The sequence below is a fragment of the Hyphomicrobium sp. 2TAF46 genome, assembly GCF_052114865.1.
Classification (GTDB): domain Bacteria; phylum Pseudomonadota; class Alphaproteobacteria; order Rhizobiales; family Hyphomicrobiaceae; genus Hyphomicrobium_B.
Genome location: NZ_JBFRFO010000001.1, coordinates 228,953 through 286,445 on the forward strand (window position 1 = coordinate 228,953; position 57,493 = coordinate 286,445).

Annotated in this window: 51 protein-coding genes (2 of these 51 cut by a window edge); 34 read left to right on the forward strand and 17 right to left on the reverse strand. The window is 58.1% G+C overall.

The window, feature by feature from the left end; all coding sequences use genetic code 11:
- The 3 genes from AB4Z24_RS01040 to AB4Z24_RS01050 all read right to left on the reverse strand — a co-directional run.
- A protein-coding gene (locus AB4Z24_RS01040) for a polysaccharide biosynthesis/export family protein (protein ID WP_441705206.1) crosses the window boundary here: on the reverse strand, positions 1-895 show its 5' portion. It extends 266 nt beyond the left edge of the window; the window shows 895 of its 1,161 coding nt (coding positions 1-895); the start codon lies at positions 893-895; its stop codon lies off the left edge, out of view.
- Between the two features lie 199 nt (positions 896-1,094).
- The gene (locus AB4Z24_RS01045) at positions 1,095-2,375 is read right to left on the reverse strand and encodes a glycosyltransferase family 4 protein (protein ID WP_441705208.1); all 1,281 of its coding nucleotides are present in this window, start codon (positions 2,373-2,375) and stop codon (positions 1,095-1,097) included.
- 106 nt (positions 2,376-2,481) lie between these two features.
- Positions 2,482-3,921, reverse strand: coding sequence for a TPR end-of-group domain-containing protein (locus AB4Z24_RS01050; protein ID WP_441705210.1), 1,440 nt, complete (start codon positions 3,919-3,921; stop codon positions 2,482-2,484).
- A gap of 154 nt (positions 3,922-4,075) precedes the next feature.
- Between AB4Z24_RS01050 and AB4Z24_RS01055 the strand changes: the two genes are divergently transcribed.
- Both AB4Z24_RS01055 and AB4Z24_RS01060 read left to right on the forward strand, forming a co-directional pair.
- On the forward strand, positions 4,076-4,822 hold the full coding sequence (locus AB4Z24_RS01055; RefSeq protein WP_441705212.1) for a helix-turn-helix transcriptional regulator: 747 nt from the start codon (positions 4,076-4,078) through the stop codon (positions 4,820-4,822).
- Positions 4,823-4,927: 105 nt separating this feature from the next.
- Positions 4,928-7,555 carry an autotransporter outer membrane beta-barrel domain-containing protein gene (locus AB4Z24_RS01060; RefSeq protein ID WP_441705214.1) on the forward strand — a complete coding sequence of 876 codons (2,628 nt, stop codon included), beginning with the start codon at positions 4,928-4,930 and terminating at the stop codon, positions 7,553-7,555.
- Positions 7,556-8,072: 517 nt separating this feature from the next.
- Here AB4Z24_RS01060 and AB4Z24_RS01065 read toward each other — a convergent pair.
- A complete protein-coding gene (locus AB4Z24_RS01065; protein ID WP_441705215.1) occupies positions 8,073-8,381 on the reverse strand; it encodes a hypothetical protein in 309 nt (102 codons plus the stop codon).
- Between the two features lie 575 nt (positions 8,382-8,956).
- Here AB4Z24_RS01065 and AB4Z24_RS01070 point away from each other — a divergent pair.
- From AB4Z24_RS01070 to AB4Z24_RS01085, 4 genes are all read left to right on the forward strand, one after another.
- The gene (locus AB4Z24_RS01070) at positions 8,957-9,730 is read left to right on the forward strand and encodes a D-alanyl-D-alanine carboxypeptidase family protein (RefSeq protein ID WP_441705217.1); all 774 of its coding nucleotides are present in this window, start codon (positions 8,957-8,959) and stop codon (positions 9,728-9,730) included.
- Positions 9,731-9,920: 190 nt separating this feature from the next.
- Entirely contained in the window at positions 9,921-10,775 is an 855-nt protein-coding gene (locus AB4Z24_RS01075; RefSeq protein WP_441705219.1) for a hypothetical protein, read from the forward strand.
- Positions 10,763-12,010 carry a glycosyltransferase gene (locus AB4Z24_RS01080; RefSeq protein WP_441705220.1) on the forward strand — a complete coding sequence of 416 codons (1,248 nt, stop codon included), beginning with the start codon at positions 10,763-10,765 and terminating at the stop codon, positions 12,008-12,010. The genes AB4Z24_RS01075 and AB4Z24_RS01080 overlap by 13 nt, the downstream gene beginning before the upstream one ends.
- 38 nt (positions 12,011-12,048) lie before the next feature.
- Positions 12,049-12,660, forward strand: coding sequence for a GNAT family N-acetyltransferase (locus AB4Z24_RS01085; RefSeq protein ID WP_441705221.1), 612 nt, complete (start codon positions 12,049-12,051; stop codon positions 12,658-12,660).
- Positions 12,661-12,730: 70 nt separating this feature from the next.
- Here the strand turns inward: AB4Z24_RS01085 and AB4Z24_RS01090 are convergent, their stop codons facing one another.
- Positions 12,731-13,021, reverse strand: a complete 291-nt coding sequence (locus tag AB4Z24_RS01090) for a hypothetical protein (RefSeq protein WP_441705223.1) — start codon at positions 13,019-13,021, stop codon at positions 12,731-12,733.
- A 187-nt stretch (positions 13,022-13,208) separates the two neighbouring features.
- On the opposite strand from AB4Z24_RS01090, the gene AB4Z24_RS01095 reads away from it, so the two are divergent.
- Complete coding sequence (locus tag AB4Z24_RS01095; protein ID WP_441705225.1) at positions 13,209-13,430, forward strand: hypothetical protein; 222 nt, start codon at positions 13,209-13,211, stop codon at positions 13,428-13,430.
- Between the two features lie 263 nt (positions 13,431-13,693).
- Here the strand turns inward: AB4Z24_RS01095 and AB4Z24_RS01100 are convergent, their stop codons facing one another.
- Entirely contained in the window at positions 13,694-13,939 is a 246-nt protein-coding gene (locus tag AB4Z24_RS01100) for a hypothetical protein (RefSeq protein WP_441705227.1), read from the reverse strand.
- A gap of 72 nt (positions 13,940-14,011) precedes the next feature.
- Positions 14,012-14,416 (reverse strand): GNAT family N-acetyltransferase, encoded by a 405-nt coding sequence (locus AB4Z24_RS01105; protein ID WP_441705229.1) that lies wholly within the window; start codon positions 14,414-14,416, stop codon positions 14,012-14,014.
- 681 nt (positions 14,417-15,097) lie between these two features.
- Here AB4Z24_RS01105 and AB4Z24_RS01110 point away from each other — a divergent pair.
- Positions 15,098-15,364: a hypothetical protein gene (locus tag AB4Z24_RS01110; RefSeq protein WP_441705231.1), complete on the forward strand. Its 267-nt coding sequence runs from the start codon at positions 15,098-15,100 to the stop codon at positions 15,362-15,364.
- 363 nt (positions 15,365-15,727) lie between these two features.
- On the opposite strand, the gene AB4Z24_RS01115 is transcribed toward AB4Z24_RS01110, so the two are convergent.
- Together AB4Z24_RS01115 and fae are read right to left on the reverse strand one after the other, a co-directional pair.
- Positions 15,728-15,916, reverse strand: a complete 189-nt coding sequence (locus tag AB4Z24_RS01115; RefSeq protein ID WP_441705232.1) for a hypothetical protein — start codon at positions 15,914-15,916, stop codon at positions 15,728-15,730.
- 355 nt (positions 15,917-16,271) lie between these two features.
- Positions 16,272-16,811: a formaldehyde-activating enzyme gene (gene fae, locus AB4Z24_RS01120; protein WP_441705233.1), complete on the reverse strand. Its 540-nt coding sequence runs from the start codon at positions 16,809-16,811 to the stop codon at positions 16,272-16,274.
- Between the two features lie 577 nt (positions 16,812-17,388).
- On the opposite strand from fae, the gene AB4Z24_RS01125 reads away from it, so the two are divergent.
- The 3 genes from AB4Z24_RS01125 (at position 17,389) to AB4Z24_RS01135 (ending at position 20,655) form a co-directional block, all read left to right on the forward strand.
- Positions 17,389-17,628 (forward strand): hypothetical protein, encoded by a 240-nt coding sequence (locus tag AB4Z24_RS01125; protein WP_441705235.1) that lies wholly within the window; start codon positions 17,389-17,391, stop codon positions 17,626-17,628.
- A gap of 268 nt (positions 17,629-17,896) precedes the next feature.
- On the forward strand, positions 17,897-19,435 hold the full coding sequence (locus tag AB4Z24_RS01130) for a DUF1800 domain-containing protein (protein WP_441705236.1): 1,539 nt from the start codon (positions 17,897-17,899) through the stop codon (positions 19,433-19,435).
- 26 nt (positions 19,436-19,461) lie between these two features.
- Positions 19,462-20,655: a DUF1501 domain-containing protein gene (locus AB4Z24_RS01135; RefSeq protein ID WP_441705238.1), complete on the forward strand. Its 1,194-nt coding sequence runs from the start codon at positions 19,462-19,464 to the stop codon at positions 20,653-20,655.
- A gap of 61 nt (positions 20,656-20,716) precedes the next feature.
- Here AB4Z24_RS01135 and msuE read toward each other — a convergent pair whose 3' ends face one another.
- From msuE to AB4Z24_RS01150, 3 genes are all read right to left on the reverse strand, one after another.
- A complete protein-coding gene (gene msuE / locus AB4Z24_RS01140) occupies positions 20,717-21,292 on the reverse strand; it encodes an FMN reductase (protein ID WP_441705240.1) in 576 nt (191 codons plus the stop codon).
- A 95-nt stretch (positions 21,293-21,387) separates the two neighbouring features.
- On the reverse strand, positions 21,388-22,368 hold the full coding sequence (locus AB4Z24_RS01145) for a D-isomer specific 2-hydroxyacid dehydrogenase family protein (RefSeq protein ID WP_441705241.1): 981 nt from the start codon (positions 22,366-22,368) through the stop codon (positions 21,388-21,390).
- Positions 22,365-23,474, reverse strand: a complete 1,110-nt coding sequence (locus AB4Z24_RS01150) for an LLM class flavin-dependent oxidoreductase (protein ID WP_441705243.1) — start codon at positions 23,472-23,474, stop codon at positions 22,365-22,367. The genes AB4Z24_RS01145 and AB4Z24_RS01150 overlap by 4 nt, the downstream gene beginning before the upstream one ends.
- Positions 23,475-23,807: 333 nt before the next feature.
- Between AB4Z24_RS01150 and AB4Z24_RS01155 the strand changes: the two genes are divergently transcribed.
- The 5 genes from AB4Z24_RS01155 to AB4Z24_RS01175 all read left to right on the forward strand — a co-directional run bounded on the left by AB4Z24_RS01155 (position 23,808) and on the right by AB4Z24_RS01175 (position 29,299).
- Positions 23,808-24,602 (forward strand): class II aldolase/adducin family protein, encoded by a 795-nt coding sequence (locus tag AB4Z24_RS01155; protein WP_441705245.1) that lies wholly within the window; start codon positions 23,808-23,810, stop codon positions 24,600-24,602.
- A gap of 60 nt (positions 24,603-24,662) precedes the next feature.
- On the forward strand, positions 24,663-26,000 hold the full coding sequence (locus AB4Z24_RS01160; protein WP_441705247.1) for an LLM class flavin-dependent oxidoreductase: 1,338 nt from the start codon (positions 24,663-24,665) through the stop codon (positions 25,998-26,000).
- A 47-nt stretch (positions 26,001-26,047) separates the two neighbouring features.
- On the forward strand, positions 26,048-27,181 hold the full coding sequence (locus tag AB4Z24_RS01165; RefSeq protein ID WP_441705248.1) for an acyl-CoA dehydrogenase family protein: 1,134 nt from the start codon (positions 26,048-26,050) through the stop codon (positions 27,179-27,181).
- A gap of 115 nt (positions 27,182-27,296) precedes the next feature.
- Positions 27,297-28,907, forward strand: coding sequence for an FAD-dependent oxidoreductase (locus AB4Z24_RS01170; protein ID WP_441705250.1), 1,611 nt, complete (start codon positions 27,297-27,299; stop codon positions 28,905-28,907).
- Entirely contained in the window at positions 28,904-29,299 is a 396-nt protein-coding gene (locus AB4Z24_RS01175; protein ID WP_441705252.1) for a 4Fe-4S binding protein, read from the forward strand. The genes AB4Z24_RS01170 and AB4Z24_RS01175 overlap by 4 nt, the downstream gene beginning before the upstream one ends.
- Positions 29,300-29,361: 62 nt before the next feature.
- On the opposite strand, the gene AB4Z24_RS01180 is transcribed toward AB4Z24_RS01175, so the two are convergent.
- Both AB4Z24_RS01180 and AB4Z24_RS01185 read right to left on the reverse strand, forming a co-directional pair.
- Entirely contained in the window at positions 29,362-30,972 is a 1,611-nt protein-coding gene (locus tag AB4Z24_RS01180) for a rhodanese-like domain-containing protein (RefSeq protein WP_441705254.1), read from the reverse strand.
- Entirely contained in the window at positions 30,969-31,568 is a 600-nt protein-coding gene (locus tag AB4Z24_RS01185; protein WP_441705256.1) for a cysteine dioxygenase, read from the reverse strand. Before AB4Z24_RS01185 ends, AB4Z24_RS01180 begins: the two co-directional genes overlap by 4 nt.
- A gap of 632 nt (positions 31,569-32,200) precedes the next feature.
- Between AB4Z24_RS01185 and AB4Z24_RS01190 the strand changes: the two genes are divergently transcribed.
- From AB4Z24_RS01190 to AB4Z24_RS01255, 14 genes are all read left to right on the forward strand, one after another.
- On the forward strand, positions 32,201-34,534 hold the full coding sequence (locus AB4Z24_RS01190; RefSeq protein WP_441705257.1) for a TonB-dependent receptor: 2,334 nt from the start codon (positions 32,201-32,203) through the stop codon (positions 34,532-34,534).
- Between the two features lie 56 nt (positions 34,535-34,590).
- Positions 34,591-35,421, forward strand: coding sequence for an ABC transporter permease (locus AB4Z24_RS01195; RefSeq protein WP_441705259.1), 831 nt, complete (start codon positions 34,591-34,593; stop codon positions 35,419-35,421).
- Positions 35,418-36,413, forward strand: coding sequence for an ABC transporter ATP-binding protein (locus AB4Z24_RS01200; protein ID WP_441705260.1), 996 nt, complete (start codon positions 35,418-35,420; stop codon positions 36,411-36,413). The genes AB4Z24_RS01195 and AB4Z24_RS01200 overlap by 4 nt, the downstream gene beginning before the upstream one ends.
- Before the next feature lie 55 nt (positions 36,414-36,468).
- A complete protein-coding gene (locus AB4Z24_RS01205; protein WP_441705262.1) occupies positions 36,469-37,380 on the forward strand; it encodes an oligopeptide/dipeptide ABC transporter ATP-binding protein in 912 nt (303 codons plus the stop codon).
- A 2-nt stretch (positions 37,381-37,382) separates the two neighbouring features.
- Positions 37,383-38,975: an ABC transporter substrate-binding protein gene (locus AB4Z24_RS01210; RefSeq protein ID WP_441705264.1), complete on the forward strand. Its 1,593-nt coding sequence runs from the start codon at positions 37,383-37,385 to the stop codon at positions 38,973-38,975.
- The gene (locus AB4Z24_RS01215) at positions 38,972-39,973 is read left to right on the forward strand and encodes an ABC transporter permease (protein WP_441705266.1); all 1,002 of its coding nucleotides are present in this window, start codon (positions 38,972-38,974) and stop codon (positions 39,971-39,973) included. Before AB4Z24_RS01210 ends, AB4Z24_RS01215 begins: the two co-directional genes overlap by 4 nt.
- Before the next feature lie 60 nt (positions 39,974-40,033).
- A complete protein-coding gene (locus AB4Z24_RS01220; protein WP_441705268.1) occupies positions 40,034-40,681 on the forward strand; it encodes an RraA family protein in 648 nt (215 codons plus the stop codon).
- Between the two features lie 24 nt (positions 40,682-40,705).
- Positions 40,706-41,986, forward strand: a complete 1,281-nt coding sequence (locus AB4Z24_RS01225; protein WP_441705270.1) for an NtaA/DmoA family FMN-dependent monooxygenase — start codon at positions 40,706-40,708, stop codon at positions 41,984-41,986.
- Positions 41,987-42,004: 18 nt separating this feature from the next.
- Entirely contained in the window at positions 42,005-44,308 is a 2,304-nt protein-coding gene (locus tag AB4Z24_RS01230) for a molybdopterin-dependent oxidoreductase (RefSeq protein WP_441705272.1), read from the forward strand.
- 400 nt (positions 44,309-44,708) lie between these two features.
- The gene (locus AB4Z24_RS01235; RefSeq protein ID WP_441705274.1) at positions 44,709-45,551 is read left to right on the forward strand and encodes a LysR substrate-binding domain-containing protein; all 843 of its coding nucleotides are present in this window, start codon (positions 44,709-44,711) and stop codon (positions 45,549-45,551) included.
- Between the two features lie 139 nt (positions 45,552-45,690).
- On the forward strand, positions 45,691-46,437 hold the full coding sequence (locus AB4Z24_RS01240; RefSeq protein WP_441705276.1) for a peroxiredoxin-like family protein: 747 nt from the start codon (positions 45,691-45,693) through the stop codon (positions 46,435-46,437).
- Between the two features lie 153 nt (positions 46,438-46,590).
- A complete protein-coding gene (locus tag AB4Z24_RS01245; protein WP_441705278.1) occupies positions 46,591-47,406 on the forward strand; it encodes a TonB C-terminal domain-containing protein in 816 nt (271 codons plus the stop codon).
- Between the two features lie 34 nt (positions 47,407-47,440).
- Complete coding sequence (locus tag AB4Z24_RS01250; protein WP_441705280.1) at positions 47,441-48,184, forward strand: MotA/TolQ/ExbB proton channel family protein; 744 nt, start codon at positions 47,441-47,443, stop codon at positions 48,182-48,184.
- Positions 48,165-48,809 carry an ExbD/TolR family protein gene (locus tag AB4Z24_RS01255; protein WP_441705281.1) on the forward strand — a complete coding sequence of 215 codons (645 nt, stop codon included), beginning with the start codon at positions 48,165-48,167 and terminating at the stop codon, positions 48,807-48,809. Before AB4Z24_RS01250 ends, AB4Z24_RS01255 begins: the two co-directional genes overlap by 20 nt.
- A gap of 320 nt (positions 48,810-49,129) precedes the next feature.
- On the opposite strand, the gene AB4Z24_RS01260 is transcribed toward AB4Z24_RS01255, so the two are convergent.
- Both AB4Z24_RS01260 and AB4Z24_RS01265 read right to left on the reverse strand, forming a co-directional pair.
- On the reverse strand, positions 49,130-50,593 hold the full coding sequence (locus tag AB4Z24_RS01260) for an alkaline phosphatase family protein (RefSeq protein ID WP_441705283.1): 1,464 nt from the start codon (positions 50,591-50,593) through the stop codon (positions 49,130-49,132).
- 723 nt (positions 50,594-51,316) lie between these two features.
- On the reverse strand, positions 51,317-51,571 hold the full coding sequence (locus AB4Z24_RS01265; protein ID WP_441705285.1) for a DUF1344 domain-containing protein: 255 nt from the start codon (positions 51,569-51,571) through the stop codon (positions 51,317-51,319).
- A gap of 342 nt (positions 51,572-51,913) precedes the next feature.
- Here AB4Z24_RS01265 and AB4Z24_RS01270 point away from each other — a divergent pair, with 342 nt between their 5' ends.
- The 4 genes from AB4Z24_RS01270 (at position 51,914) to AB4Z24_RS01285 (ending at position 56,187) form a co-directional block, all read left to right on the forward strand.
- Positions 51,914-52,606: a response regulator gene (locus AB4Z24_RS01270; protein ID WP_441706039.1), complete on the forward strand. Its 693-nt coding sequence runs from the start codon at positions 51,914-51,916 to the stop codon at positions 52,604-52,606.
- Positions 52,603-53,691, forward strand: a complete 1,089-nt coding sequence (locus AB4Z24_RS01275; RefSeq protein ID WP_441705287.1) for an ATP-binding protein — start codon at positions 52,603-52,605, stop codon at positions 53,689-53,691. The genes AB4Z24_RS01270 and AB4Z24_RS01275 overlap by 4 nt, the downstream gene beginning before the upstream one ends.
- 62 nt (positions 53,692-53,753) lie before the next feature.
- On the forward strand, positions 53,754-54,830 hold the full coding sequence (locus AB4Z24_RS01280) for an ATP-binding protein (RefSeq protein WP_441705289.1): 1,077 nt from the start codon (positions 53,754-53,756) through the stop codon (positions 54,828-54,830).
- Between the two features lie 355 nt (positions 54,831-55,185).
- Entirely contained in the window at positions 55,186-56,187 is a 1,002-nt protein-coding gene (locus AB4Z24_RS01285) for a DUF535 family protein (protein WP_441705291.1), read from the forward strand.
- 116 nt (positions 56,188-56,303) lie between these two features.
- Here AB4Z24_RS01285 and AB4Z24_RS01290 read toward each other — a convergent pair whose 3' ends face one another.
- Positions 56,304-57,493: the end of a multidrug efflux RND transporter permease subunit gene (locus AB4Z24_RS01290; RefSeq protein WP_441705293.1), read on the reverse strand. The gene runs 1,963 nt beyond the window's last position; 1,190 of the gene's 3,153 nt are visible here — the last part of the coding sequence; its start codon lies off the right edge, out of view; the stop codon is at positions 56,304-56,306.

Sequence of the window (57,493 nt, forward strand, 5' to 3'; positions counted from 1 at the left end):
CAAACACACCCGTCGGATCTGACCTTTCATCGAGAAGCCCGCCCGCTTTTGCCATGGCTTCTTCGAGTGTGATGCCGCCGGCGTCAAATGGCACAACGGCATTGCGCCCGGTAGCGCCGACCGCAGTAAAGGACTGAGGCGCTCGATACACCGTCACGATGTCTCGTGGACGAACGTAAATGTTTTCCTTGGTATTGGCGAGGATGGCCTGCATCGGAACGCTCAAGGACGTCCCATCTCGCGAGAGGGTGATGAACGCCTCATGGACGGGCGCCTTGATCCCACCGGCTTGCGCGATGACATCCAGAATGCGGTCCCCATTCGGATTAAGCGGTACGATCGCGCCGTTGGCGACATCGCCCGCGATCGTCACCGACTGGCTGACGTTCTTGGTCAATGTGACCATGGCCTGCGGATCGGCAGTTTTGCCCTGCAATCCCTTGACGATCATCCGTTCGATTTCGGGCGTCGTCAAACCCGCAACGCGCAACCGGCCTGCATAGGGAACGTTGATCGTTCCGTCGCGCGCGATGACTTGCTCGGGGATGGAGGAGTTGCGCGTTCCCTGGGCCACCGAATGATCGCCGGCAGGCGCCGAGTAGAGACCTCCGGCTCCCGTTTCCCAAATGTTGACTTGAACTGCGTCGCCAACTTGGACTTTTTGCGCTTGGGGGCCGCGGTAATCGCCATAGGTCGCGCTGAATGATGGGCGGCGCCAGTCCGATACGACTTCAAGCGTCTGATCGGTGATATCGACGAGCGCGAAGGGAGCATCCTCTTGGCTGCCCGCAGCGATGAGGTCGCGCCCACGCGGTCCAGTCCCACTGCAGCCAGCGAGGCCAGTTATCACCGACAAAACCGTTAAAGAGAACGCAAGCCGGAACGCGAACGTCATGCGAAATATAGCCCCCCACTAAAAGCTACTATACGAAGCTATATCGCGACGTCAGCATAAGAAAATTCTGATCAATTAGAACTCAGAGAAATGTGACCCTTCCGCCACAAATATATGCCATTCAATCCGAGTTTAGCAGCGGCTATAGCCAAATCGATCCAAAATTCATCGCTGTTCCACGCTAGTCCCCAGTAAATATTTAAAGCGTGCGCAAAAATTCGTCGACCCCCTCAAAATATGAGGTCCAATTTGGCGCACGAAACGATTGAGCCGCGGCCCGTGCTTGGACTGCGCGAGGGTGGTTCTCGTTGCAGAGATCAAGGATCGCTTGCCTCCAACCCGGCCCATAAAGGGGATGCAGGTACTGACATCGATCCTGTCCGACTTCCTTAAACACCGCAATGTTGGAGGCCAGGACCGGCGTTCCGAGACTTAGTGCTTCGACAACAGGGAGCCCGTAGCCTTCCGCAAACGACGGCACAAGTGCCGCACGCGCATTTCTAAGCAGTGTCGCCAGACCAACGTCCGTGATCCCCGCCACTTCGATGACATGAGGTCGAACAAGGACGCTGCGATCGAGCACGTCGAGCACCTGCTCGTTTTCCCATCCTCGCCCTCCAACAATGACAAGCTTGGGAGGCTGGGCATTATCCTCGACCATCCGCCGCCAGGAATTCAAGACAAGCAGATGATTTTTCCGCGGCTCAATCGTACCTACCATGATGAAATAGGGTTGCCGTACTAACTCGGCGTCGAACTGTTGCTCTTTCCTATTGGCGTTCAGAGGAGACGGTAGCGGCGCAACCCAGATCGGCACTGGAGTGAGGCCCCGCTTTCTATACTCATGTCGAACGCGGTCGGCGACTGAAGCGCTTGCGACGATTAACGCTCGTGCGTAGCGAGAAATGGTAGCGAACCGCCGCTCGAAACGCGCTTTGTACCCGGGTCGAAAGAATTCCGGATAGTCGAGCGGCAGCAGATCGTGGACCATAAAGACGGGGACGACATCGCTCCGATGATCAAGCCACCTAAAGAAGCGATGGCTCTCGAAGACGTGCTGCGCCACATTGAGATAGATCGCCCCTTCCGGCAATGTGCTCCGGCCACGCGAGAGCCGCCAGGCAATCTGCGTGGCGCGACGTCGCCATCGATTGGCAACCTGTCGATCCGCTCGCTTTTCGTTTGCAGGAACATGCGCGGCGCCGATGCCAGCGACCGCCGACAAAACCTTCGCAAATACCTGATCGTTTGCGAGTTCGCCGCCGCTCCAGCGGTCCGCCGTCGCAAGTGCGCTCAGTTGAGGCAGCGTTTTTGCATCATGGAACCGCGGCGCCGTCAGACCGTAATGAACCGCTGTTGAACAGCGGTCGCGCGCAAAATGTTCAAGATACAAGAGATCGACTTTATCGATCCCAGAGGGCCGTTCGACAACCAAACGTGAAACGACATGTGTCGCATCAAATGCAATCGGACGCGACATCGAACTTCCAAGCTTCCCCAACACTTGCGCATGCACTGGTGTATTCACCGACGACAATGGTAAAGCACCAGCTCGCTTCGGGGAAGTTATCAGAATACCGGGTATCTTATTCCAGCGGTGTAAGCCCTACGCGCTTGATGCAGTGACGATACCTCTCGGCACCATGGAGCGATCTGAAGGCCGGATCAATCAGAATACCCAGAACATCCGGCTCGTCCTGCTGAATGGCGTCCTCAAGATATTGCAGGGCAGCTTGCGTATCATTCAAAAGCGCCGCCGTTCCGGCGAGCTTGTAGGCTGGTTCATGGCCAAGGGCATACTGACGTTTTTGCTCCACCAGCATGGACTCAAGGAGCCCCCTCGCGCCGTTCTGACGAAATCCATCCTCCGCCGCATCCGCAATTGCAATGCGAGCCGCATTTTTTGCGAGGACTGCCGCTGTCCGGTATTCACGTAAAAAGTCCTGATAGCGCTGCTCACTGAGATAAATTGTTGCGAGATATTCGGGCGGCGAACGAAGATTCGGCTCGGCATCGGCAAGCTGACGCAGAATGATGATTGCTTCGGCGGGCCGCCCCGCATGAAACAGAATGAGAGCCTTGTTGGCGAGAATGGCCCGCGATTCCGGCTGAAGCTCCTGAGCTTTGGCGATTTCACGCAACGGGATCTCGAACCGTCCGCCTTGCATCAGAGTCAATGCATACCAGTGCCGGGCCTGGGCAGAGAGCGGATCGAGCGCAATCGCACGTTCGAAAAGCTGCTGAGAATGGCTGAAATTGCGTGACCAGTAAAATTCCGTGAAGGCGAGCGCGGCATAACCATCGGCCAGATTGGGATCAAGCGCGATCGCCCGCTCGGCAGCGGCCTTGGCGCGGGGGTAGGCCTCCTCTGCCGGCATCAGGGTATATTGGCTGATCGTGTTGTAGGCGTCGGCAAGTTTCACATAAGCGGCGGCATAGTTCGGATCGCGAATAGTCGCTTCCGTGAAATATTGGATTGCACGGGTTAGACCGTTGGTCTGCCGCGTTCCAAGATTGTAGACTCCGGCCAAATAGAGATCGCGCACTTGCGGCGATGGCGCGTACGGAGTCTTGCTGGATCGCCAGAGGCCAGCTGGCCAGGATGGCAACGATGAGGGCCGTTCGAATGCGCCGAACGCGGCCAGGCCAATCACCATCAATGACAGAATAATGACGCCCATAATCGGCAGGCGACCGAACTTCAGAAGTGCCGAACCCGGAAGGACTGTATCCAATCCCGGTTGTTGAGCTGGCGATTCCGCCACCACGAGTGCCGGCTGCGGCTTGTCTGCCTCGCCTTCTTCCGCGTTGAGCGGTTTCCCTTCGAGCCAGCGCTCCAGTTCGAGCTGGTATGCGTAGACTAGGTTGCGTTCGCCACCTGGGACGCGGTGAATGGGAAGCCCCCGCTGGCGCTCCCACCGCCTGACGGTACGCTCATCGCGATTGAAGAACGCTGCGATCTCCTTCCAGCTTTCCAGCCGCCGTTTCCGCTCCTCAGCCACGCCGCCGTCCTGTTTCGCCCGCATCCGCCCGTATATGCCCGGGCAGCATTCCACCCAAAAAGCGATAGATCACAACGAGATAGCTCCAGATTCGTAGCGCGTGCGACACGGGCTCAATGCGCCCGCCTCACGACGAGCTGGAGACCTTCGATTGCGCAAGTAGGGGCAGAACGGCGCTTTGAGCAATAGTCGAGATTGCAACGAAGGCTTCGACTTTGGGGGCTGGGAGTTCGTCGATACCATCGAGGGGTGCCACGACATTGGCAATCTCGCCGATGTCTTTTCTCGTTGCATTGCCGCTTACGGCTACTCGGTTTCGGCCTGCGGCGCGTTCCAGTCGGCCGGGGGGAATGGCGACAGGTTCAAGTTCTACTTTCGCAATTGGCCGGAGACGTGGGCCACCCTCTACACCCAAAGAAATTTCGCGCTCGATGACTTCACCATTTCAGAGGCACGGCGAAAGTCAGGTCCCTACAGCTGGCGGACCGCAATGGCTGGCCGGCAGCTCTCGCCGAAAGAGAACGTGTTTTGGGAGGCTATGGGTGAATTCGGCTGGACAGACGGACTGTCCATCCCGATCCACGGCCCTGGGGGACAACTGGCGTTCGTAACAATGACCGGTTCGTCGCAACTTCTGACACCAGTCGTGCGCGCGCGGCTGCAATTCTTCGCGCTCTTCGCCCACGCCCGCGCACGCGCATTGCTTCAGGTCGTTCCCGAACGAGGACCGCGTGACCTGCTGACCCCTCGTGAGCTCGAGTGTCTTCGCAAAGTTGGAGCAGGCAAGTCCGACCGCGCCATAGGCGAAGAACTCGGCATCGCGCGCACGACCGTCAAGTATCATCTCGAGCACGCGCGTCAAAAGCTTGGCGTCCGTACGCGTGCTCAGGCGCTCGCGCAGTTGGTCCTATGGGGCGAAGAATGAGCGCGCGTCGCAAGCATCCCCTCCAGTTGGCCGGGATACGAATCAAGGCCGCTTGGCTAAAGGCGATTCAGGGATCGCACAATAGAGCTTTGGGGACACCGCGAAATGCTTGTTAAGGAGTGGGTTGCGCGCTGTGACGCGTCCGCACGCAATCTTGTCCGCGTTAGACTGGCCGAAAACTTCGATGTCACACGGTGGCGGCGATATCTTCTGTCCTTTGGTTCAGCGATTGTCCTCGCGGCAACAACCGCCGCCCAGGCCGCCGACGTGGAAATTACCTCCAACATGGCCAGCGTCGACCTCGACACATACGTCGGTACCACAGCTCGGATTTGGCCAGGCGTCACCGTCTCGAACGGCATCATCGCCACCACGCAGGCATGGACCGTCACCAACGACGGAGCCGTGAATGGTGGCAATTCCGTCAAGCTGAATGAGGGTGGCACCTTCGTCAATTCGAGCGGCGCAACCGTCAATGGTTCGGGGACGGCAATCACATTCGGCCACAAGGAGATAGGTTTTCCGCCGGCGGGCGGTCCCGGCTATCTGGACAACTACGGCACCATCACCGGCGCCGTCGAAGGCGTCACGATGTGGCTCGGCGGCACGGTCACCAACTATCAGGGTGGCCTCATTTCCACGACCGGATCTGGCAATGCCGTATCAGTCGGACAAGGCACCTCTCGCACCGTCATCAACAGCGGTGAAATTCACGCCGACCGCACCACCGGCTTCTCGACCGGCATCCTTGTGCAGGGGGGCCCGGCAACCGTCACCAACAATGCAACAGGCGTCATAAGTGGCGGTTACAATGGCGTGTATGCCAGCGCATCCACACCGCTAACATTCACCAACAACGGCTCCATCACTTCGGTACGCGGCCCTGCCGTCGAAGCCGCCGGAGGCGGCACCTTCATCAACACTGGAACCATCCGGTCCGGTGTTGACGGCATGCTGATCTCGAATGCCGCGACCGTGACCAACAGCAGCACCATCGGCTCGACCGGCGCAGGGCGCGCCATCGTGTTCTCGGGCGCGGCCGCACACACGCTTAATCTGCAAACCGGTTCAGTCCTCAACGGGAACGTCCAGGGCGGCACCGGCACGGACAATCTTGTGCTGCAAGGCAGCGGCACCGAATCGATCGCCAAGTTCCTGTCGTTCGAGACGCTCACCATGCAAGGCTCCGAATGGAGCATCACCGGGACCGGCACGTTCAGCAGCGGCACCATCGTTCAGAGCGGCATTCTCAGTGTCAACGGCACGCTCAATAGCCCTATGCTCACGGTGCAGAGCGGCGGCACGCTGGGCGGCACGGGGAACATCGTCGGCAACGTCATCAACAATGGCATCCTCGCGCCGGGCAACTCCATCGGCACGCTGACAATCACCGGCAACTACACGCAGTCGACCGGATCGACATTGCGGGCCGAGATCAACAATACGCCTGCAACGGATCTTCTCAACATCACTGGCACGGCGACGATCCAAAGCGGCGCGACAGTCAATGTTCTGCCTGCTATCGGTCTCTATACGGTCGGCCAGCGTTATACGATCCTAACCGCCGCCGACGGGCGCAGCGGCACCTACGACCATCTCGTCTATAATGCGCCCTTCCTCGACCTGTCACTCGATTACGACGCCAACAATGTATTTCTCGACGTCACGCGCAGCTCCGTCGCATTCCAGCAGATTGGGCAGACGCCGAACCAGATTGCTGCCGCTGGCGGAGCTGAAAGTCTCGGTCTCGGAAATCCAGTCTACGACGCCGTCTTGAATCTCTCCGAGCCCGAGGCGCGGAATGCCTTCGATCAACTCTCGGGCGAGGTGCATGCCTCGGCGAAGACGGCGCTAATCGAGGACAGCCGTTTCGTGCGCGAGGCTGCGATAGACCGCCTCCGCTCGGCCTCCGGCACGGTCTGGGGCCGCGGTTTCGGATCGTGGGGACATATCGATGGCGACGGCAACGCCGCGCGTCTCAACCGCTCGACCGGCGGCCTATTCGTCGGCGGCGACGGGCTTGTCTTCGACAGCTGGCGCCTCGGCGCGCTGGCCGGCTACAGCCATATGAACTTCAATGTTCACGACCGCAGCTCTTCAGGCAGCAGCGACAACTACCACCTTGGCCTCTATGGCGGCACGCAATGGGGCCAACTCGCCTTCCGCGCCGGCACAGCCTATACGTGGCACGACATCTCGACTAACCGCGCCGTCATCTTTCCGGGCTTCGCCGATAGTCTGAAGGGCGACTACAATGCTGGCACTGCGCAGGCTTTTGGCGAACTGGCCTATGACGTGCGCGCAGGCAACATCGGCTTCGAGCCTTTCGCCAACCTCGCCTATGTAAACTTGCACACAGACAGCTTCCGCGAGACAGGTGGCGCGGCGGCACTGAGGAGTGCAGCAGCTGACACGGACGCAACCGTCTCGACGCTCGGCCTGCGCGCATCGACCACCTTCGTTCTCAACAGTGCAAACCTCACCGCCAGAGGCGCGCTCGGCTGGCGTCATGCCTTCGGTGACATGACGCCGCTTTCGATCATGCAGTTCGCGGGTGGCGGCGACACCTTCACGATCGGAGGCGTTCCGATCGCACAAGATGTGGCGGCGGTCGAAGCCGGGCTCGACTATGCACTGTCACCCGACGCCGCGCTCAGCGTCTCCTATGGTGGCCAGTTCGGCTCCAACGTCTCCGACCAGTCCGTTAGAGGAAATTTCAATTGGAGATTCTGACCCGTCTTCCTGGATTTGCGGCGGCGGTCAGGACCGTAGAGATAGGCTGTTCGCCCACCTTGCCGTTGATGTCGTTTTCAAAAGCGACCGTACGTGATCGGCGTCTATCTGCTCGCGCACTTCTCCGGCTCTGAAAGCAATTACCGCTATCCCTCACACTTTCCGCAGCCCCCAGACCTACTTATGGACTGCATAAAATGAGATTATTCTGGCGCAATAATTGTTCCCTACAGTGCGCAATGCACGTATCCTACCTACGGTCCTAATGGTTCCTCCCAGTTTGACCCGAGAACCCAACTTGGCCGGAGAAGTTCTCCGGCCTCTTCTCGTTTCCTTCCGTCGTTTGTCCGTTCCATCAGCGTCTCCGTGCCTTTGAAGCATAAGACGGGAGAACAACGTTTTCATCCTGAGATCAAATTCATCGCACTAGTCGATGAACTGATGAGCGTCGGGCACGACAGCCTTCACGAGCCGTCGCACCCGGCAAAGGTACAGATATGGCTCGGCCCCAAAGCCGTTACCATCGCATGAAGTCGCTGTACTGCTGCTCGTGGACCGCTGAGATGGATTCGCTTTCTCCTTCAAAGCGCATCAACGCTTCGGCAAGTTCTGCCCGCACCAGGGGAGACACGCGCTTCTCCTCTATGAGGCTGCGCACAGTGTGCACCAACTCATCAACACCGGAACCGTCGATGGCCGCTTGAGCGTCGCGGCGATAGGTCTGCCACATGGGCTTGCCTTTGACCCTGGTATCGGTCGGGTTGCCATTCGCTTGGCAGAGTGCCCGGCTGATCCGCTCAACGAGCGGTGGAAACTGTCGAACCATGGGGTGCTCCTTCGCCTTTCACCAAAATGTTCGATCGGTGGCCGCCCGCGCTTTCTGCCTCCCTTGGAAATTCGCTTCGTCCCTCGTTGCGGCTGGGTTCGACCCAGCATCTCTTAGTTTGATAAAGCGTTACTTTACGATGCGCTTGCACCAATCCTGAAACAACAAAATCAGAAAAACAATGCGGTCCGGTGACAGTCCAAACTCTGTGACTGAAGGTCGCCAAAGCGTGGCGCCGACTTCACCTCGTGTTTGTTGCGGTCGATCGATTTCCCGATGCTCGGCGATGAATACCTGACGTTTTTCGCGAGATTAAGCATAGCTCACGCAAGACCAAATATTGTTTTGAACAGATGGTGCACAAGTAAATCAGGCGGTCGACTTCGTCGGAAATCGAATCGCCAGTAAGCAATAGGAGTTTGAGCGGGGAATAAGGATTTACGTCCGGAATGGCGAGGGAAAGCGAGAGTGGGATTCCGAATCTCGATGTTGCCGTTGCGGGGCCATTTGTAAGCCGAATGCCGACTAGGCCATCTCTGAGACTTTCGAAGTCTCCGGCGACAAATTACGCGGCGTTGTCGATCGCAGCCGAACGGGTCATCGTTATCGAGCCAAGAAGTGGCGCCGTTCTCTTCGCAAAAAATCCCACCGTCAGTCGTCCCATCGCCAGCATTCAAAAGTTGCTGACGGCCCTCCTTGTCGTTGAAAGGGGATCGTTGAACGAACGCATCGAAGTATTGCCGGAAGATCTGCCGGCAGATGCGCAATGTCTACCCGTGACAGCTGGTCTCCGCCCCGGAGACACCTATTCTCGCCAGAGCTTGCTTTCTGCAATGCTGATCGGTAGCGCCAACGATGCTGCGAGCGCCTTGGCTCGTGACCATTCCGGGAAGGTCCAAGCTTTCGTCGATGCGATGAACGTGCGCGCGAAAGAGTTAGGAATGAATAGAAGCCGGTTTTGCAATCCCGGCGGTCTTCCCCACGACGGGCAGTTTTCTACCGCCGAAGATGTTGCTGTCCTCGCTAGAACGATCGACGACATCCCCGACCTGCGAGCCATCGTCGCCACACGGGCCTGCAATTTGATTCACGGCGACGGATCATCGGTGCGCCTGAACAATACCAATCGCTTGCTGCGCACGATGCCGGCCTGCGACGGCATGAAAACGGGCTTTACCCGGGCATCGGGCAACTGTCTCGTCGCGTCCGGTTCGTTCAGACAAATGCGACGCGTGATTATCGCGCTGAACAGCACCATGGATCAAATTTGGAGCGATGCCAGCCAGCTTTTGACTTTTAGTCTCGGCATCCCCGATTCAACCAGCGGAGCCTCACTTGTTTCGGACTGATCAATCCCAAGAGACCCCGGCCTTCACCAACCGGAATAGCGCCTGCCAAACTCGCTTGCGGGATTTGACGTTCGCATTGTCGGGCCCCACGGCGCGCCAGCACGCGAGGCTATATGGCCGCGGAAAGAAATGGCAAAGGACGGCACGGGGACTGGACGATCAATTCGACACCTTTCTCCGGACGTTCGGATTGCCCTTTAAAACCTGGGCTGAAAACAACTTCGGCGAACGCCATCACCGGGAGACGGTGTTCTATCCCTTCGGCGGTCCCGATTTTTGCTTTCCCTATTACCTCTTTCCGAATGCCCGCGAGTATATCCTCGTCGGCTTCGAGCCTTGTTCGCTTTGGCCGCTTGACGAGTTGTCGCCCGCGTTTGAACTCGGCGCCACCCTTGAGGCGATGCGCCATTATCTTTCCTTTTCTTACTTCATCACGAAGGACCTTCACCGCAGTTTGGCGGCGACTGACGTGCGCAGCGTATTGCCTTTGCTTCTGACGCAGATTGCCCGTTGCGGATTGCCGTTGCTCTCGGTCGAGCTCATCGACGACGGAGCAGAAGGCCTATGCATTGAGTTCGGCGCGCCAGACGATCCTCGACGCTTGCACTACTTCCGGCAGGATTTGCGTGACTTTCATTGGAATGAGAGCAACAGCCTGCATCGCCGTCTCTTGGCAACCAAAGGTCTGGCCGTGTTCGTGAAGAGCGCGAGCTATCTGCTGCATGAGCCGCCGTTTGAGAGGTTGCGGCAAGTGATCAGGGATCACGCGTCGATATTGGTTCAGGATCCAAGCGGCGTTCCCTATGATTTGCTGAAGAAGTGGCGTTGGAGCGCTGGTCTTCATGGCCAATTTGCGTCTGACATCCCTGTCTTCTCTCGATATGACCAATCGAGCCTCGCGCGCGCGTATCTCGCCTCGAAAGACAGTCGGCGGCTCGATTTCGGAATTGGCTATTTGACCACTGCCTCCACGTCGAGCCTCGTCGTTGCTAGCCCGCCGGAGCGCACTTTCTCATCGCACAGGGAGGTCGCATGCGCATCCTGATGACGCAGCGCGAGCTGAGCAATGTCGCTGGCTCGGAGATGGTGACTGTTGAAGTGGCAAAGGCTTTGGCCGCTCGCGGCCACGAGATCGCGGTGTACAGCCCGAAGATCGGCGATGTCGCCAAGCTGCTTCTGCCGAGCGGCATAAAGGTTCTGCGCGAACTCCGCGACGCCCCGTGGACACCTGACTTGATCCACGGCCAGCACCACTTGCCTGCAATGGCCGCGATTGCGCGCTTCCCGACATCGTCGGCAATCTACTATTGCCATGGCACGCAGCCGTGGGTCGAAAGGCCCCCCGTCCATAGCAGGATCGGCAGATATGTGATGATGTGCGAGTGGATGGTGCTTCGCGCTCAAGCTGAACTCGGACTGGCGCCCGAGCGCGTTACGTTCATTCCGAATTTCGTCAATACGACGCGTTTCTCCGAAGTGCGCCGGGCGCCGGCGCAAATTCGCAACGCACTGCTGTTCGGCGGATCGCGTCTACCTGAGTCCGAGCTTCTTCAACTGGAGGCCGCGTGCGCGGCTCTTGGCATCAAGCTCGACAAAATCGGGCACGCTTACAAAAGCCACCGTCCGCGCCCCGAGGTCTTCCTTCAGCAATATGATCTCGTCTTCGCCATCGGCAAATGCGCGTTGGAGGCGATGGCAACAGGCTGCGCAGTCATACCTATCATTCCGGGACAAGCCGGCGCGCTCGTAACGGCCGGCACATTCGACGAATGGGCCTTCTCGAATTTCGGACCGCGCTATTTTATGTCGTCTAGCCAAATCAACGAGCAGTGGCTGCAGAAGCAAATCGACAGGTATTCGCCCTCAGATTTGGAGCGGGTCACGGCAAAGGTCCGCGTTGAATGCACGATCGACGTCGCCGTCGATAGGCTCGAAGCCATTTATCGCGAGGCTGCGCAGGCAACGCCGGCAGCGCACGTCGCTGACGATTCCTTCGCGCCCTATTTGGAGCAGCTCGCGAATGATGTTGACCCCATGTGGGCCGAGCTGCAAGGCATCCATGGCAAGCTCAAGAAAATGACGGAGATGAAAGCGAAGTTGCGAGAGAGCACCAGAGCACAGGAGCACCAGCAAGTAGAGTTGCTCGCGCTTTACCGCAAACTTCACGGAGATCATCTCCCTCGGCACCTGCGCTATCGAGAGCTTCTTCACCGCATATGGGCGCGCTTGCGCGCGCAATGGTCACAAAAGCGTTTGAGGCACGTGATCCCTGCGGAGTAATTCAACTCCGGCAATCATTCGGTAGTGGCGGTTTGAGCATGACGCATATGATCAATTTCGATTGGCCGAGAACAATGGCCTCTGCGGTTGCGCCATTAGCGCCGCTTCATCCGAGCTTCGTCGATGGCACGACGGCCCTTTGCCCGTTCAATGATGACACGCCGAAGCTGTTCGAACGCTGGTTCGCAGACCAGGAGCTTATCGGCGTCATGGGCGACTGGGAATTTCTTCCTCTGCCCTACTACGACCAGACGCCCGAGGAATTCGTGCGTCGAACACGTCGCAGCACCTGGTTGGTCTGCGCGAGAGAGAACGAAAGCCTCATCCCAATCGGTTATACGGGGCTTTATGTACAGTCGCGCCATCGCGTCGGAATATTGCGGCTAGCGATTGCCGAACCGAAATATCGACGACAGGGTCACGGGCTGCGAGCCACACGGATGGCGATCGATTGGGCGTTCCAGTCGTTGGATCTCTTCACGCTACATCTTTCGGTCACGGCCGCAAATCAATCCGCGATTGAGCTTTATCGCGGATGCGGCTTTCGCGAATGCGGCCGTTATCAGCTGTCCCGATTTTCCCGCGATGGCAGGTCCGACGAAGTGCTGATGGAGTTGATGCGCTCCGATTGGCCGCCGGCCAACCGATAACAAAAGGAACTCCCACTCTGCGCGAGCACTGCGTCGTTCTCCAGCGTCTGACACCCTTTCCTCTTCTGCGCTAGTCGCAGACCCTGACGCGCTGATACCGCCAGACGCCCTCGTAATCGTCCCAGTAGCGGCGACCGCGTTCCCAGTGGCAATAAGGTCCGCCGTAACGCGGGCCTTCGTAATAGTAGTCTGGCGGTGGCGGCGGGGGATCGTAATAGGGCCGTCCTGCGGAACCGATGATGGCTCCAGCAGCAAGGCCGCCGAAAACACCAGCGGCGAAGTCGCCACCACCGGCATGGGCGGGTGCGGCGATAGTCAGGAAGGCGCTAGCCGCAAGCGCGCCATGAAGAATGCGTCCCATGATGATGTCCCCTCGAACGTCCCTGCGCAGGCAGCTTTGATCCACTTTTCACGAACACCCGCTACCCCATCTTCGTGGAGAATGTGTGGTCGTCCGAGAGACATCCGATCCGCATCGCAAAAAATTTTCGGCGCATGTCGAGTGACGATCTCCGTGTTATGTTTGAGAAAAAAAGGGGAGAGAAACGATGTACCTTATCGAATATCTGTCGGCGCCAGCCGGTCAACCACCAACGATCTATACGGAGCTAGCGCTTGGATCGACGCCTGAAGAGGCTATGGATCAGGCCGATACTCATCTGCCTAAGATGGCGACTAAATTCGGCGCTCAAGGCTACCGCATTGTTGATAGCAACAAGCAATGTGTGGGCATCGGCCCGGAAGGGTTTCTGAGCACCCGATGGCCATGAAGGCGATCAGGCGCGGGGCTCGCACTTAGCGCTTATCGGCCACCAACTTCACACCAATGAGAAGCGCAACGCATACGCCCAACGCTAGAGCCAAACCAAGGGTCTCATTCGTGGCGGCATAAATTCCCGCAACGCAGCTGAGCATAGCAGCTACGAGCAAACAAATAATCCCCAAGACCCTCATGAAATGGGCTCGTCCGAATAAGATTCTTGTTCGAGCTTCGGTGAGGCGCACCAGCAGGGCGCTCAGAGGAACGTACGGGTCACCACCTCAAGATTTTCGCGATGAGCCACGGGATAAGGCCGAACAGGGTGAAGAACACTACAATGGCAGCCGCGCCGACCTTGGCAAGGAGAGCGAGGAACGTCATCAAAGTAAGCAAGGTGCACCGCATGTCGCCCCATTTTGGGCGCGACGCTAAGTGCGGAGGATGATCGAACCGTGGCGCGAGAAATACGGAATTGTAAAAGTCACCGAAAAAGCAGAAGAGATCCGACGCCCGCTCCATGGCGTGACTTCTACCGCAAATTCGCGATGACCATTCGGCGGGAACTCGCGGCCAGAGGTCACTTCAGACCTCTTACTTCTGACGGGGAATAGCCCAACAGCTCGGCATATGCTTCATGCCAATTCGAGGATAGTACGTTTCCGCTGCCGGAGCTGCGAGAAGGATAAGCGTCGTCAGCTCTCCCGCTGCCTTGTGTGTTTCCTCTATTAGACGCTTCCCGATCCCCTGCCTCTGATACGCAACGTCAACGGCGAGGTCAGATAGATAGCAGCAGTACGCAAAGTCGGTTATTGCGCGGGACACACCTATGAGCTTTCCGCTATCCCTCGCGGTGACAATCACGTCAGCGCGCAGCAGCATTGCTTCCAATCGTGCCAGGTCATTTGCCGGACGCCTTTCGGCTAGGGTCGAAGAGACGAGGACGTTACGGAACTCTTCTGCTGTGAGACTTGGTTCAAGACAAATTTGGATCGGCACGGGGTTTCCTAGGTCATCACCGGGCAAAGAGCTTGATCCCTACTACCAGTGACGGGTGGCAAGGTGAAAGACAGGACGGACCAGATAACGTGAAGATGTCTCTTCGGACTTATGAAGATGTTTGCCTCGTCCCTCAATCAGCGTGGGTTCAGCCACAGCGATTGCATTGACTGCTGCGCGGTCTTCACTTGGAACCGACAATCTGAAACGCTAACGCCCATGGCGTGCGCTGTACGTGGCGCGGAAGAGTTACGCCAGAGCCGAGGCATTCAGGACAAAGGTCCCGCAGCCGCGATGTCGTGACTTCCCTCATGGTGATGCCGTCCCGCCTGCTGACGATTTCATGCCGCAGCGTGCGGCCACGAAAGACAAAACCCGTCCCGCTGCACGTGCGGCACGTCGTGTTCGTTGTCTGAATGTAGGACATTTTGCACCTCCGATCGTTTCGCGGCGCCAAGTAAGTGCGTAGAGATTTGATATTCGACCTACCGCCCTTCATCCTCTTCAACGGCCCACCCGCGGGATTGGATCCCGTGGTGGATGTCGTCAACCGCCTAGCGTGAATGAGATGTTGGGCAGCTCGGGAGAATTTAGCTTCTCTACGAATATGTAAGGGATTAAATGCGTAGTTGGGAAGTATAATGACCATCTGATGCACGATGCACCTGCGAGGTTCTGGTCATGACCCAAAACGAATCTCCAGTTCTGGAACGAATTTGCCGTGCTCTTTGCCAAGTAAACGGCAAATCGACCGACACGATCATTGAAGGTAAGCCGGTCTGGCAATCATATCGGCGCGAAGCGAGGGCGGCGATGGATGCCGCAGGAATCGCCGAATTGCTGGATGAGATCCGTTATTTAGCGAGGGTGGAGGACGTGCCACCTCGTATCCGGGATGAACTTGCCGCTATGTTGTTGCGCTTCGAAGGAGAGATCAAGCCACACTAAGCAGAACAGCACATTTTCGCGGGATGCTGCAGCGCCGCCCGGCCGATCGCGCAGCCCTTTCAGGCTGGAGCAGCACGAAACCACAGCTCATCCTAACCAGCTCCTGCTCTCCGTCTTAGGCCTTGCGGATCACGCTGCCGTTGCAGCCGGGAAAGACGGCAGGCTGTGACTCGATCGCGATCGTGCGCGACGCGAAGACGTGAAAGAGCCGCCGGATCGGTTCGACGTTTCGGGTTTGAGAATAGAGATTGCACATACGCGCGCAACATGGTGCACAGCCGGGGCCTTGGCCAGTGTCGGCGCCATATGAGCGATGAAAGGACGCTTACGCAGCAGATTGCTTTATTAGGCTTAGTGCCGACGTCACTTGTTTTTCTGGCACGTCTGCGTTGCATCATCCCAGTGCATTTTTTTCATGCCCGTGCATTCCACTTGCGAATAGATATGTGGCTTGCCCGTTGTTTTCTTGACTTTCTCTTTCGCCACGATCGGACCAGCGGATATGACCAACGCGCTTAATGCACCGGCGACAATCAACACTTTACCCAGCATGAAAACTCCTCCAATTCGAAATGCGTCGCGGCGACGACGCGAAGAAACGAGTGCGGGCACATCCTGCCAACGCTAAAAGATATCCGGCGCTCGGCCTTTGGTCATCCTGGCTTTCTCGCAGCTGCGTTCGCTCAACGTTGCACCGCGAACTTGGCTCCAGAAATCGGGCATCTCTCCCATTGATGCCCCTCCTAATTCGGTGGTCTGCCCAATTCACCATGCGCGATCGAAGAGGGCTCGGGCAAGGATCACGAAAGGCAGTCGGACCGCTCCAGAAAAGGTCGAACGGCCCGACAGAGTTGAACTGAGAGGGATACCAGTCGGGAAGGAACCCAAAACCCAAATCCTTGCGCCGTCAGTAATCAATCACACCGTCAAGGGCGTAGTGCTTGATGGTTTTTCGGTTCTTGATCAGCTCGTCAATCGACGGCTCGTTCTTGAGTGCGCGCTCGATCGCCAACTTCATCGCCTTGTAGTTCGTATTGTACAGATCCTTCTTGTCGAGCTCGGCGTGATCGGCGCAACGTGGATCCAACCAGATCGTCACAATCAAACAGATCTCGTCGACGATGGACTTCGGGATGATGCCTTCCGAAACGCAGTCGACGACGGCGTCGGCGATTGCCCCCTGCACGACGCCGCCTAGTAGTTCGACATACTCGTTCGAGGCAATCGTCACCTTCGTGGTCATCATCGTAACCGGCCGCGCGAGCTGATTTAGATCACGGATGGCGAAAAAGCGGGTGTGGCCAACCGATTGCCCCATCATGTTCGCGAAGGCTTGGCCGACGGGTCCGTTGACCGAGCCAATCAACACCTCAGGCATGGCATCGGTGTACTGACCAGGTGCGGCGAGGACCGTAGCTTCGCCCGCCTTGAATATGATGTCCGTCATCTCGTGTCTCCAGATGTATTAGCACTGCTTGTAAAGTGAGTTGCTTTGAAAGCTTAAACCACTGGTCGACGAGGTTTGCACGACTTGACTCGCGCAGAATTTCCCTGGCCGCGTAGCCGCCCGCATGCCCGTGAAGGTCTTCACCTTCAGGCGCTAATCATGCCCGTGGTGCACGGAGAGCCCAGCGTTGCTCTCCTCATTAGTTGCTCGATGGATTTGTCCGTGAGAGCTGACGAGCAGGCATACTTGAGTGCAAGTTCTTTGGCATTGCGCCATTTGCGTTTCTTATTCGGCAGAGCACTCTCGAAGACGAAGAAGCCTAACCATGGTTGCTAAACTCTTCTCTTCTTCAGCGACGCAGCGGAAGCCGTCATGATTTCGGAACGTAGGGTGGTGAGCGACTGCAGTAGACCACTTAGCAGACTACCCATGGCCTATGTCGTCGGTTACAATCGGCGACAACACTCTGCCGTTGCGGATTCATGGCCGGCTAACTTTGAGAATCCGTAATAAGCGGGACGCGTTTTAGCCAAGTTCCTGCACCTAAGTCCGCGTGGACCAAGTAGGGAGAATGGCAATGAGTCCTAGATCGATATTGAGCGGGCTCGCGCTTTTTGTTGCCGTGCTGGGGTTGGCTTCCCACATGGCGCGCGCAGATCAAGAAGCGAGGGAAGCGGAAATCCTCGGACTGCATCAACTTTGCGACAAAGGCGATCGCCGCGCCTGTGTTCACTTCGGCATTCTTCTCGGCGAAAACCGCGAGCGTCATGAGGAGTGGCGCAAGAGACATCCCGAATGGTGGTGGTGGGAGAGATAAGTAGCAAGGAGCAATTGCGCTCGAACAGATGTTTAAGTAAGCGATTTGGAATGTAGTCGCGGACGTGAGGCAGACGAACCTGCGTCGATCATGTGACAGACATTCGTGTGGTGGTCCTTCGCGATGAGTGATCGCCATAAAGTGCTGTGCTGTGATGATGCGGGAAGGCCCGTTGACGCCTTGGCGACGACAACAATGCGTTCAATAACGGGCCGTCATCTGTTCAAGTTCGCGATGCGATAATTTGCGGTGGTTCGCGGGGTTTTCCATGCGCCTCTTAAAGGCTGCCTTTGCCCTCGTTCTCGTGCTTGCCGTGGTCGACACTGTTGAGACGTCAGCCGGCACCGCCGAGCCGATGAACCCGGCTCCAACCGCACGGGATATTGCCCTGATTGACGCGGTCACCTGGGGTGTTACCGGTTCGACCGTCAAGGCTTTCCAGGCAATCGGGGCTGAAGCCTGGCTGCAAGCCCAATTGCGCCCTTCCGCGGGTTCTCGCCTCCCGGAGGCGGCGCAGACGCAGATCAATACTCTGCCATCTGCGCAAAAATCTGCGCTGGATCTGGCCGCGGAGTTCGACGCCCAAGGGCACGCGGCCAACCAAATCACGGATCCTGTTCAGAAGGCGGCGGCTCAACACACATTTCAACAGGCGATGACCGATATCGCGCATCAGGCCGCAACCCGCACCATATTGCGGGCGCTCTACGCACCTGACCAATTGCGCGAACGCATGACGTGGTTCTGGTTCAACCACTTCAATGTCCATCAATATAAGGCCAATGTCCGTGTGCTGGTGGGCGACTACGAGGAACGGGCAATCCGCGCCCATGCGCTTGGGCGGTTTCGCGATTTACTCGAAGCCACGGTCCGGCATCCGGCGATGCTTCGCTATCTCGACAACGCCGACAATGCAGCCGGACACATCAATGAGAACTATGCCCGTGAGATCATGGAGCTCCACACCATGGGCGTGGGTTCGGGCTACACCCAAAAGGACGTCGAGGAACTTGCCCGCATTCTCACCGGCGTCGGCATCGATATCAAACCGGAAAATCCGAAGCTCAAGCCGGAACTGCAGGGCAAGTTCATCCGTGACGGCCTCTTCGAATTCAATCCTGCCCGCCACGACTTCGGCGACAAAGTCTTCCTTGGCCACGTGATCAAAGGCCGAGGTTTCGTCGAGATCGAAGAGGTGCTCGATATCCTCAGTCGCGAGCCAGCGACTGCGCACCATATCTCGCGCGAGATCGCCACCTACTTCATGTCCGATGATCCACCTCCAACGTTGGTCGACCGGATGGCCCAGGCATTCACCAACACGGACGGTGACATCGCGAGTGTATTGGAGACACTGTTTCGCGCGCCGGAGTTCACCGCATCTCTCGGGAAACGTTTCAAGGATCCGGCGCGGTACGTCTTCTCCGCGGTGCGTTTGGCCTATGACGACAAGGTCATTCTCAATAGCGCTCCCATTCAGAACTGGCTGAACCGGCTTGCTGAAGGTCTCTACAATCACCAGACGCCGGATGGTTATCCGATGACATCATCCGCCTGGAACGGCTCCGGGCAGATGATGACGCGCTTTGAAATTGCCCGCCAGATTGGCTCGAATTCGGCTGGCCTGTTCAAGTCGGCGGAGTCGGACGCGGTGGACAAACCCGCTTTTCCCCTTCTCGAGAACGCGCTGTATTTTGGCAGTTTGAACCGAATGCTCGGTTCGCCGACGCGAGCCGCTCTCGACGAAGCGGTTTCACCGCAAGACTGGAACACGCTGTTCCTATCGTCCCCCGAGTTCATGAATTAACAGGATCGCACCGCAGGAGAGACACCATGCTCTTTCATCGCCGTCAGATGATCCAGGGACTCGCCGCTCTTGGTCCCATGACCGTGGCCGGCCGTCTATGGGCAGCTCCGAAGACCGACGCGCGTCTCCTCATCGTGTTCTTGCGCGGTGCCTATGACGCCGCCAACGTGGTGATCCCGGTCAGCAGCGATTTCTACTATGCCTCCCGACCGACACTTGCCATTGCGAAACCGAATTCGGCCGTACCCAACGCTGCTTCGTCGCTGGACAGTAACTGGGGCCTTCATCCGGCGTTACGCGAAACCATCCTTCCACTTTTCGCCAAAGGACAAGTTGCCTTCGTGCCTTTCGCCGGAACCGATGACCTGACGCGCAGCCATTTCGAGACGCAAGATACGATAGAACTTGGACAGAACATCGAAGGCGAGCGCGACTTCCGCTCGGGGTTCATGGCCCGCCTCGCCGCCACGCTGACCCGCGTGCGGCCGATCTCATTCACCGACCAGATCCCTCTGACATTTCAAGGTGGCGAACCCATACCGAACATCGCCATTAACAATGTCGGCAAGGCTGGTATCGACGATCGGCAAGCGAATCTTATCACGTCCATGTATGAGGGTCAGCCTTTGTCCCCGGCCGTGCGAGAGGGATTTCGCGTGCGAGATGACGTGTACCACGCGATTACGGACCACATGATGGAAGCAAGTCGAGGCGCGGTGTCGCCAAAGGGCTTCGAGCTGTCCGCCCGCCGCATCGGCCGTCTGATGCGCGATCAATTCAATCTCGGCTTTGTCGATGTCGGCGGCTGGGACACGCACGTCAACCAGGGTGCCGCTACCGGCTATCTTGCCGATCGTCTCGCCGAACTCGGCCGTGGTCTCGCAGGGTTCGCCGAGGAAGTCGGCCCAAATTGGAAGGACACGGTTGTCGTCGTCGTATCCGAGTTCGGCCGTACTTTCCGTGAAAACGGCAATCGTGGCACGGATCACGGCCATGGTAGCGTCTATTGGGTGATGGGCGGCGGCATTAAGGGCGGCCGGATCGCGGGCGAACAAGTGGCGGTCGACCAGGCTCACCTCTTTCAGAACCGCGACTACCCAGTGCTTACGGACTATCGCGGCCTTCTGGGAGGCCTCTTCCAACGCATGTATGGACTCGATCAGAAGGGGCTTCAGCGCGTCTTCGCGTCCGTAGAACCTCGAGACCTCAAATTGCTCTGATCACAATAGACCGGCTTGGTTTAACTCCCGGATGGTCAAAAGCATCACGTCACCGTTTCTGCTATGCCGGCTCGATCGCAACTCTCCGATCGACGGTCTTCAATAGGGCGACGAACTGCGAGACGGCGAGATCAATCCGCTCTTTCACGATGGGATCGACGATCACCCCGTCGAGAAAATTGCTGTCCGCCGCATAAACGGCAGTCGGGACCGTTAAAGCGGAGAAAAATCCAAACAGCGGCCGCAATTGATGCTCGATGATCAGTGAGTGACGCAAGCCGCCGCCGGTAGCCGCGAGCAGGACGGGCTTGCCCACAAGGGCTGTCGGGTCCACGAAGTCGAAGAGATGCTTGAGCAGCCCCGGGTACGAGCCCTTGTAAACCGGAACCGAGACGATCAGCGCGTCAGCGCTTTCGATGGCCTCTAGGATTTTCTGAGCTTCCGGGGGAAGGCTCGTTCGCACGAACGCGCCCAAGCCTGGCCCAGCATCGACGAGGTCGAAAGAGCGCACGTCGATTCGCGCACTCGCAGCGATTGCTTCGCTCACGTGTTCCGCGAGCGCTCTCGATTTGGACGGACGATGGGTATTGCCGCTGATAGCGACAACTTTAAGCGGAACTGTTGGCAGTGCTGTCATGTCTCTGGTTCTCGATAGGAGCCGCCTCAGTAAAGTACAGCGCATTTCTATTCAACGAAACGTTGGCGATCAGTGCCGGGCGTCACGACACCAACTCAATAGCCCCGATGCGGATCGACAATGTCGGGCAACGGCCGTCGTTCGCGATAGCGATTGATATTGTCGACGAGCTTGTCAATGAGCTTGTCGAAAGCCCCGTCCGTTATCATGGAAATGTGCGGCGAGAGCTGAACGCGCGGATGCGTGTAGAAGGGATGACCTTCCGGCAGCGGCTCCGGGTCCGTAACGTCCAGGCTCGCGAGGCCGATCACCTCACGATTCAAGGCATCGAGCAGAGCCTCTTGATCGATCAGCGAGCCGCGCGCGACATTGATGAGGTGCAGCCCCCGCTTGGCTTGCGCCAGCACGTCTTTATCGATGATGCGATAGGTTTGCGGTGTCGCGGGAAGCGCGATAACGGCATAATCGGACTGCGCCAACAGCGCGCCGATGTCAGGCGCGCGTTCGACGCCGTCGATCCCAAGTGGCGCATCGGTGCGCCGGTGCGCCACGACGCGAAAACCAAAGGGCAGGGCGAGTTCGGCGATCCTCCGCCCGATCGCGCCGAAGCCGATAAGGCCGAGCGTGGCGCCGGCGACATCGCGCGTGCGCAGTTTATTTCTTTCCCATTCCTCGGGACTATGCGCCCAGATTTGGGGCAGCCGGCGGGCGGCGCTTAAAATCGTGGCGAACACGTACTCGGCGATCGGCTGGGCCGAGGGACCGCGGGCGCAAGTGACAATCGGTCCGTCGAATAACCAGCGAGGATAGCCGTCCGAACCCGCTGAGAACAATTGAATCCAACGGATTGCGCCCGGCCACGCCGCAGGTGGCTGGCTCAACGCGCGTACTTCCGGCGCGCGCAATGGCATGGCGAGGAGGATTTCAGCATCACTCGCCCCGATATCGAAGTCTCCCCGCGACAGATCGGCAAAAGCGATCCCCGGGACACGTTGGGCAATCCTATCGTTGAACGCTTTGCCCAATTGGCTCGCAACAACGAGAGGCCGCACCTTGGCATCGAGAACCTGGTTCATCCGGCCTTGGCTTCCGCACTGGGCGCGGCGGCCTCGCGTTCGGCTACGGCCTCGCGGACAAGCGGAATAAGCTCGCGGCCATATTCGATCGTATCCTCAAGCGGATCGAAGCCGCGGATCAGAAAGGTCGTGATGCCGAGATCATAATATTCGAGCAGCGATTCAGCGACCTGTTCGGGCGTGCCGACCAGGGACGTGGAATTGCCCTTGGCACCGGTCAGCGCGGCAATTTCAGTCCACAGTCTCTTGTCGACGACCCGGCCATTCGCGGCGGTTTCAAGCAATCGCAGAGAGCCGACATTGGCCGGCGGATTGGTGCGCTGATAAAAGGAATTTTGCGCGACCGCGGCTTTGGCCTTGGTCAAAATCTCGTCCGCCTTTTCCCAGGCCTTGGCTTCCGTCGCGCCGAGGACGGGACGCAGGGATAGGCTGAATTTGATCTGATTGGCGCGGCCGAAGGGCGCGGCGGCGGCGCGGACACGCGCGATGGTCTCACGCACCTGAGCGAGCGATTCACCCCATAGGGCATAAACGTCGGCAAAGCGCCCCGCCACCTTGATAGCTACGTCAGAAGAGCCGCCGAAATAGATCGGAATATGCGGCTTCTGCGCCGGCTTGATCGATGAGAACGCACCTTTGAACTTATAATAGGTGCCTTCATGATCGATAGGCCGATCGTTGGTCCAGATCTCCTTGAGGATCTGAATATATTCCTCGCTTCGCGCATAGCGCTGATCGTGATCGAGATAGTCGCCGTCGCGCTGCTGCTCCTGATCGTCTCCGCCACTGATGATGTGAATGGCAAGTCGGCCGTCACTGAACTGATCCAGCGTCGCGAACGCCCGCGCCGCGTATGTCGGAGAGATGAAGCCCGGCCTGTTGGCCAGCAGAACCGCGATACGATCGGATTGATGGATGATGTCGGCCGCGATTTGCAAGCCATCGACCGAGGCGCTCGAATGAGCGATCAGGATCCGGTCGAAGCCGCTCGCATCGTGCGCCCTCACGAGGGCGCGAAGATATTTTTTGTCGAGAGCCGGTCCCTTCGGCGGGATGCTTTCCGAAGTTTCCTGCGCGACGACCATTCCAATGAATTGCACAGACATGAGACACCCCCGGAGAACTTTTGCGCGGCAACGGCTGCCACAAGAACTCTATCGGGAGGGACGCCTGGAAAACATTTCATATCCTTCAAGCCGTGCATTGAAGAAACTCACGCGGGTACGCGTAGCATGGCTCCCATGCATCTTGAGAGAGTTCCTCAGTGCCGAAGCGGCCCTCTTCTATGACGGAGAAATGTGGGGCCCGCACGCCGCGCTTGGCGGAACTTTGCCGTCGCCGCGCGATCAAGCGATCGTTGAAGCACACATTTCATTTTTTCATTCTGATGTGCCGCCGCCGACGCTTAGAACATGACTTGTTCAGTCATGGAGGTTGTGATGACAGCCCTTGCCTTCCCTAGCCCTCAAGGCATCCCGCGGAATATCTCGCCGGAAGAATGGTCTGTCCGGGTCAATCTCGCAGCATTCTATCGACTCGCCGCGATCTATCAGTGGGACGACCTTATCTTCACTCACATTTCCGCGCGCGTGCCGGGCAAGGAGGAACATTTCCTCATCAACCCATATGGCCTGATGTTCGAGGAAATCACCGCTTCCAGCCTCGTGAAGATCGACCTTGACGGCAATCTCGTCGAGGAAAACGATTACGGTATCAATTATGCCGGCTTCGTGATTCATTCCGCAATTCACGCCGCTCGGCCGGATGCGCTCTATATCGCGCATTTTCATTCCGCCGATGGAGTCGCCGTTTCCGCTCAGGCCGGCGGTTTGCTGCCACTGAACCAGCGCGCGCTCGCTATCATTCCCTCGCTCGCCTATCACGATTACGAAGGCATTGCGTTGAACCTTGACGAACGGTCGCGGCTGATCGCCGATCTCGGCGACAACAACTATTTTCTTTTGCGCAATCACGGCACGCTCGCGCTTGGGGCGTCGCCCGGCGCTGCGTGGACCCGTATCTATTCGCTCGAATCTGCCTGCACGGCGCAAGTGCGGACCCTGTCGATTGGGCGCGATAAAGTTCTGATTGCTCCGGACGCAGCCCAAGAGGAAGTGCGTCAACAGATCAATCGCACCCGTAAGCCTGTCGAAGGCAGCAAGAGCGCTTATGAGCTCGCCTGGGAAGCTTCGCTGCGCAAGGCAGCCCGGCACTCGCCTGGTTTCGACCGATAAAATCGCCGCCCTCGATTCTTACAGCGTGATCGGGCCCCGCCCCAAAAAAAGTAAGCTGGAATGTCCTTCTCTCGCAAAATAAAACTCGGCCTTATCCTCCACGGTGTGGGCCGGACATGGGACGATTGGCGTCATCCTGACCGCGACGTTCATGCGAGCACCAGCTATCCCTTTTACCTGCATCAGACGCGACTCGCCGAGGAAGGTAAGTTCGACTTAGTCTTTGTCGCAGATTCACTCTCGATCAACGAGAAATCCAGTCCACATTATCTGAACCGCTTCGAGCCGATCACCATTTTGTCGGCGCTCGCGGGGGCGACCCGCCACATCGGCCTCGTCGGCACCGTGACGGTGAGCTATTCGGAGCCTTTCAACGTGGCCCGGCAATTTGCCTCGCTCGATCATATCAGCGGCGGCCGCGCCGGCTGGAACGTCGTGACATCCTGGCTCGGCGAGACAGCAGCGAACTTCAGCCGCGACAAACATCCAGAACATGCCGAACGCTATCGCATCGCGGCGGAACATCTGGATGTCGTCCAGGGACTTTGGGACAGTTGGGAAGACGACGCGCTTGTCGGCGACAAGCAAAGCGGCACATTCATCGATCCCGCCAAACTGCACCGGCTCGATCACAGAGGGAAATACTTTCAAGTCCGGGGACCGCTCAACATCCGCCGTTCGCTTCAAGGTCAGCCGGTAATCTTCCAGGCCGGCGCCTCGGACACAGGCCGCAACTTCGCCGCCCAGAGCGCGGAAGTCATATTCACTATTCCGCAAAATCTCGAGGAGGCGCAGGAATTTTATAGCGACGTCAAGCTACGGGCACGCAATGCCGGCCGCGGTGAGAACCTGCCTTGCGTTCTCACAGGCATAAATCCTGTCGTCGGATTGACGCCACAGGATGCCGAAGCACGTTACCAGGAGTTGGCTTCACTCGGCTCGTTGGAAACCGGCCTCGGCATGATCTCGCGGATGTTCAACGACCACGATTTTTCTCAATATGACCTCGACGGTTCCTTCCCCGATGTCGAAGTACTGGGTCGCGATTCAAGCCAAAGCAATTCGCAGCGCATCTTGAAGGCCGTGCGTGCCGGTAATCTCACCTTGCGCCAGATTGCCGAGCAGATCGCAACGCCGCGGAGCGAATTCTTGGGGGCGCCCGACGAGATTGCGGACCGGCTGCAATATTGGTTTGAGAACGAAGCCGCAGATGGTTTCATTTTCTTCGAAACTCTTCCAGGGCAACTCGAGATTTTTGTCCGTCATGTCGTTCCGCGCTTGCAGGAGCGAGGTCTGTTTCGCAATGATTACACGCACAACACATTGCGTGAAAATCTCGGGCTGGACATTCCCGTCAACCGCTATAGGGCACAACGCTTCGCCCGCAGCAGCGCCTGATCCCCGCCATGAGCCGTCTCGCTGTGAAAAATGTTGAGATCGAATCTTTGACGAGAAACTTGAATCTCAAGGAGACGCTCGATCGTATCGTGACTGTTTTTGCGGATCGCGCACCGCATTACGATCGTATTGGAGAGATCGCGTTCGACAATATCGCCGACCTCAAGGCTGCCGGATTGTTGGCTGCAGCCGTTCCCCGCGCTTATGGCGGCGATGGGGCCGGGTTGCGACAGATCGTCGAGATCATCGGCCGGATCGGCGAAGGCGATCCCTCGACGGCCCTGATCCTCATCATGCAATATCTTCAATCCGGCGCGATCGGCCACTCGACGATCTGGCCGGAAGTCGTCAAAGACGAGGTACTTTCAAGCATCGTACGCGACGGCGCATTGGTCAATGCATTGCGTGTCGAGCCGGAACTCGGCACACCCGCGCGGGGCGGTCTGCCGGCAACGACGGTGCGCCGCGAAGGCGACATCTGGCTCCTCAACGGACGTAAAATCTTTTCGACGGGCTCAAGCGCTTTGCGTTGGGGCGTCGTCTGGGCGCGTACGGAGGAAGCTGAGCCGCGAGTCGGCCAGGTGATCGTCCCGCTGGATCTGCCAGGAACACGTATCGAGAAAAGCTGGTTTCATCTGGGAATGCGCGCGACCGGCAGCGACACGATCATTTTCGAGAACGTGGCCTTGCCCGAGCGCTATCTCGTAAATTTGCAGCGGCCAGCCGAAGCAGCAGAGGAGGCCCTAGCGAGCTGGCACGCAGTCACCGTCGCGGCACTTTATGACGGCATCGCACGGTCCGCCCGCACGTGGCTGATCTCCTTCCTGCGCAACCGCATCCCTTCCAATCTCGGCAAGTCCTTGGCGACACAGCCGCGCTTTCAAGCGCTGCTGGGGGAAATCGAGGCGCTGCTGCTGGTGAACCGGTCCCTCATCGAGCATGCCGTCTCGCGCGAGGAGGCGGGCGAGAAGCCGACGACCGATGCCGGGCTCGTCAAGCATGTGGTGACGGAAAACGCCATTGCCGCGATCAGCAAGGCCGTCGCTGCCATCGGCAATCCGGCGCTCACTCAGAGCAATCCACTGGAGCGGCACTATCGTGACGTTCTTTGCGGGCGCATTCACACGCCGCAGCAGGATGTGGTGCTGTCTGCTTCGGGTCGGGCTGCACTGGGCGTCTAAGCGAGTTTGCTTACGAGACCTCGATGCGTGGACGTCATCCGACTGGACATCGAAGACAACGGCGCGAGCCGCTTGCGACGTGCATGAAGAACAGCGGAGTTGTCCAAAGGCAGTGATGATGACTTCTTCGTCGCTTGAAGACTTATCGATAACGACCGATGTGCTGATCGTCGGTGGCGGAATGGCAGGTGCCTGGGCGGCGACATCCGCCGCGCAGGCCGGCGCGAAAGTCGTTCTGGCTGACAAGGGTTATTGCGGAACAAGCGGTGTCACAGCAACGGCTGGACCTGGCCATTGGTGGGTTCCGCCGAATCCTCCTGAAGCGCGCGACATCGCAGTGGCCAATCGCGTTGCCGCCGGACTTGGGCTTGGTGAGGCCGAGTGGATGTATCGCATCATCGATCAGACTTGGCGTACGTTGCCGACGCTTGCCCGCCACTACGCGTTCGGCGTCGATGAAGCAGGTCGCGTGAACTACCGCGCCGTGCGTGGGCCCGAATACATGCGTGCCCTGCGCCAGCACGTATTGAGCCACGGCGTCGCCATTCTCGATCATTCACCAGTCCTTGAGCTGCTGGCGAGATCGGATGGCTCGATCGGCGGAGCACGCGGCCTGCGCCGGCGCGATGGTGGCCGGTCGTTTCAGGTCAACGCAGGTGCGGTGGTCCTCGCTGCTGGCGGGACCAGCTTCCTGTCTCATCTGCTCGGGTCGGGAACGAACACGGGAGACGGCTACCTCATGGCGGCTGAGGCGGGTGCCGAGTTGTCCGGAATGGAATTCACCGCCGTCTACACCATTGCACCGGCACACTCCACGATGACGCGAAGCATGGCCTATTCATTCGCGACTTACTACGGCGCCGACGGGAGTGAACTGGATTTGCCGAAGATAGGCCCGGATTTGACGGTTTCCCTGGCCCGCGCGCTGCAGCGGGGCCCTGTCTATTGTTCGCTGAACCGAATGCCGGACGACATCAAGGCGAGGCTGCATACAATCTCCCCGAACGTCCCGCTGGTATTTGACCGCTGGGGCATCGATCCCTACCGTGATCGCTTCGAGGTTACGCTGCACAATGACGGTACCATTCGAGGCATCGGCGGCGTGCGCGTGCACGACGCCGATTGCGCGACATCAGTTTCAGGGTTGTTCGTCGCGGGCGACAATGCATCCCGCGAGAAGGTTGCGGGCGCGGTCACTGGTGGCGGTAATGTCAATTCGGCCTGGGCGCTTTCATCCGGTGTCCTTGCCGGACGTGCGGCGGCGCGTTTAGCGCGCAGCACGCAGCGTGACGGTGCGCATCTTCGGCCGCTCGGTCGTGCCGGACTTCGGCCACGTCGGCAGCCGAAAGCGGTCGATTTCGCAGCGGCGCGTAACGGCGTGCGAGCGGAGATGCACCCGTTTGAGAAAACTCTCTTCCGTACCGAAGCCGGGCTCAAGGCATCCTCGCTCGCACTCGAAAATCTGTGGGCCGAGCTGGCGGATCACGCACACACGGGCACGCTTGCCATGCGTGAGACCGCGGCGCTGCTCGCAACGGCACGCTGGTCGGTGGCCACGGCGACGACGCGTCGTGAGACCAGAGGCATCCATCGCCGCGACGATTTTCCCGTGCAGGATTCCGGCTTCGCAGTGCGCCTCCTCAGCGGCGGATTGGACCAGGTCTGGGTGAGGATCGACGGGACGAGCGCCAATGCCCAACCCAGCCAACTCGAGGCCGCATCATGATCGAGCTCATTGTTGCGGATCGGTGCACGGATTGCGGAGCATGCGTCGAGGTCTGTCCAACGAACGTGCTTGATCAGGGCGCCGGCCTGCCGGTTCTGGCGCGGGTGGAGGACTGTCAGACCTGCTTTATGTGCGAGCTCTATTGTCGGGCCGATGCGATTTACGTGGCGCCAGATTGCGACCGGCGTGTCGCTGTGAGCGCGGAGGAGGTGATCGCGTCCGGTTGTCTTGGCCAATACCGGAAGCACTCCGGCTGGGACGAATGGGCGGATCGCTTTCCCAACGAGCAATGGCTGATGGATGCTGTATTCCGTCGCGCCACCGCGGCCGCTTCGGAGGAGGCAAAGGCGGGACCGCACGCCGGAGCGGAAGAGAACCAGCAACCGAAATAGATAGAGTATCCCGACAAAAAGCAGTCAACGATCTGCTTGTCGGACACGGCTGCACTTAGCGCCTAAGCCGGCACATATACAAAGAACCCATGCGTACCGTCACGATCGAGCTGCGCCACGAGGCCGAACTCCCAGTCGAGATAGGCTTGCATGGCCGCCGCGGCATTATCCGTGCCCTCGTAGGGACGTTTGTAGACATCAATCGGCTCTGAGAGCGCCGCAGCTGAATCGAACCCCGTTTCGATCGGCAATCCTGCCGCAACCCAGGCCCGCGTTCCACCTTCGATCACGCGCAGTCTGGCGCCGGTGGCGGCGGCGATTTCCGGCGCCGCGATCCGCGCCGCCACGCCATCGGGCGACGTGAGAACGATGTTCTTCGCGCCTTTGAGTCGCGGGTGACCGGAAAGATCGCCGCGAATGGCGAACACCGCTCCCGGAACATGACCCTTGCGAAATTCCGGACTTGTCGCGAGATCGATGAGCAATCGATCGCCGCACTTCTCGGACTCGAAATTCCGGGGTGTAACCGTTTCCACCTCCGGCAAGGAGTCCGCAAGGATCGGCGGCTCCGGGCCCCGCAGGAACGATAGACCCGACCGATCGTCCAGCACATAGACCTCCCGCCAGCCGAGCTGGCGCAGCCAGTGCGCCGTCATGCGTGCGCGCACTCCGTCATCGTCGGTCAGCACGATGGTGCCGTGCCGCACGCCGATCCACTCGTCCGTCGCCTGCACAAGCTGGCCGCCCGGCGCGGAACGGAAACCCTCAAGATGACCGGCCTCGTATTCCTCGGGCGCGCGCACGTCCAGTTTGTAGAGCGTGCGGGCCGGATCGGCTTCGAGAGCTGAGAGCCCGGCGGCGTCGATCACCCGAACCCCGGTTTGCGCGGCGAGTTGCACAGCCGCCGCCCGCGCCTTTGCGATATTCGCCGCGCCCGGCTCGCCGGCGCGATCCAATGCGCCGCGCGCCAGATCAAAACCCGCGAGCGTCCAGCCGATCGTGCCATTGCGCAAGGCGAAAACCGGATTGGGAATGCCGGCGTTGACCAGCGATTGCGCGCCTATGATCGACCGCGTGCGGCCAGCACAGTTCACGACCACAGTGGTTGCCGGCGAAGGCGCCAAGTCACGGACGCGCAGCGCCAGTTCCGCACCGGGCACCGAGCGGCCGCCGGGGATCGACATGACGTTGAATTCACTGAAACGCCGCGCATCGAGAATGACCAGATCGTCGCCTCTCGCGATCCGCTCCTTGAGCTCGGGAGCCGGCAGCGACGGCGTATGTCGAACATGCTCGACAAGCTCTCCGAACGCCTTCGACGGTACATTGACGTCGATGAAGATTTCGCCACCCGATTGCCGCCATCCCTCAAGGCCGCCGTCGAGAACCGATACGTTCCTGTAGCCAAGCGCGGCGAGCACCGGCAGCGCGCGGTTCACTCGTCCCTCGCCGTTGTCATAGATAACCAGCAGCGCAGTGCGGCGCGGCACGAGGGCAGCGATGCGCTCCTCGATCCGGCCGAGCGGCAGATTGACCGCGAACAACGGATGCGCCTGCGCGAAAGGACCTTCCTCACGCAAATCGACAAGCGCGATCTCCTCGCCGCCGCGCAGCCGGCGCCGCACCTCCTCCGGAGTTATGGCGGCAACGGGGCGCGAAACTGGAACGTTCATGCCGCTTCCGCGGCACGCGAACGATCCCAAAGATTGGGAATCTCGGAACTCGAATAGCCTGAGATGAACTTTTTCTCTCGACCGCTTTCCGGATCGTATGTCGCGCGCGACACCGCACCGATATTGGCGCCATAGACATGGATGGAGATTGACGCCTGGTCCGCCAACGCATTGGCGACCTGGTGATAATCGTTGACCTCGGGAGTAAGGATCGCAACCTCTCCAGGCGTGAGTACGGTTGTCTCCCGCGGCTCGAAGCGACCGTTCGGCTCGCGCACGAACTGCGTCTCAGCCTCGCGGCCGCGCAGCATTCCGATGAGGCCCCACACACGGTGATCGTGCAGCGGGGTCTTTTGTCCTGGTCCCCAGACGAAGCTTACGACCGAGAATCTCTCCAGCGGATCGCAATGAAGTAGGTACTGAGTGTAACGTTCCGGGTTCGGCTGCGCGAACGGCTCCGGCAACCAATTATCGTGCGCAACAAGTTCACGCAACAAAACAGCGCCTTCTTTTTGCACGGCATCGACCGGCAAATCCCGCTCGAAAAGCCCGGTGAAGCGTACAACGAAGTCCCGCAACGGAACGATGGAGGTCATGGGCTCAATCCAGGTATCGCGGCACGTCCCGCGGCAGAAAACTAAACGCAGGGGCGCAGGGACGAGCAAGTTAAGAATGCTCAAGGCACATTTCATTTTTTTTCACAACGAAATCACTCTTCCTCTCCGCGTCGGCATGGCACACGCGTGGCCGATTGCGTAGCAAGCGCGTAGCGGATTGAATACCGGGCTGGGGGCCGGTCCCGGCCCTGAATGGATTCGCTTCGCTCGACGCTGACAGCTCGGGGCCGCTGTTGCGGCAACTTGGGCGCACGAGCCTACGCGGCACTCTGCTCCCGCGATGACACGAAATGCGGGGGCACTTCCGCCCCGGACGGCGGGCCCGGTCCCACAGCACCGACGGCGGCTTCCTTGTGATGCAGCCGCATTTCCCCCCTGACGCCGGATCACGAGCGGTTGCTCGCAGCGCTGAGACTTCAGTTTTCTCAAACTGCCAGCTTTGCATTCCTCGCTTTTTTTGGCCGCCCCTGAGGGTGTTCATTTGCGGATCTCAAGGCCTGTGGTGGGGATCGCAAGGCCCGAGGGGATCAAAATCGGGGGACGTTTTAATGTTCGGTTCGCATCGCGTGTTCAGTAAAAAATCCATTCGGCAGCCGCTGGGATATAGCCTCGTGGCCGTACTGGCAGTCACGAATTTCGGCTTGTCCCGGGCCGACGCCCAGGAAGCCTCGACACAACAAACAACGACGCAGAAAGCAACAACACAGCAAGCCGGGGCGCAGGGATCCACGGCACTGGAATCCACGTTACCGGGAACCACGATACAGGACGTCGTCGTTTCAGCGCAGGACGATGCGCTCCCGCCGCCGCCCGATCCAACATCGGCGGGCACGACATTGGGCGCCAAGACGGTCGATACGTTGGCCCTCGGCAAACTCAGCGACATCGTCGCTGTTACGCCAGGCGTGTTTATGCCGCAAACGGGCATCACGCCGTCACATGTCACCGTTTTTATGCGGGGATTCGGCGAGCTTCATCAGCAAGGCCGTCCGTCGATTCCGATCTATATCGATGATGTCTATATCCCGCGCACGCAAGGCGCGAATTTTAATTTTATCGATCTCGACACGATCGATATCTCGCGCGGTCCGCAAGGCTTTACATTCGGCCATAGCGCGGAGGCAGGAACCATCAGTGTTCATACGACGGAGCCGACTGACAAATTCACCGGAACTCTTCTTACCGGGTACGGCTCCTACAATGAAGTCAAGACGGGCGCTGCGCTCAGCGGTCCGATTCTGCCGGGGTTGCTGTACGGAAGTCTGGCTTTCCAACATCGTCAGCGTGATGGATACACCGATAACGTGAGCAACGGCCGCGAGGGTAACAACATCGACATAACGGATTTGAGGGGCAAGCTGCGCTTCACACCCAACGAGAAACTCGAGATCATCACGAAGCTCGACTCCACGTTGGACAACAGCGACGCAACCTTGTGGAGCGATCGATCCCGATCGACCGATCCGAACGTCGCTTACAGCAATGTCGATCCTTGGAATAAATATCGCCAATTCGGTGCTTCGAATGTCGTGTCATATGCATTGACCGACGAATTGAAACTGAAATCAATCACCGCATATCGCGGCTACCGGTCTGATACCGTATTCGACAACACCGGAGATCCCTATGCGAGAGGCATAGGTGTGCTCTCTTACGACGATCGCTCGGTGACCCAGGAAACACGCCTCAGCGGACAATATGATCGTTTCAATTTCGTTGTCGGCAACTGGCTGTCGAAGGAAAACTGGCTGCGCCAGGGTGGGAACAACGGAAGCACGACGCTCGCTCCTGATCCAAATGCCTCAGTCTATTATCCAGTTTATAATCTCCTCAAGACGGACGAGAGGGAGCTGGCATTTTTCGGTCAAGGGACGCTCAAGGTGACGGACGCGCTGTCGCTGACTCTTGGCGGCCGCTGGAACTATAATTCGGCACATCAAACGGTAGAAAACTATTCGTTGGGTGGCTCAGCAGGATTCCGTACGTCGGACTGGCTTCTGGATCAGGCACTGCTCTATAGCACCGCGAACCAACCGATCGGTTCCGTGCCGGCAGGAACGTCATTGAACTGGACAGCGAACGCCAAGGATTCCTGGCAGATGTTCACGCCGAAGGCATCCATCGAATATCAATGGAGGCCGGAATTTTCGACTTATGCGACCTTCTCAAAGGGCCAGAAAACTGGCGGATTTGACTTCGGCGGTTTGACGCCGTTTGCAAGCTCGCGGCTACAGAGCAGCCTGCCTTATGGTCCCGAGGTCGTTAAAAATTATGAGTTGGGTTTCCGTACTTCGCTCCTGAACAACAAAGTCACGTTAAATGGCGCGGTCTTTTATGACGCCATCGATGACGTGCAATTGACGACGACGGATCCGGTTTCGCTGATCAGCCGCCGCTTCAACGCCGGTTCGGGTCATTCTAAGGGCGTCGAGCTGGAATCGTCGATTCTGGATATTCTCCCGGGCCTCGACGTCAATCTGAGTGGCGGCTATCTCGATGCGCAGCTCGATGATTTTGCGGGCATAGCGAAGACGGTCACCTATGCGAATGGTCTCGTTCTTAATTCGACGCCGTTTGACGGCGCCCGTTTGCCGAACTCTCCGACGTGGCAGGGCTTCTTGGGACTGACCTACACCGTTCCCGTTGATTTACCCGGCACGTATCGCGTCGGCGGCAACGTGCAATACAAGTCGGCCACCTTCAACGACGCATTGAACAACAGCGTCAACCAGATTCCGGACCAGACACTCATCAATGGGTTCCTTAGCTACACAACGGCGGACACCCATTGGACGTTTCGGATCGATCTGCGGAACGCTCTCGACGAACGTTATCCGCAGTGGGCGAACTATGTCGTGCAGCCAGGGACTGGGACGCTTCTCTACAGGGGCGCCTACTACAACGAGCCGCGCACAATATTTACGAGCTTGAAATATTCGTTCTAGCTCAAAGGATGCAAGGACATAGATCCGTCGATCGCACAGCTCAGATCGGGACCGCAATGGTAGCGTTGCTCAAGAAATCATACGACAACAACTCGCTTGTTTCTGGAGCAACGCTGCTATCGGTTCTCGCGGCGGTCATCATTCTCGCGCCGTTTCTCTACCCCGGCGATCCGCAGAGCATGGTCGCCCCCGCTCTCATTCGCCCCGGCGAGGATGCACGCTATATGCTGGGCACTGATGGTTTAGGACGCGACTTGGCGGCCGAGCTGATGCACGGGGCCGGCATATCGGTCATGATCGGAATTGGCTCGGTCACAGTGGGTGTTTTTATCGGTACGATAATCGGCGCTCTAGGCGGGTATTTTGGTGGTCTTGTTGATGATCTACTGACCCGATTGACCGAGCTGTTCCAGACGGTACCAACCTTTCTTCTTGTCATGGCGCTTGTCTGCGTCTTTGAACCGTCGATCGTCGTTATCATAGCTGCCATTGCGGCAACGTCGTGGGTGTCTGTCGCGCGCATAACCAGGGCGCAGTTTCGCACCTTGCGTCAACGTGATTACGTTCTCGCGGCGCGAACACTCGGATACAGCGATGCGCGGATAATCGCCATCGAGATTCTGCCCAATGCGATAACCCCGATCGTCGCCAACATCTCCCTTATGATTGCCTCCGCAATTTTGTTGGAATCGGCCTTGTCATTCATCGGACTTGGCGATCCGAATGTCGTGAGCTGGGGAAGCATGATCGCGGAAGGGCGCGATTACATGCGGTCTGACTGGTATCTGATCGCCATTCCCGGCACCGCCATCGCGACCACCGTTTTCGCATTCAATCTCGTTGGAGACGGCTTGAGTCATGTGTTGAATGCGAGATCGTCGTCGTGAGCGGACTTATCGCAGATATTCGTGGACTGTCCGTGCACTTCGGTGAGCATCTGATCGTCGACGGCATAGATTTCTCCATTCAAGAGAATGAAATTCTCGCGCTCGTGGGTGAATCCGGCTGCGGAAAGTCCACGGTGGCGCTGTCTCTACTCCGTCTGCTGCCCGACAAGGGCTGCACCGTCGCCGGAAAAGTTCTTCTCGGCGGCCGGGACATCCTGACCCTGCCGGAGAACGAGCTCAATGATCTGCGCGGTAGCGCCGTATCGATCATATTTCAGGATCCCTCGACGGCGCTCAATCCAGTATGGAGCATCGGCTCGCAGATCGTCGAGACCTTGCGCCGGCACCGGAATATGTCGGCGAAGGCGGCGCGGCGGCACGCCATCGAACTTCTGGATCTGGTGGCCATCCCCGACCCACATCGGCGCATCGACGATTTTCCGCATCAGTTTTCTGGCGGAATGCGGCAGCGCGTGATGATCGCGATGGCGATTTCCTGCAATCCACGCCTGCTCGTGGCGGATGAGCCCACGACCGCACTGGACGTCACGACCCAGGCGCAGGTCCTTGAGCTTCTGGACAAGCTGCGCCGGGATTTGTCGATGAGCATTTTGCTGATCACTCACGATCTCAGCCTTGTTGCTGATTGGGCGGATCGTGTTGTCGTCATGTATGGTGGTCAGATTTGCGAGACCGCGCCGACGCGATCGCTTTTCTCGGCTCCGTTTCATCCCTACACGCAGTGCCTTCTGGCATCGATACCGCCGTTAAATGGCGGTCCAACGCATCGCACCGGACGGCTGTTCGAAGGGCGTTCTGGCGCGGTTGTGACAGCGTCGGCAGCTGGATGTCGCTATGCAGCACGCTGCGACCTGGCCGAAGCAAGCTGCCTTTCGGCGAAGCCAGCACTTTTCTCCGTTGGGGCAGGATCGCATCTTGCCGCATGTCCTGTCGTCAAGCCCAGTGTGTCTCTTGCCGCTACTGTCATTTGAAAATGTCGAGGTCGTCTATCGACAGGCCCGAGAACGGCGCAAGGCGCTCGATCGCGTGTCCTTTGCGATAGAGGCAGGGGAAACCCTCGCGCTGGTTGGAGAGTCAGGCTCAGGCAAATCGACGCTCGCAAAAGCCGCGATCGGGCTTGTGCCAATATCCTCGGGCACGATCCGCCTCGATGGTATCGATCTTGCGCGGCGGCATCGCTCCATCAGGGCGCTGCGGTCCCGTATGCAAATGGTCTTTCAGGATTCAGGATCCGCCCTCAATCCTTTGCAAACGATCCAGCGCATTCTCGAAACACCGCTGAAAATTCGGGGCGTGCCGCGTCCGGAGCGCATCGCACGGATCGCCGAGGCGCTTGATCAGGTAAATTTAACAACCAGTATTCTCACACGCTATCCCCACGCCCTTTCGGGCGGCCAAAAACAGCGGGTCGGAATTGCGCGCGTTCTGCTTCTGAAACCCGAAATTCTGGTTCTCGACGAGCCGGTTTCGTCTCTCGATATTTCGATGCAGGCGCAGGTGCTCAATCTGCTGGCCGACCTTCAGGACCATCACCGGTTCGCATATCTTTTTATTTCACATGACATGCGCAGCGTGAATTTCCTGTCAGACCGCGTCGCGGTCTTGTATCTCGGACGCATCGTCGAGCTGGCCGACCGTGCAGCATTGCAGGCGAACCCGCTTCATCCTTATACGCGGCTCTTGTTCGAATCGATTCCGGGACAGGGACGCAGGCACATCGAGCTGCCCTCGACCGAGGCATCAGGCACCGAAACCGCGGATACCGGATGCCGGTTTCACAGGCGTTGTCCGCTGGCCACCAGCCTTTGCCGTGAGGTTGAGCCGGATCTGCATGTGACCGGCCACGATCATTTTATCGCTTGTCATCACACGCAGGCAGATGAGGTTGCTCCTGCACGATTGTCGCGTCGTGCCGTCAACGATCTGGGAGCGATATGATCATGACGGGAATCTCGCGCCGGTCATTCAATCTTGGGGCCACTGCCGGCATAGCCGGCCTGTTGTCTGCGAAGCGAGTATCGGCGACCCCGGCGCGCGGCGGCGTTCTGACCATGCTTCTGGCCGGCGAACCGATTGCCCTGAGCGCTATCGCTTATTCGGGACCGACACGCAACGTGAGCCCAAAGCTTCAGGAGGGATTGGTTGCATTCGATCTTGAGGGGAATCCCAAGCCGCAGCTCGCAACGAGCTGGTGGATAAGCCCGGATCGCAAGACTTATGGCTTCTCATTGCGTCCGAATGTGCGCTGGCACGATGGTCAGCCTCTGACATCGGCTGATGTCGCCTATTCCATCCTGACGTTGAAAAAGTTTCATCCTTACGGTTCGGCGACGCTGGTCAATGTAAGCGACGTCGAAACGCCGGATGAGCATACCGCCATCATACATTTGTCGTCACCGTCGCCCGCGCTTCTGGGCGCACTTCGCGCGGAATTCTCGCCCATTGTGCCAAAGCATCTCTATGCGGATAAAGACCCGCGGACAAATCCGATCAACAATGCTCCGGTTGGAACCGGCCCGTTCAAATTTCTCAATTGGGAGCGCGGAAGCCACATCACGCTCGTGCGCAATCCAGACTATTGGGATCAACCGAAGCCTTATATCGACCGCCTGATCTTCAAGATCATTGCCGACGGCAATGCGCGCGTTGCCGCCTTCGAGACGGGAGATGTCGACATCGGCGCCACCCCGGTTCCACCCAATGAGGTCAATCGGATTCTGCGACTACCGCATTTGCGCTCGGAGCATCAAGGCTATGCATGGCTCGGATCCTTGACATTTCTCATGTTCAATCTCGAGCGCCCTCCTTTTGACAAGCTCGCCGTGCGCCAGGCGATTGCTCACGCAATCAATGTTCCGCGTATGCTGGATATCATCTGGTACGGTCGCGGCGTCGTGTCGAGCAGCCCCATCGTGCCGAGCCTGAAACCCTTTCATACCGATGTGCCGGGATATCCCTACGACCTGGCGCGGGCGAATGCCTTGTTGGACGACGCGAACCTGCCGCGGCGCTCTGGCGGAATCCGGCTCAGGATAGACTTTGACTATCTCCCCTATGGAGACGGCTATCATCAGCTTGCGAAGTATGTTCGTGCGTCGCTCGCCGATGTGGGCATTCATGTCACGATCCGCGCGCAGGATTTCGGCGCCTATGTTCGCCGCCTTTACACGCAACGTGATTTCGGGCTTGCGCAGGTCTCCGTGGCCAATGATTACGATCCGACTGTCGGTGTACATAAATTATACTGGTCCCGGATGTTTCATCCCGGAATACCGTTTTCCAACGGTCCCCATTATCATAACCCGCGCGTCGATGAACTCCTCGAAGCGGCATCCAGCGAAATCGATCTCAACAAGCGGATCGCGCAATATCGCGAATTCCAGCTCATCGTGGATCAGGATCTTCCGCACATCAATCTTTTGTCTCTCGACAGTTACACGATCTATCATCGGAAAGTCCGCGACCACACCGTGACCGTCGACGGCCTCGCCGGAAACTTTGCCGATGTCTCCATCGATCCGAGTGCAACATGAAATTTTCTGGTCTTCGACGCGGTCTTGTCATGTCCGGCCGCATTCTTCTGTCCATTCCATTTCGCGCGCTGCCGACATTGCTCGCGGCGATCGTGGTGAGTTTTCTGCTGCTGAGATTGATTCCTGGCGATGCGGTCGATGTCATGGCTTCGCAGGTGGCGCTTTCAAACCAAAGCGATATAGCGAAATGGCGTCACGATCTTGGCCTCGATCGGAGCAGCGCCGAACAGCTTTTGGATTATATCATCAATCTCGCGCGGCTCGATTTTGGCTATTCGTATATCTATAACATGCCTGTCGCCAGCCTGATCGGGGAACGCCTTCCGTCGACGTGCTTGCTGGCGGGTACAGCTTTTGTCGTCGCGATGGGCATTGGCATCCTGGCCGGAGTGATCTCAGGCTATGCAAAGGGTAGCGCGCTTGATCAGCTGATTTCCGCTGGCTTGCTTTTGCTCTATTCGGTTCCCGCGTTCTGGACGGGACTGCTTCTGATCGAAGTCTTCGCCGTCTGGCTAAATTGGCTTCCGCTCGGTGGTTCTCGATCCTTGGAACTTGATCTCTCCGGCGCAGCCTGGATCGGAGACAGGCTTCGCCATCTTGTCTTGCCGGCCTTGACGCTGGCTCTCTTCTACATCGCAGTCGATGCACGCCTGGTTCGGGCATCCATGCTCGAAGTACAGAGCCAAGATTATATCCGGACTGCGGTCGCCAAGGGCCTAGATCGGCATACGATCGTCTGGAAGCACATGCTCAGAAACGCCTTGCTGCCGCTTACGGCGGTCGCCGGAAATCGTATCGGGGCAATGCTTGGCGGCGCCGTCACCATCGAGACGGTTTTCAACTGGCCTGGCATGGGACGTTTGGCGTTCGAAGCAGTCCTGAAGCGGGACTTCACCGTATTGACCGCAATTCTCGTCCTTTCCGCATTCTTTGTGATCCTTGCCAATATCATCGTGGATTTGATCCAGGTCTGGATCGATCCACGTATCGAACACTGAGGAATGAATTCATCCTCAACCGCCTACCCAACGAGAATATCCACCCTTAGGGAGTTTGAAATGCCCGCATTCGTCAATCCGTTTCCGCCGCAAATATCCGCGGATCTTGTCAAACGGTTTGCGCAATGCGAGACCGGAACCATCGGGCATTTCGAATATGAGGGGTTTCTCCATAACCATCTGCGCCCGGTTTTGCCGGGCGTGCGTGTCGCAGGTACAGCGATTACCTTGCGTGCGCCGAGCATCGTCGGCAGCCTGTCTTCCTATTTGATCTCCAATGCACGTCCCGGAGATTTCATCGTCGTTGATCGCTGCGGTGAATCAAAACATGCCAACTGGGGCTATGTCACGAGCTACGCTGCCAAGCTCGCGGGTGTCGTTGGTATAGTGATTGACGGCCCAACAACCGATCTGCAGGAGCAGCGGGATCACGGGATACCGTGCTGGTGCAGCGGCGCATCGCCCATAACGGTCAAAGGCAAATTGCCGGTCGAGGGCGCAATCAATGTACCGGTTTCCGTGGGTGGTGTCGTTATCTCTCCCGGCGACGCCGTGCTTGCCGACGACAGCGGAATCTTCGTGTGTTCGCCCGCTCGATTGGAAGCGATCGTGAACGAGTCTCTTCGCCGGCAAGAAAATGAGAAAACAACGATAGCGCGACTGACGCGCGGCGAAACCTTGCTCGACATATTCGGGTCACCTGCGTGATTGGTGGCAAAGAGGATCAACGACATGAGCAAAGCTCTGCATTTTACGGCTTTTCAAATGCTGAGTCCCGGCGATCGCGGTGCCTGGCGCGATCCCGACAACGTCCGCGATCCGACGAACCTACGTTATTGGCAGAAGCAGGCCCAGCTCCTGGAGGCTGCGGGGTTCGATGCGATCTTCTTCGCCGACGTACTCGGCGTGTTCGAGACGCGCGAAACGGGACCCGAATTGTCAGTGCGGGACGCGCATGTCTTTCCCTTGGGCGATCCGTTCGTTCTCGTCTCGGCTTTGGCTTCGGTAACTGAAAAGCTTGGTTTTGTCGTCACCGCGTCGAGCACCTATGAGCCGCCTTTCCTATTGGCGCGGCGCTTCAGCACGCTCGATCACTTCACCGGCGGCCGGATCGGCTGGAATATCGTCACCTCCTACCTTGACAGTGCTGCCGCGAATTTCGGGCTCGACGAGCAGATTTCGCATGGCGAGCGTTATAAGCGGGCCGACGAATATATCGAGGTGCTGGAAAAGCTTTGGCTCGAGTCGTGGAAGCCGGGGGCTCTCGTACGCGATAAAAATGCGGGAATTTATGTCGATCCGGCCAAGGTGCATCCGATCAATCACCGCGGTCAGTATTTCAACGTTCGGGGCCCGCACCAGACCGAACCGTCGCCGCAAGGCAAGCCCGTCTATTTCCAGGCAACTGCGTCCGAGACGGGCTTTGATTTCGCCATACGTCACTCAGAGGCGCTCTACACCAATGCAGGAACCCTGGAAGGGCTCGCGGCCAATATCAAAAAGCTCGAGCTTATGGCCGCGGCAGCCGGCCGGAATCGTCCGCGCATATTTACGGGCGTCACTATCGGCGTCGCGAAGACGCGCGAGGAGGCGCAACGGAAAATAGATCGCCAGGCACAATTTCAAAGTGATGAAAGCGTGCTTGCATGGAACGGCATAGACATCCGGCAGTATCCACGGGATATGCTTCTCTCGGAATTGAAAACCTATGGAACCACGAGGCCCTTGCGATCGGTGAACGGCAGACACGACGTCACCATCCAGGATTATATCGATCATGTTCGCAATCAGCAGTCACCATTCACGGTCATTGGTACGCCGGAAGAGGTCGTGGACAGGTTGGTCGAAATATCCGAGCAGACGGGGCTTGATGGGTTCAACATCAGCTCAGCGAGTTCGCCTGGGATTTACGACGATTTTCTCGAATTTCTAACGCCATTGCTGCGAAAGCGCGGACTTCTTCCCGAAGCGGACGCTGCTCCATTCCATTTGCGGGATAGGCTCGCGCTTTGAGCTTCGTGCGTCGAACCCATGATTGAGCATCGATATTCAGCCGCACATTGGGGCATCTACGAGATCGATCCGAACCCGTCCGAAGATCGGCCGAAGCTTCGATCGTTTTCGCTCGACCCCGATCCCAATTCGATTGGGCTAGACCAACTCGACCCATCCGTCACCGCCTTGCGAATTGCGCGACCCGCGATCCGCGAAAGCTGGCTCGAAGCGGGAGCAGGGACAAACCCCTCAAAGCGAGGAAGAGAACGCTTTGTAGAAGTCGATTGGGAGACCGCGCTCGATCTCGCGGCCAGCGAGATTGCAAGAATCAGCGCCTCCCATGGCAATGAGGCGATCTTTGGCGGATCATACGGATGGTCGAGCGCCGGCCGCTTTCATCACGCGCAGAGTCACTTGCATCGGTTTTATAATAATGTCGGCGGCTACGTGCGCAGCGTGGACTCCTACAGTCTTGGCGCGGCGCGCGTGCTCATGCCCTACATCGCGGCCGGAATGGACGAATCCAATGTGTCTCATACGTCCTGGGACGTGCTGGCGGCGCATTGCGAATTATTCGTGAGTTTCGGCGGGATGCCGCTCAAGAACACGCGCGTCTCACCGGGCGGCGCCGGACGGCATCGGGCGCGTGATGGCCTGCAGCGGATGCGGAACGCCGGCGCCCATATCGTCAATATCAGTCCTGTCAAAGACAGCCTCGAAGACGGCGCTTCCGACGAATGGATTCCAATTCGGCCCAATACTGATACGGCGATGCTGCTGGCTTTAGCGCATGTCGTGCTGAATGACTCGCGTTTCGATCGTAGCTTCCTTGACAGCCACACGGTCGGCTTCGACCGCTTCCTGCCCTATTTGACGGGCGTGACAGATGGAATAGCCAAAACCCCGGCCTGGGCTGCGCGTATTACCGGCGTATCGGCGGTGCGAATAGAACGACTCGCCCGCGAGATGCTTGGCAAGCGCACCATGCTCAATATTGCCTGGGCGCTTCAACGCGCAGCGCATGGCGAGCAGCCTTTCTGGATGCTGGTGACGTTGGCGGCGATGTTGGGACAGATCGGGCTGCCGGGTGGCGGCTATGGGCTTGGCTACGGCGCGATGAATACGATGGGGAGCAGCCATCCGCGCGTCCCCGGCCCGACCCTGCCGCAGGGCAGGAATGCGGTATCGGCATTTATTCCAGTCGCACGTTTTGCCGATATGCTGCTTCATCCGGGCGGGACGTTTCGTTACAACGGCGGCCTCCACCGTTATCCTGACATTCGGCTGGTGCATTGGGCAGGCGGCAATCCCTTTCATCACCATCAGAATCTGAACCGCCTCCGCCGGGCCTGGGAAAAGCCGGAAACAATTATCGTTCACGAGCAATATTGGACCCCGGTTGCGCGTCACGCAGACATCGTCCTGCCGGCGACGATCAGCCTCGAGCGCGATGACATCGGCTTTGCAACGCGCGAGGGATATTTGATCGCGATGCGGCGCGCGGTTGCGCCATATGGCGACGCCCGAGATGACTTCGCGATATTCTCCGGACTTGCCCGTCGTCTCGGCCTGGAGGCGGATTATACCGAGGGGCTTGAAGTCTCCGGCTGGCTCCGGCGCCTTTACGAGAAAAACCGCTTGCAGGTTGCAGAAGCCGGCATCGAACTCCCCGATTTCAATGATTTCTGGGAGACGGGATTCATCGATTACTCACGGCATGACAGGCCCCATGTCATGCACGCTGACTTTCGCCGTGATCCCGTATCCTGTCCGCTGCCCACGCCATCGGGCAAGATCGAAATATTCTCCGAGCGTATCGCCTCGTTCGGGCTTGAGGATTGTCCAGGCCATCCGGTTTGGCGAGAGCCATTTGAATGGCTGGGACACGCCGAGGCGAAGCGATATCCCCTGCATCTCCTCTCCGACCAGCCGGTTCGCCGCCTGCACAGCCAGCTCGATCAAAGTCCCTATAGCCGCGCCGGCAAGATTTCGGGACGTGAACCCGTCTATCTCAATCCGAAGGATGCCGCTAAGCGCGAAATTGCGCAGGGCGACGTGGTCGAATTATTCAATGACCGTGGACGCTGCCTGGCCGGCGCGCTTCTGAGCGAAGCAATTATGCCAGGAGTGGTGCGCCTCTCGACAGGCGCGTGGTTCGATCCCGGCGATGATGTCGAGAAGCACGGCAACCCCAACACATTGACGCTGGATCGCGGCGCTTCGACCCTGTCGCAAGGCTGCAGTGCACAGACCTGCCTTGTTGAAGTCCGGCGATTTACAGGGCCTGTCCCACCTGTGTCTGCTTTCACGCCACCGGCAATCATTGTCAAAGAGGTATGACCCTCTACGGATCACGCACATTGGTCGCGGGGGAAGGGGTAGACACAGCGAATCTCATATCGAACGAAGAAATACATATTTGACCCTCCGCTGACCGTGCCCTTAGCTGCACTTGAGAAAAATGGGCAAATAGCAAGTTGCGTCAGAGAGTTCGCGCACCTGCGGATCTGGGCTTTCGGTGTCTTCCGCCCCACTTGGCCCATTGCTGGAAATGGCGAGGCGTTCCTCGCCGCCATGTCGAGGCCGCACAGCGCCGTCACCGCGACGAGCTTGATCACATGCGAGGAAGTCATTTCGCATTCGCTCGCCACATTTGGACCTTTGAGGATTTTGGATGGCCGGAGTTTCCGCACTTCAACGACCTGCCCTGACACGGCCGCCTCGCCTGATGGCGACGAACATGCCGATCGATTTGCTGCGCTCTTTTATTGCGATCGTCGAAGCGGGCTCTCTGGCGCAAGCTACCGAAACCATCCTGCTGACGCAGTCAGCGCTCAGCCTTCAGATGAAGCGGCTGGAAGATGTGCTGCAACAGAAGCTGTTCCGCCGTGACGGGCGCAAGCTTTCGCTCACTCCCGCCGGCGAGGAGTTAGTCGGACACGCGCGCCAGCTCCTGGCGCTGAACGACCGCATCGTATCGGCACTGGGCCAGGATTTCGATCCGGAGCCGATCACGCTCGGCCTAGTGCAGGACTTTGCCGACACGATCCTTGCGGATGTCCTGAGCCGCTTCCATTTCGGGCATCCCCGCGCGCGCATCGTCATCCGTGTCGGTGGATCGGTCGAGTTGCTCGACATGTTCGATCGGTCCCGCCTCGACCTCGTCCTCTGTCTCGGCCAGCATGGCGATCGTATTGGATCGAGCCTGAAAACGGTTGGCCATGACCGGATGGTCTGGCTCGGCCAACCCGACAGCGCCGATTTAGAAGAGCTTCCGCTCGTGCTCCTGGAATCGCCGTGCCGTTTTCGCGACACGGCACTGCATACGCTCGGCGAAAACAAGCGCGCCTATCGGATTGTTTTGGAAACGCCCAATCTGCCCGCCCTGGGCGCCGGAGTGCGCGGCGGCCTCGGCGTGAGCTGCCGGACGCGGCGGTTCGCGACCTCTGAAGGCTTGCCGCTGCTACCGGCGGGCGTACTGCCGCCGCTGCCGGAAGTCGAAACAGTGCTCGTGCGCCGCAACGGACTTTCCGATACCGCACATGATCTGGCCGAGTTGCTCGAGCAGGCCGCCGGCGATTGATGAGTTTTCACAAGATTTCCATTGAGACTAATTCCTTGGTCTCTCTGTCATGACTGAAGGCATACTGCCCGCCGACGTCGAATAAGCGGGTTACACGGAAAATTTCCGGTAACCGATATTTTCTCGCAGGACGGGCGGTATGTCATCTGATCAGAATCGGACTATTCCCTTTTCTCTCAACGCGCGTTTCCAGGAGCTCGACTCCGAGCGCCGGCGGACATGGACCGCCGACGCTTTGGCCGTCTACGATAATCAGCGTGCAGAGCTTGTGCGCGAGCATAGCAAGCACCCATTCGTCAGCACGGGCGACATCCTCCCCGACGTGACACTGGTCCGCACGGACGGAACGCCGCTCTCTCTCGATGCTGTCGCGACTGCCGGCCCGGCCGTCTTGATTTTCTTCCGCTTCGCGGGATGCCCAGCGTGCAACATCGCACTTCCTTATTATCGTGACACGCTATGGCCCGCCCTCTCGGCGGCGCGGGTTCCGCTCATCGGTATTTCCCCGCAGCCGATCACGCTGCTGCACGAGATCGTGAAGCGGCATCAGATTCCTTTCGCGATCGCCTCCGACGAGAACCTTGGTCTCTCGCGCGCCTTGGGGCTGACCTATGTCTTCAATGACGCATCCCGTAAGTCGTCTGAGGCGAACGGCGGCACGAGCCAGGCGCTGAACGGAACATCATCTTGGGAATTGCCCAAACCGGCCGTCATCATCATCGACCAGCACCGCGTCGTCCGTTTCGCCGATGTCTCGCCGGACTGGATCGCCAGAACCGAGACGCCGGCGATCCTCGATGCACTCCGTCTGTCGGGGAAGAAGGCAAGCCAGATAGCTTATTCTGAGCCGGTCTTTCATTCGTTGAAATTGGAAGAATCCAACTGATGCGCGATCGCGCATGGACATTTTCCAATAGCGATGAAGGCCGAGGAAACATGCTGAGACGGATAGGGCATGAAATTTCGATGACCAACAGTCGTCATAGAACGCCGATGGCAAGATTGCCGTCCACCCAAACAACTTGGTGGGGGCAGATCAATGCCTAGAGCTTCGCAAGCCTATTCTATTCCTGCGCCGCCACTGCAGGAGCATGACACAACATTCTTCGCCGACACCCTTGTTCGAATGTCTTCGAGCAAGCCGCCCTATTTGTTTATTTCGGCGGGTATGGGGGCATACTTTGTCGTGCTGGCCGTGCTCCTGACCGTCGATTTCAGCCCCACGCCGATGACCCTTGAGGCGCCAGTCGAGATGGCGTTCGAGCAGAGCGAGGAGCCCGAGCAAGCACCGCAACCTGAGACCCCGCCGGAGCCGCAACCTCAGCCCGTTCCGGAGCAACACCCTGAACCGCCGCCTCCGCCGATAGCCGAGAAGCCTCCTGAGCCGGCACCCGAACCGCCGCCGCCCGTCCCTGAAGAAGCAGCGGAAGCTTTGCCGGTGCAGCCGCCGCCGCCTGCGCCAGAGAAGCCTCCTGAACCGAAGCCAGAACCGGTGAAAGAGAAGCCTGCGCCAAAACGGCCAGCTGAAAAGCCGAAAGGAAAGCCCGGCGCGACACGCACCGCGGGAGCCGTTCCGAGCGACTATGCCAACAAGGTCTTTCAGCGGATCAATCGAATCGCGTCCAACACCTTTCCACGTGGTGCTCTGACGCAAAAATCGGTGCGGGTCGGGTATGTCATCGTCATCGGCGCGTCAGGCCAACTCATTTCGAAGTCAATTTCGCCGTCGGGCGTTGCCGCCGTTGACCGTGCCGTCGCGCAAGCGCTCGCCCAATCGGCTCCCTTTCCGCCGCCGCCCAATCTCGGAGCAAGCTCCTATCGGATTGCCGGCGGCATCGTCTACCGCGTCCGGTGATCTCTTGAACACCAACATTTAGCTGAGAGGAACAATGTCTGATCCTGCCCTTTCGAGTCCGGGTACCGGTGTCCCGGTTCACATTGCCACGCCGGTGGAGCTCTTCAATCAAGCGGACATTGTCGTAAAAGTCGTGATGGGGCTGCTGATCCTTGCGTCTGCATGGAGTTGGGGTGTCATTGTTGCGAAGTCCCTACGGCTCACTCTTGTCGACAGAAGAGCCAACCGCCTTCTCAAGAGCCTAAGGCATGGCGTCTCGACATCCGAACTCTCGGAAGCCTTCCTCAAAGTGAAGGCCACCGATCCGCTTCGCTTCGTCTATCAGGCGATGGTCGATGAAAACACGCGCTCCGCAGACTTGCGGCACGGGGCGGGTCAGCAGGAGAGCCTGCTCGAGCGCGTGCACAGGATCGCACAGCTTTCCTCAACGAGCGCGCTAGATAATTTGCGAGCCGGTCTGCAGTCGTTGGCGAGCATTGGTTCGGTCGCGCCGTTCGTCGGGCTTTTCGGCACCGTCTGGGGCATCATGAACAGCTTCCAGGGCATTGCCGCAACGAACAACACAAGCTTAGCTGTCGTGGCGCCTGGCATCGCGGAAGCACTTTTCGCGACGGCCCTCGGTCTCGTCGCGGCCATTCCGGCGGTGCTCTTCTACAATAACATCAGCGGCCGGATCAGCCGCTACGGCAAGCGTCTGACGAACCTCGTCGGCATCTACGAAGTCGAACTATCGCGGCAACTTTCGAAAGGTGAAGTCCATGGCCGTCGCGCTGCGTAAGCATGACGAAGATTTCGACGACCCGCCGATGAGTGACATCAACGTGACGCCGCTGGTCGACGTCATGCTGGTTCTTCTTATCGTCTTCATGGTCGCCGCCCCTTTGATGACGAGCGGCATCCCCGTCGATCTGCCCAAGACGCAGGCGAAACCGCTCAACGATCAAAAGCCGCCCATAGCGGTCTCGCTCGATGCCGGAGGCAAGTACTTCGTCGGCTCGACTGAAGTTCAGCCGGATCAATTGCTTGCTGTCCTGTTGAACCAAGCGGAGAACGGGCTCGATCAGCGCATCCACGTCCGTGCTGACAAGGATCTTCCATATCGAGCCATTCTCGAGGTGATGGGCAAGATCACCTCCGCAGGGTTCACCAAGGTGGCGCTCGTATCAAATCCACCGCCAGGCGCACAGCTTCCTTTGCCAGCGCCAGCGGCTGCTCAACCCCCAGGACCCGTCACGACGGCGCCTTCGGCTCCGACAGCGCCGGTTGAAACGGCACAACCTGCCTCGCCAACACCGGCTCCCCCGACGCCAGCGATAGCTGCACCGGCCGTCGCGCCTGCGCAAGCACCGCAGAGCGTAGCCCCTGCAGTTGCACCGCCGGCTAGTTCCGGGGCGCCGGAATAATCATCTGTGACCGAACGCGCGATCTAACACTTCGGTGGAGCGATCGTGACATCCTGAGCGATAACTTTGTCGAGCAGGGCGACATGGGGCGACTCGCGCAGGAAGCAGGAACAGGAAAGCGATAGAGCGGAGCATCGCTCTATCGCTCTCGGCGGCGGCTGTTGTCGCGTTGCCCGGAAATAACCGCACGAGCAGCGCGCTCATCGCAAGCAACAGCGGGGCGGAGGTAGCGCCGATTGCGCAGGCCGGCGACGACTGCAATCGACCGATCATTAGATATCAAGCGCATGACATTCCCCCCAAAGTCTACCGCCGTTGTTTTATGGATTTTCTTGCAAGAGGTTCCGCATAGCTGTGGCTTTCCCGTCTACCGAACCGACGACAGGGTCTAATCCAAAGCGCTCTTCAATCGTTTTCAAAATCGAGCCAAAATCGTACTGGGTGTGATCAACAAACCCCCGCTTAACCATCGGACCGACAGCAATCAGAGGAATGCGCGTGCCGGGCCCAAAATCATCACGTTTGGGCGGTGCGACGTGATCCCAATAGCCTCCATGCTCATCAGCTGTAATTAGAACGAGCGTGTCGTTCCATTGCGGACCGCTCATCAGGAGGTTGATCAGCTCCTCGAGATGATGGTCGCCCTCGCTGAGATTGGCGTAGTCTGGATGAAGATTGTTGCGCCCGATCGGCTTGTAGAATGCGACCGGAGGCAAACGGCCTCCTTTGATATCTGCTACGAGGTCGTCATAATCCTGCAGATGCTCTTTTTGCGCGTCGCTGCCAAGTTTGAATCTGGCGAAATACATGAATGGCTGGTGGTGGAATTGGAAAAGAGGGTCGGGATGTCCAGCCAATGCATCGTTGAAGCCTCCGGCGTACCATTTCCATTTGATGGGTTCAGGCTTTTTGGCATCTAGGCGGTCGCCGATATGCATCGGCGCTGTCATGGGCGGAAGGAAAGGAGGCTTTGCATCCACTGCATGAAACTGCTGCGAATAGATCGTGTTGATTAGATACCCGTCTTCTCTCATCACTTCGCTCTGCAGAAGACTCTTACGATCATCCGCTGACGCATCTCCCCACTGAAGCGCGCAGGAGCAGATCAAAAACATATGATTGAGAAACGAGCCGCCGAAGGCCGAATGGAACATGTTGTCCGCGAGTGTGTATTGGCTGGCTAAGCGCCATAAGTAAGAGTCGGAGATGTCAAAGTAGCCCATCGCCAGGCCTCCGGCAGTCGACACGCCGGCGAAGCGGTTCATCTTACCGCCGTTGATCTGCTTTTTCTCCTGGTAATACCGGTGAACCAGATCGCCTGTGTAGCCGTCCAGAGAAACGTACGGATCGATTAGGAAGGGCGCGTTTGCCTGCGTCGGAGGAAAGCGGCTATCGACAACAGATTTGCCGTCAGGCGCGCGCTGTCGCGTGTCGAGCACTGGAGGAAGCGTTGGAAAAGCCTTGCCATTCTCGTCGACTTGGATCGCCGCTTCGCCTGCGTTGAAGATGCCGTTAGCACCGGGAAACAATCCAAAAAGATTGTCGAACGAATGGTTCTCCTCAAAGACGATGAGGATGTGGCCGACCTTTTGTAGCGGATCGTTTTGTTCCGCAAGGGCAGGGGTTGCAATGCCCAACAATGCGAAGACGAATACAAGAAACCGAACGGCTCTCACGGAAAAACTCCCAGCCAATGAAAATTTTTTGGCGATACATTCGGCGGCATTGACGACAGCCCCGTGACACGTAGTGAACCACCGATAAAAAAAGACCTCAGTGAACATACGATACCATCGGCGTAAGGAATGGGGCGGCGCACCATAAAAGCGCCGTTCCTCACAGAGGCCATGGATGCGGCCAGCGCGGACTTCAGCGTGGAATACGGAGGTCCCTCGCAGTTCAGTCGCGACTATGCCCGCGTCTTCGGTATGCCTACGCCTCCGACCCGACACGCCAGCCGGTTACGCAACCAGGTCGAAATCCAGCCCGGTATGCAGGAACGAGAGGTCGCCGCGTACTAGCTGTTCTCGCGCATACTCGGCTTTCGGCCGATCGCTTCTCCTGGCGTGAAGGTCATGCTCTTGGCTGTTCATCCGATCTGCTCTCCACGCGGCCGATGGCCATCATGGAAAATGTCTCGCGAGTTCGTAGTGTCCTCTACTCGCACAAACAGGTGCGCATGATTGCGATCATACTCCCCGCACATTTGCGTTTGTTTGCACTCTGACACCAGCCTGAGATCGCCTTTCCTGCTATCCGTTGACTGAGCATGCTGGCATGCGTTTGCGGCCTCGTCACCGTTCCCTTCGCCTATTGCGTGCCTGCGTCATTTGTTGCCAAAGTCAAGGCGACGCGAGAACGCCGCCTTGATCGTAACGACGAGGACCTGGAAACTTTGTTACCCGAGCGTCTCTTTCAGGAGTCAAAACGCACGACCGTCTTGAGAGAGAGAGGAGTGACGCTCGGCGGGAAAGCATCTTCTATTTCGCGCGAGCCGATTTACCTCGTTATTTCACAATCTCAACCTTGGAGGCTATTTGATCTTTTCCGGAGACGTCATAGGTGACCTTCACTCTGTCTCCGACTTTCAGGGGACCCAGATCAAAGCTCTGCCCAATTTGGTAAACTTTGCCATCAGACAATGTGATCGTATGCTTGGCCGTATCGATCCCTTTAACCTTAGATGTGACATCTACAGCTTGGACGGTCATCGGGGCTGCCATCAAGGTGACGACAGACGTAATCAAGATGAGTTTGCGCATTGGTCTACTCCACTGTTGATGGAGACAGACATCGCACCCTTCTGACCATGCCATGTCGACGGACAGTGTAGATTCCGAGGAGGTCAGCAGCTCCCCACCGTCTGATCTTCGTCGCAATCCCCGGTGCGTTGATTGGCGCCCTTTGGCGCTGGACAAAACCCGAGCTTCTGGCTGCCCGTGGATGTAAACAATCATCCGGACCTAATCTTCATTCTCAACCAAAACTCGATAATGCCTCCACAAAACATGGACGAATCTCTGCCACCCAAAATTACGATTAAACAAAGGCTCACTGGCACGGCCGATGCGCTTGGCGGGCAAATTGACGGATCTCATGCTTGCATGAATGCATTGATACTGATCGTCGAAGATGAAGCCGAAATTGCCGAGATTCTCGACGCCTATTTTACGCGCGAAGGATTTCGAACCGTTCGTGCTGGCGATGGTCAAACGGCCCTCGATCTCCATCTCCGACTGAAACCCGACCTAGTCATTCTCGATGTTAAGCTGCCCAAACTGGATGGCTACGAAGTGCTTGCCGCGATCCGCCGCCGCGACGATACCCCTGTTCTGATGGCGACAGCACTTGCTGAGGACATCGACAAGCTGCAAGCTCTTCGAATTGGTGCCGATGACTACGTAGTCAAACCGTTCAATCCACTCGAGGTCGTTGCTCGCACCAGAGCCATTCTTCGGCGCACCAGGGCTCACGTTGGGGCCACCGTCATTCGCGCCGGGAAAATTGAGATCGATTTAACGGCGCATGCTGCAATCGTCATCTCCGAAGATGGCGTGCGCCGAAAACTGGATCTTACACTGACGGAGTTTCGTCTGCTCGCACACATGTCTCGGGCGTCCAACCGAGCTTTCACCCGCGCCGAGCTTGTTGACGCGTGTTTGCCAGAGGGAGAAGCGATGGAGCGCACGGTCGATAGCCATATTAGCAATGTTCGGCGCAAACTTGAGTCTGCGACTGCTACCGGATACTTAGAAGGCGTACGTGGCGTCGGCTATCGATTGGTGCCCCTCGCATGAGACAACCTCGGGGTCTGAGCAGCCAGATCACTGTCTGGATGGTCTCGGTCTCGGCAATATCGCTCGTCATACTGGTTGTGGGTTGGACAGCGACCTACGCGATTGTTTCCAAGATTGCACCGAAACTCATACAGTTCGATCCCAATGAGTCCTGGTGGCAATTCAGTTTGACGGATTGGATTGCATTTGCCGGGTCCGGATGCCTCGGCTTCTTGATCGCAATGTTTGCCAGTATTGCGCTCGCACGCCGGATAGTACTGCCCGTGAGCGCGGTTGCAAGTGCGGCGCGACAGGTCGCTCAGGGCAACCTGTCGGCGCGGGCGTCCTGCTCGGCGCCGGGCTTCGGCGAGACGGCCGGGCTGATTGGCGATTTTAACCGAATGGCGACCCAGCTTGCCGCCTATGAGACAGAGATGAGGACCTGGAATTCGGCCATTGCGCACGAACTCCGCACTCCTCTGACGATCCTGCGCGGAAGACTTCAAGGCCTATACGACGACGTCTTCGAGATCGACAAGGGGATGGTCCTAAACCTTATCCAACACGTGGACGGTCTCACCCGCATTGTCGAAGATCTCCGGACACTTAGCCTTGCGGAGGCCGGTCGCCTGGAGTTGCTGCTCGGAACGGTTGACTTGGCGAGCGAAGCAAAAGCCGTCCTTGCCATGGTAGGCCCTGACCTTGCTGCCGCTGGCGTTTCCACTGAAGTTGATTTGCGCGGTGTGGTCGTCCTGGCTGACAGCGCGAGGATTCGCCAAGCTTTGCTCGCCCTTCTCGACAACGTCGTACGATACGCTTCCGATGGACGTTGGGTGCGCGTTGAAACCAGAGCCAGCGCGACGGAAGGCCTAATCAGGGTCATTGATCGAGGGCCCGGTTTACCGGCCGACTTTAGCACACGAGCGTTTGACGCTTTTACTCGTGCGGACGAATCGCGTTCTCGCGCGGGTGGTGGAACGGGTCTGGGCTTGGCCGTCGTTCAGGCTATTGCTCGCTCCCACGGCGGTACCGCGCGATCGTTGACTGCAATCGACCGGGGCGCCGTATTCGAGATCGCAATCCCACGTCAGCAATTACTCATGTAGGTGGCCGCTTCGGGCAGGTACTTTGCCGGTGTGGGCTGCGTCGGATATCGGTTGAAGCTACCATGAGATCAGCAACAAGACTCAACCGTCAACTCGCCGTCTGGATGGCAGCGGTCACTGGAGTAGCTCTCGCAGTGATGATCGCAGGTATGGTTCTCTTTTACTCGCTCGTTGAGAAGATAGATCCAATGTTTTGGAATAAGGATTGGACCTCGTACTGGCCGCAGCCGCTCGAGTGGGCGGCCTTTTGTGTGTTTTGGCTATTGGGCGTAGCCGGCGCGATTGCAGCCGCGGTGAGCTTCACGCGTGGTCTGATCCGGCCTCTCGAAGCTGTTGGTGCGGCCGCGCGGCACATTGCGCGCGGGGATCTGACGGCCCGTGCTGCTCCCGAGGGTGCAATGTTCGACGAAACACGTCAACTCGTTGACAATTTCAATCGAATGGCGACCCAGCTTGCTGCATATGAGTCGGAGATGAGGACCTGGAACTCGGCGATTGCGCACGAGCTTCGCACACCACTGACGATACTCCGTGGACGGCTTCAAGGCCTGTATGACGATGTCTTTGCGCCTGACAAGACGATGGTCCTGAACCTCATCCAACACGTCGATGGCCTCACCCGTATTGTCGAAGATCTTCGGACCCTCAGCCTCGCGGAGGCGGGCCGCCTCGAATTGCTGCTCGGAACTGTTAACTTGGCGAGCGAAGCTCAAGCCGTCCTTGCGATGGTAGGGCCAGATCTTACAGCCGCTGGCATTTCCACCGAGGTTGATTTGCCTGACGTTGTCGTTCGGGCTGACTGCGCGAGGATTCGCCAAGCTTTACTCGCTCTTATCGATAACGTTGTACGATATGCCTCGGATGGACATTGGATGCGCGTTGAAACCAGAGCCAGCGGGAGCGAAGGCGTGATCAGGGTCAGTGATCGCGGTCCGGGTTTGCCAGCCGGCTTTGGCGTCCGAGCGTTTGATGCTTTTACTCGCGCGGACGAATCTCGCTCTCGCGCAGGTGGCGGAACAGGTCTCGGCTTAGCCGTCGTTCAGGCTATTGCTCGCTCTCACGGCGGCACCGCGCGATCGTTGCCTGCAATCGACCGCGGCGCCGTATTCGAGATCGCAATCCCACGTCAACTGCACTAACCGCCCCAGGCAACGTTCCTGTGATTTGCCGTATTTTACGTTCGGAAGGTCGGCTTGCGCCGATAGTGGTCCGCTTGCGGAACTATCCGCCTCCCCTTCCCTCCGCACTCCCGTAGACAAGGCGTTCAGCGCCTGTCCATCCGGCCAAGGCCAATCGACTGCGGTTCGTACCGCTCCCACTCCAATAGCCTCCACCAAGCCTCAACACACTCTGCACGGACCGTGGCCGAGAAGATGCGAACAGGCCATCGTCGGGAGCGGCGTCTTTGTAAGAAGCATGGGATGCGGCTCACGACCGGAATGCGTCGGACTCCCGGGTGGGAACTCAGACGTGGCGTGTGGTGAGGGACATCAAATGAAAGTTGGCATTCTTAAAAAGGAGAGACATGAGGCGGCCAACCTGAGGCAACGACAAGGGGCAACTCTGTTCAGCGTAAGAAAGATTGTCTATGTCGCCACAATAGATTTCATTCTGAGCAAAGGAATTGTAAGGGCGTTCGATAAATCCGCGAAAATACTTCTTACCCTGAGGCGGTTGCCGAAGATCGTCTGTGTATTGACTGATCCCAATACCATTGCCTTAACGAGGCACTACCCTGAATTGATTTATAAATGGCAGGGTAGGTATCTTGCGAAAAGCTTCCGAAGCAAACAGCGCAGCCAAATATTGAAGTTCCACTACGAATACATAGCAAATCGGGTCAATGCCAGATTTTACAAACGTTTGCTCGATGGCAAACTTCTTTTGTGGCAGAGGACGGTCACTGGAGAGTTCGTCGCAATTTCCCTCTGCATTCCGGAACATGGCCGTGAAGGCGATCTTTCTTTAATCTTGGAAAAAGACTCAACGCCGATTTACGAGCTTTCCTTCACGCTTCTTCCTGGCACCCTCGTCGGCATAGCGGCTGCTGAAACGATGTTCGTCGCTCGTATTCAAGGGAGAAAAGGCCAATTTGACATGATCAAAGCCGCCACAAAAATCTCCCGCGATATTTCACCGCCCTATTTGCTTATGGCTGCGGCAGAAGGACTTGCGAGTGCTCTCGATGTTAAGTTCGTCGCCGGAGTAGGAACTAAAGATCAGCTATGCAAAGGTCGGACATTTAATTACGATTCATTTTGGGCAACGTTTTTAGCCGCCAAGACGAGGGCCAATTTTTATGTGATTTCGATCCCGATCTCTGGCAGGCCGCTTGAGGAGTGCAATCCTACTCATCGCCGCAGGACGCAGCGCAAGCGAGAATTCAAGGCAGGGCTTACGGAAGACGTGCGTATGACTTTCATTCAGGAATATCGGAAAAGTGCACCCGGCGGTGCTCCTCTTGAGGGTGCGGCGATGGTCAATCCGTTGAGGTGATGGGCCGGAAGGTGGAGACTACGGCAGCCGGAGAATTTTTTTTGCCGCCGTCCTCCCGTTAATCCAGCGCTTTTTGGAGCGCTGATATGCGATAGATAGGCCCTTTTTTATCGCCGTCATTCGAGCGATGTCCGGTTCGATATAAGGACGAGTTTGCCCTCGACCGCTGGTAACGCGACCTTTTGGTGTCGCGGACCGAACGTTCTCATCACAGCTACGTAGAAGACCGGCACAAATAGCGTCGCGAGGACTGTAGCCGACACCATTCCACCGAAGACACCCGTTCCGATCGCATTCTGCGTCTCAGCGCTGGCGCCGCGGGCGAGCATCAGCGGAACCACGCCAAGCGCAAAAGCGAGCGAAGTCATGAGAATCGGCCGCAACCGCAGACGCGCCGCATCGACGACTGCTTCGAGAAAGCCATACCCCTCAATGACCCGGCTCTTGGCAAACTCCACGATGAGGATCGCATTCTTCGCAGATAGACCGATAATGGTGATCAGGCCGACCTTGAAAAACACATCGTTCTCGAGTCCGCGCAAATGCACCGCGGCAACGGCTCCGATCAGCCCCAGCGGTACGACAAGCATTACCGAGACCGGAATAGCCCAACTCTCATAGAGGGCGGCGAGGACCAGAAAGACAACGAGCATAGACAGGAATAGAAGAATGGGCGCTTGAGAGCCGGATTGTTTTTCCTGGAACGATTGACCGGTCCACTCAACGGTGAAGCCGGTTGGTAATTGGGATGCCATCCGTTCCATCTCGGCCATAGCATCACCGCTGGACACGCCCGGCGCGGCGCTGCCGGAGATACGTGCGGCCGGGAAACCGTTATAGCGCACCATTTGCAACGGGCTGTTTTCCCAGACGGGCGTGACTATCTCTGACAACGCGACCATGCCGCCAGCATTGTTACGTACATAGAGCTTTAGCACGTCGTCGACCTGCATGCGGTTCGGCGCATCGGCTTGGACGATCACCTGCTGAAGGCGCCCGGCATTCGGAAAATCATTGACGTAGGTGGACCCTATGGCCGCCGTCAGCGTGTCATTGATCATACTGAAGGGCACTCCGAGGGTTTCAGCCTTTTGCCGATCAATTCTCAATTTCACGCTCGGACCACTCGGCAGACCTTCGGGATAGACGTTAGTAACGAGGCTGCTTTGCGCGGCAAGCTGCAGCAATTGTCCCTGCGCTGCCATCAGCGCGGTATGGCCGAGATTGGCGCGGTCTTCGAGGCGCATGGAAAAGCCCGCCGTCGTCCCGAGCGCATCAATCGCCGGTGGCTTTAGACTCATGATGG

What these genes read in the sequence shown, in the direction of transcription:
- AB4Z24_RS01045 (WP_441705208.1), bottom strand. Translation starts at nt 2,375, where the DNA reads ATGTCGCGTCCGATTGCATTTGATGCGACACATGTCGTTTCACGTTTG.
- AB4Z24_RS01050 (WP_441705210.1), bottom strand. Translation starts at nt 3,921, where the DNA reads ATGCGGGCGAAACAGGACGGCGGCGTGGCTGAGGAGCGGAAACGGCGG.
- AB4Z24_RS01060 (WP_441705214.1), top strand. Translation starts at nt 4,928, where the DNA reads ATGCTTGTTAAGGAGTGGGTTGCGCGCTGTGACGCGTCCGCACGCAAT.
- AB4Z24_RS01065 (WP_441705215.1), bottom strand. Translation starts at nt 8,381, where the DNA reads ATGGTTCGACAGTTTCCACCGCTCGTTGAGCGGATCAGCCGGGCACTC.
- AB4Z24_RS01080 (WP_441705220.1), top strand. Translation starts at nt 10,763, where the DNA reads ATGCGCATCCTGATGACGCAGCGCGAGCTGAGCAATGTCGCTGGCTCG.
- AB4Z24_RS01085 (WP_441705221.1), top strand. Translation starts at nt 12,049, where the DNA reads ATGACGCATATGATCAATTTCGATTGGCCGAGAACAATGGCCTCTGCG.
- AB4Z24_RS01090 (WP_441705223.1), bottom strand. Translation starts at nt 13,021, where the DNA reads ATGGGACGCATTCTTCATGGCGCGCTTGCGGCTAGCGCCTTCCTGACT.
- AB4Z24_RS01095 (WP_441705225.1), top strand. Translation starts at nt 13,209, where the DNA reads ATGTACCTTATCGAATATCTGTCGGCGCCAGCCGGTCAACCACCAACG.
- AB4Z24_RS01100 (WP_441705227.1), bottom strand. Translation starts at nt 13,939, where the DNA reads ATGGAGCGGGCGTCGGATCTCTTCTGCTTTTTCGGTGACTTTTACAAT.
- AB4Z24_RS01110 (WP_441705231.1), top strand. Translation starts at nt 15,098, where the DNA reads ATGACCCAAAACGAATCTCCAGTTCTGGAACGAATTTGCCGTGCTCTT.
- AB4Z24_RS01115 (WP_441705232.1), bottom strand. Translation starts at nt 15,916, where the DNA reads ATGCTGGGTAAAGTGTTGATTGTCGCCGGTGCATTAAGCGCGTTGGTC.
- fae (WP_441705233.1), bottom strand. Translation starts at nt 16,811, where the DNA reads ATGACGGACATCATATTCAAGGCGGGCGAAGCTACGGTCCTCGCCGCA.
- AB4Z24_RS01125 (WP_441705235.1), top strand. Translation starts at nt 17,389, where the DNA reads ATGAGTCCTAGATCGATATTGAGCGGGCTCGCGCTTTTTGTTGCCGTG.
- AB4Z24_RS01130 (WP_441705236.1), top strand. Translation starts at nt 17,897, where the DNA reads ATGCGCCTCTTAAAGGCTGCCTTTGCCCTCGTTCTCGTGCTTGCCGTG.
- AB4Z24_RS01135 (WP_441705238.1), top strand. Translation starts at nt 19,462, where the DNA reads ATGCTCTTTCATCGCCGTCAGATGATCCAGGGACTCGCCGCTCTTGGT.
- msuE (WP_441705240.1), bottom strand. Translation starts at nt 21,292, where the DNA reads ATGACAGCACTGCCAACAGTTCCGCTTAAAGTTGTCGCTATCAGCGGC.
- AB4Z24_RS01145 (WP_441705241.1), bottom strand. Translation starts at nt 22,368, where the DNA reads ATGAACCAGGTTCTCGATGCCAAGGTGCGGCCTCTCGTTGTTGCGAGC.
- AB4Z24_RS01150 (WP_441705243.1), bottom strand. Translation starts at nt 23,474, where the DNA reads ATGTCTGTGCAATTCATTGGAATGGTCGTCGCGCAGGAAACTTCGGAA.
- AB4Z24_RS01155 (WP_441705245.1), top strand. Translation starts at nt 23,808, where the DNA reads ATGACAGCCCTTGCCTTCCCTAGCCCTCAAGGCATCCCGCGGAATATC.
- AB4Z24_RS01160 (WP_441705247.1), top strand. Translation starts at nt 24,663, where the DNA reads ATGTCCTTCTCTCGCAAAATAAAACTCGGCCTTATCCTCCACGGTGTG.
- AB4Z24_RS01170 (WP_441705250.1), top strand. Translation starts at nt 27,297, where the DNA reads ATGATGACTTCTTCGTCGCTTGAAGACTTATCGATAACGACCGATGTG.
- AB4Z24_RS01175 (WP_441705252.1), top strand. Translation starts at nt 28,904, where the DNA reads ATGATCGAGCTCATTGTTGCGGATCGGTGCACGGATTGCGGAGCATGC.
- AB4Z24_RS01180 (WP_441705254.1), bottom strand. Translation starts at nt 30,972, where the DNA reads ATGAACGTTCCAGTTTCGCGCCCCGTTGCCGCCATAACTCCGGAGGAG.
- AB4Z24_RS01185 (WP_441705256.1), bottom strand. Translation starts at nt 31,568, where the DNA reads ATGACCTCCATCGTTCCGTTGCGGGACTTCGTTGTACGCTTCACCGGG.
- AB4Z24_RS01195 (WP_441705259.1), top strand. Translation starts at nt 34,591, where the DNA reads ATGGTAGCGTTGCTCAAGAAATCATACGACAACAACTCGCTTGTTTCT.
- AB4Z24_RS01210 (WP_441705264.1), top strand. Translation starts at nt 37,383, where the DNA reads ATGACGGGAATCTCGCGCCGGTCATTCAATCTTGGGGCCACTGCCGGC.
- AB4Z24_RS01215 (WP_441705266.1), top strand. Translation starts at nt 38,972, where the DNA reads ATGAAATTTTCTGGTCTTCGACGCGGTCTTGTCATGTCCGGCCGCATT.
- AB4Z24_RS01220 (WP_441705268.1), top strand. Translation starts at nt 40,034, where the DNA reads ATGCCCGCATTCGTCAATCCGTTTCCGCCGCAAATATCCGCGGATCTT.
- AB4Z24_RS01225 (WP_441705270.1), top strand. Translation starts at nt 40,706, where the DNA reads ATGAGCAAAGCTCTGCATTTTACGGCTTTTCAAATGCTGAGTCCCGGC.
- AB4Z24_RS01230 (WP_441705272.1), top strand. Translation starts at nt 42,005, where the DNA reads ATGATTGAGCATCGATATTCAGCCGCACATTGGGGCATCTACGAGATC.
- AB4Z24_RS01235 (WP_441705274.1), top strand. Translation starts at nt 44,709, where the DNA reads ATGCCGATCGATTTGCTGCGCTCTTTTATTGCGATCGTCGAAGCGGGC.
- AB4Z24_RS01240 (WP_441705276.1), top strand. Translation starts at nt 45,691, where the DNA reads ATGTCATCTGATCAGAATCGGACTATTCCCTTTTCTCTCAACGCGCGT.
- AB4Z24_RS01245 (WP_441705278.1), top strand. Translation starts at nt 46,591, where the DNA reads ATGCCTAGAGCTTCGCAAGCCTATTCTATTCCTGCGCCGCCACTGCAG.
- AB4Z24_RS01250 (WP_441705280.1), top strand. Translation starts at nt 47,441, where the DNA reads ATGTCTGATCCTGCCCTTTCGAGTCCGGGTACCGGTGTCCCGGTTCAC.
- AB4Z24_RS01255 (WP_441705281.1), top strand. Translation starts at nt 48,165, where the DNA reads ATGGCCGTCGCGCTGCGTAAGCATGACGAAGATTTCGACGACCCGCCG.
- AB4Z24_RS01260 (WP_441705283.1), bottom strand. Translation starts at nt 50,593, where the DNA reads ATGTTCACTGAGGTCTTTTTTTATCGGTGGTTCACTACGTGTCACGGG.
- AB4Z24_RS01265 (WP_441705285.1), bottom strand. Translation starts at nt 51,571, where the DNA reads ATGCGCAAACTCATCTTGATTACGTCTGTCGTCACCTTGATGGCAGCC.
- AB4Z24_RS01270 (WP_441706039.1), top strand. Translation starts at nt 51,914, where the DNA reads ATGAATGCATTGATACTGATCGTCGAAGATGAAGCCGAAATTGCCGAG.
- AB4Z24_RS01275 (WP_441705287.1), top strand. Translation starts at nt 52,603, where the DNA reads ATGAGACAACCTCGGGGTCTGAGCAGCCAGATCACTGTCTGGATGGTC.
- AB4Z24_RS01280 (WP_441705289.1), top strand. Translation starts at nt 53,754, where the DNA reads ATGAGATCAGCAACAAGACTCAACCGTCAACTCGCCGTCTGGATGGCA.
- AB4Z24_RS01285 (WP_441705291.1), top strand. Translation starts at nt 55,186, where the DNA reads ATGAAAGTTGGCATTCTTAAAAAGGAGAGACATGAGGCGGCCAACCTG.